Annotated in this window: 45 protein-coding genes and 2 pseudogenes; 19 read left to right on the forward strand and 28 right to left on the reverse strand. The window is 68.8% G+C overall.

The window, feature by feature from the left end; all coding sequences use genetic code 11:
- Positions 1–302: 302 nt before the first annotated feature.
- The 4 genes and pseudogenes from FREUN1FDRAFT_RS39465 to FREUN1FDRAFT_RS47905 form a co-directional block, all read right to left on the reverse strand.
- Positions 303–1751: an SDR family oxidoreductase gene (locus FREUN1FDRAFT_RS39465; RefSeq protein WP_006538722.1), complete on the reverse strand. Its 1449-nt coding sequence runs from the start codon at positions 1749–1751 to the stop codon at positions 303–305.
- 64 nt (positions 1752–1815) lie between these two features.
- The gene (locus FREUN1FDRAFT_RS04305; RefSeq protein WP_035949961.1) at positions 1816–2673 is read right to left on the reverse strand and encodes an SDR family oxidoreductase; all 858 of its coding nucleotides are present in this window, start codon (positions 2671–2673) and stop codon (positions 1816–1818) included.
- 59 nt (positions 2674–2732) lie between these two features.
- Positions 2733–3719: an alpha/beta fold hydrolase gene (locus FREUN1FDRAFT_RS47900; protein ID WP_369809770.1), complete on the reverse strand. Its 987-nt coding sequence runs from the start codon at positions 3717–3719 to the stop codon at positions 2733–2735.
- Positions 3720–3845: 126 nt separating this feature from the next.
- Positions 3846–5345, reverse strand: a pseudogene (locus FREUN1FDRAFT_RS47905) (flavin-containing monooxygenase); the annotation flags it as partial.
- Between the two features lie 239 nt (positions 5346–5584).
- Here FREUN1FDRAFT_RS47905 and FREUN1FDRAFT_RS04315 point away from each other — a divergent pair.
- Positions 5585–6817, forward strand: a complete 1233-nt coding sequence (locus FREUN1FDRAFT_RS04315; protein WP_006538725.1) for a CdaR family transcriptional regulator — start codon at positions 5585–5587, stop codon at positions 6815–6817.
- Between the two features lie 209 nt (positions 6818–7026).
- Here the strand turns inward: FREUN1FDRAFT_RS04315 and FREUN1FDRAFT_RS04320 are convergent, their stop codons facing one another.
- Together FREUN1FDRAFT_RS04320 and FREUN1FDRAFT_RS04325 are read right to left on the reverse strand one after the other, a co-directional pair.
- Positions 7027–8016: a hypothetical protein gene (locus FREUN1FDRAFT_RS04320; protein ID WP_006538726.1), complete on the reverse strand. Its 990-nt coding sequence runs from the start codon at positions 8014–8016 to the stop codon at positions 7027–7029.
- Between the two features lie 315 nt (positions 8017–8331).
- A complete protein-coding gene (locus tag FREUN1FDRAFT_RS04325) occupies positions 8332–9156 on the reverse strand; it encodes a 2-phosphosulfolactate phosphatase (RefSeq protein WP_232295037.1) in 825 nt (274 codons plus the stop codon).
- 117 nt (positions 9157–9273) lie between these two features.
- Here FREUN1FDRAFT_RS04325 and FREUN1FDRAFT_RS04330 point away from each other — a divergent pair, with 117 nt between their 5' ends.
- Entirely contained in the window at positions 9274–10071 is a 798-nt protein-coding gene (locus FREUN1FDRAFT_RS04330; protein WP_006538728.1) for a hypothetical protein, read from the forward strand.
- Positions 10068–10709, forward strand: coding sequence for an RNA polymerase sigma factor (locus FREUN1FDRAFT_RS04335; protein ID WP_006538729.1), 642 nt, complete (start codon positions 10068–10070; stop codon positions 10707–10709). Before FREUN1FDRAFT_RS04330 ends, FREUN1FDRAFT_RS04335 begins: the two co-directional genes overlap by 4 nt.
- A 72-nt stretch (positions 10710–10781) precedes the next feature.
- Here FREUN1FDRAFT_RS04335 and FREUN1FDRAFT_RS04340 read toward each other — a convergent pair whose 3' ends face one another.
- A complete protein-coding gene (locus FREUN1FDRAFT_RS04340; RefSeq protein ID WP_006538730.1) occupies positions 10782–11747 on the reverse strand; it encodes an NADP-dependent oxidoreductase in 966 nt (321 codons plus the stop codon).
- A 102-nt stretch (positions 11748–11849) separates the two neighbouring features.
- Between FREUN1FDRAFT_RS04340 and FREUN1FDRAFT_RS04345 the strand changes: the two genes are divergently transcribed.
- Complete coding sequence (locus tag FREUN1FDRAFT_RS04345; protein ID WP_006538731.1) at positions 11850–12440, forward strand: TetR/AcrR family transcriptional regulator; 591 nt, start codon at positions 11850–11852, stop codon at positions 12438–12440.
- On the opposite strand, the gene FREUN1FDRAFT_RS04350 is transcribed toward FREUN1FDRAFT_RS04345, so the two are convergent.
- The 5 genes from FREUN1FDRAFT_RS04350 to FREUN1FDRAFT_RS04370 form a co-directional block, all read right to left on the reverse strand.
- Positions 12406–14520 (reverse strand): WD40 repeat domain-containing protein, encoded by a 2115-nt coding sequence (locus tag FREUN1FDRAFT_RS04350; protein WP_083828539.1) that lies wholly within the window; start codon positions 14518–14520, stop codon positions 12406–12408. The two genes, FREUN1FDRAFT_RS04345 and FREUN1FDRAFT_RS04350, sit on opposite strands and share 35 nt — an antisense overlap.
- A gap of 20 nt (positions 14521–14540) precedes the next feature.
- Positions 14541–15788, reverse strand: coding sequence for a hypothetical protein (locus FREUN1FDRAFT_RS04355; protein WP_006538733.1), 1248 nt, complete (start codon positions 15786–15788; stop codon positions 14541–14543).
- 233 nt (positions 15789–16021) lie between these two features.
- Entirely contained in the window at positions 16022–16651 is a 630-nt protein-coding gene (locus FREUN1FDRAFT_RS45835; RefSeq protein ID WP_006538734.1) for a peptidoglycan-binding protein, read from the reverse strand.
- On the reverse strand, positions 16648–17580 hold the full coding sequence (locus FREUN1FDRAFT_RS04365; RefSeq protein WP_006538735.1) for a serine protease: 933 nt from the start codon (positions 17578–17580) through the stop codon (positions 16648–16650). Before FREUN1FDRAFT_RS04365 ends, FREUN1FDRAFT_RS45835 begins: the two co-directional genes overlap by 4 nt.
- Positions 17577–19364: a heme peroxidase family protein gene (locus tag FREUN1FDRAFT_RS04370; protein WP_006538736.1), complete on the reverse strand. Its 1788-nt coding sequence runs from the start codon at positions 19362–19364 to the stop codon at positions 17577–17579. Before FREUN1FDRAFT_RS04370 ends, FREUN1FDRAFT_RS04365 begins: the two co-directional genes overlap by 4 nt.
- Before the next feature lie 160 nt (positions 19365–19524).
- Between FREUN1FDRAFT_RS04370 and FREUN1FDRAFT_RS04375 the strand changes: the two genes are divergently transcribed.
- From FREUN1FDRAFT_RS04375 to FREUN1FDRAFT_RS41000, 4 genes and pseudogenes are all read left to right on the forward strand, one after another.
- On the forward strand, positions 19525–20388 hold the full coding sequence (locus FREUN1FDRAFT_RS04375) for an AAA family ATPase (RefSeq protein WP_083828541.1): 864 nt from the start codon (positions 19525–19527) through the stop codon (positions 20386–20388).
- 65 nt (positions 20389–20453) lie between these two features.
- Entirely contained in the window at positions 20454–22487 is a 2034-nt protein-coding gene (locus FREUN1FDRAFT_RS04380) for a LuxR C-terminal-related transcriptional regulator (RefSeq protein ID WP_006538738.1), read from the forward strand.
- Between the two features lie 35 nt (positions 22488–22522).
- Positions 22523–23344: pseudogene (locus FREUN1FDRAFT_RS44940) on the forward strand (class I SAM-dependent methyltransferase).
- Between the two features lie 57 nt (positions 23345–23401).
- On the forward strand, positions 23402–23767 hold the full coding sequence (locus FREUN1FDRAFT_RS41000) for a DUF2550 family protein (RefSeq protein ID WP_006538741.1): 366 nt from the start codon (positions 23402–23404) through the stop codon (positions 23765–23767).
- Between the two features lie 26 nt (positions 23768–23793).
- Here the strand turns inward: FREUN1FDRAFT_RS41000 and FREUN1FDRAFT_RS04390 are convergent, their stop codons facing one another.
- Positions 23794–24396: a TetR-like C-terminal domain-containing protein gene (locus FREUN1FDRAFT_RS04390; RefSeq protein WP_006538742.1), complete on the reverse strand. Its 603-nt coding sequence runs from the start codon at positions 24394–24396 to the stop codon at positions 23794–23796.
- A gap of 170 nt (positions 24397–24566) precedes the next feature.
- On the opposite strand from FREUN1FDRAFT_RS04390, the gene FREUN1FDRAFT_RS04395 reads away from it, so the two are divergent.
- The 5 genes from FREUN1FDRAFT_RS04395 to FREUN1FDRAFT_RS04415 all read left to right on the forward strand — a co-directional run bounded on the left by FREUN1FDRAFT_RS04395 (position 24567) and on the right by FREUN1FDRAFT_RS04415 (position 29900).
- Positions 24567–25058 (forward strand): cupin domain-containing protein, encoded by a 492-nt coding sequence (locus FREUN1FDRAFT_RS04395; RefSeq protein WP_006538743.1) that lies wholly within the window; start codon positions 24567–24569, stop codon positions 25056–25058.
- A gap of 324 nt (positions 25059–25382) precedes the next feature.
- Positions 25383–26357 (forward strand): YafY family protein, encoded by a 975-nt coding sequence (locus FREUN1FDRAFT_RS04400; protein WP_006538744.1) that lies wholly within the window; start codon positions 25383–25385, stop codon positions 26355–26357.
- Positions 26358–26396: 39 nt separating this feature from the next.
- Positions 26397–27554, forward strand: a complete 1158-nt coding sequence (locus FREUN1FDRAFT_RS04405) for an epoxide hydrolase family protein (protein WP_006538745.1) — start codon at positions 26397–26399, stop codon at positions 27552–27554.
- Positions 27555–27699: 145 nt separating this feature from the next.
- Complete coding sequence (locus FREUN1FDRAFT_RS04410) at positions 27700–28350, forward strand: TetR/AcrR family transcriptional regulator (RefSeq protein ID WP_006538746.1); 651 nt, start codon at positions 27700–27702, stop codon at positions 28348–28350.
- A 92-nt stretch (positions 28351–28442) separates the two neighbouring features.
- On the forward strand, positions 28443–29900 hold the full coding sequence (locus tag FREUN1FDRAFT_RS04415; RefSeq protein WP_006538747.1) for a DHA2 family efflux MFS transporter permease subunit: 1458 nt from the start codon (positions 28443–28445) through the stop codon (positions 29898–29900).
- Between the two features lie 170 nt (positions 29901–30070).
- Here FREUN1FDRAFT_RS04415 and FREUN1FDRAFT_RS41005 read toward each other — a convergent pair whose 3' ends face one another.
- The 3 genes from FREUN1FDRAFT_RS41005 to FREUN1FDRAFT_RS45845 form a co-directional block, all read right to left on the reverse strand.
- Positions 30071–31540 carry a toll/interleukin-1 receptor domain-containing protein gene (locus tag FREUN1FDRAFT_RS41005; RefSeq protein ID WP_083828545.1) on the reverse strand — a complete coding sequence of 490 codons (1470 nt, stop codon included), beginning with the start codon at positions 31538–31540 and terminating at the stop codon, positions 30071–30073.
- Between the two features lie 600 nt (positions 31541–32140).
- On the reverse strand, positions 32141–32800 hold the full coding sequence (locus tag FREUN1FDRAFT_RS45840; protein ID WP_006538750.1) for a vanadium-dependent haloperoxidase: 660 nt from the start codon (positions 32798–32800) through the stop codon (positions 32141–32143).
- Positions 32770–33396: a hypothetical protein gene (locus FREUN1FDRAFT_RS45845; protein ID WP_232295038.1), complete on the reverse strand. Its 627-nt coding sequence runs from the start codon at positions 33394–33396 to the stop codon at positions 32770–32772. Before FREUN1FDRAFT_RS45845 ends, FREUN1FDRAFT_RS45840 begins: the two co-directional genes overlap by 31 nt.
- A 265-nt stretch (positions 33397–33661) precedes the next feature.
- Here FREUN1FDRAFT_RS45845 and FREUN1FDRAFT_RS04425 point away from each other — a divergent pair, with 265 nt between their 5' ends.
- Positions 33662–33868: an RNA-binding S4 domain-containing protein gene (locus FREUN1FDRAFT_RS04425; protein WP_006538752.1), complete on the forward strand. Its 207-nt coding sequence runs from the start codon at positions 33662–33664 to the stop codon at positions 33866–33868.
- 230 nt (positions 33869–34098) lie between these two features.
- Here the strand turns inward: FREUN1FDRAFT_RS04425 and FREUN1FDRAFT_RS04430 are convergent, their stop codons facing one another.
- Positions 34099–34758: a CHAT domain-containing protein gene (locus FREUN1FDRAFT_RS04430; protein WP_006538753.1), complete on the reverse strand. Its 660-nt coding sequence runs from the start codon at positions 34756–34758 to the stop codon at positions 34099–34101.
- A 115-nt stretch (positions 34759–34873) separates the two neighbouring features.
- Positions 34874–35758 (reverse strand): NmrA/HSCARG family protein, encoded by an 885-nt coding sequence (locus FREUN1FDRAFT_RS04435; RefSeq protein WP_035949928.1) that lies wholly within the window; start codon positions 35756–35758, stop codon positions 34874–34876.
- Positions 35759–35846: 88 nt separating this feature from the next.
- Between FREUN1FDRAFT_RS04435 and FREUN1FDRAFT_RS04440 the strand changes: the two genes are divergently transcribed.
- Positions 35847–36662 carry a helix-turn-helix transcriptional regulator gene (locus FREUN1FDRAFT_RS04440; protein ID WP_006538755.1) on the forward strand — a complete coding sequence of 272 codons (816 nt, stop codon included), beginning with the start codon at positions 35847–35849 and terminating at the stop codon, positions 36660–36662.
- Positions 36663–36733: 71 nt separating this feature from the next.
- On the opposite strand, the gene FREUN1FDRAFT_RS04445 is transcribed toward FREUN1FDRAFT_RS04440, so the two are convergent.
- The 3 genes from FREUN1FDRAFT_RS04445 to FREUN1FDRAFT_RS04455 form a co-directional block, all read right to left on the reverse strand.
- On the reverse strand, positions 36734–37321 hold the full coding sequence (locus FREUN1FDRAFT_RS04445) for a TetR/AcrR family transcriptional regulator; helix-turn-helix transcriptional regulator (RefSeq protein WP_232295039.1): 588 nt from the start codon (positions 37319–37321) through the stop codon (positions 36734–36736).
- Positions 37322–37479: 158 nt separating this feature from the next.
- A complete protein-coding gene (locus FREUN1FDRAFT_RS04450; RefSeq protein ID WP_157474318.1) occupies positions 37480–37848 on the reverse strand; it encodes a hypothetical protein in 369 nt (122 codons plus the stop codon).
- Between the two features lie 426 nt (positions 37849–38274).
- On the reverse strand, positions 38275–39369 hold the full coding sequence (locus FREUN1FDRAFT_RS04455; RefSeq protein WP_006538758.1) for an SMP-30/gluconolactonase/LRE family protein: 1095 nt from the start codon (positions 39367–39369) through the stop codon (positions 38275–38277).
- Between the two features lie 342 nt (positions 39370–39711).
- Here FREUN1FDRAFT_RS04455 and FREUN1FDRAFT_RS44945 point away from each other — a divergent pair, with 342 nt between their 5' ends.
- Positions 39712–40602, forward strand: coding sequence for an AAA family ATPase (locus FREUN1FDRAFT_RS44945; RefSeq protein WP_006538759.1), 891 nt, complete (start codon positions 39712–39714; stop codon positions 40600–40602).
- 1303 nt (positions 40603–41905) lie between these two features.
- A complete protein-coding gene (locus tag FREUN1FDRAFT_RS04470) occupies positions 41906–42940 on the forward strand; it encodes a DUF2278 family protein (protein ID WP_006538761.1) in 1035 nt (344 codons plus the stop codon).
- 193 nt (positions 42941–43133) lie between these two features.
- Here FREUN1FDRAFT_RS04470 and FREUN1FDRAFT_RS04475 read toward each other — a convergent pair whose 3' ends face one another.
- Both FREUN1FDRAFT_RS04475 and FREUN1FDRAFT_RS04480 read right to left on the reverse strand, forming a co-directional pair.
- A complete protein-coding gene (locus FREUN1FDRAFT_RS04475) occupies positions 43134–44621 on the reverse strand; it encodes a cytochrome P450 (RefSeq protein ID WP_006538762.1) in 1488 nt (495 codons plus the stop codon).
- A gap of 187 nt (positions 44622–44808) precedes the next feature.
- Positions 44809–45438, reverse strand: coding sequence for a hypothetical protein (locus FREUN1FDRAFT_RS04480; protein ID WP_006538763.1), 630 nt, complete (start codon positions 45436–45438; stop codon positions 44809–44811).
- Positions 45439–46956: 1518 nt separating this feature from the next.
- Here FREUN1FDRAFT_RS04480 and FREUN1FDRAFT_RS39470 point away from each other — a divergent pair.
- Positions 46957–47568: a MerR family transcriptional regulator gene (locus tag FREUN1FDRAFT_RS39470; RefSeq protein WP_006538764.1), complete on the forward strand. Its 612-nt coding sequence runs from the start codon at positions 46957–46959 to the stop codon at positions 47566–47568.
- Positions 47568–48560, forward strand: a complete 993-nt coding sequence (locus FREUN1FDRAFT_RS04490; protein WP_006538765.1) for an aldo/keto reductase — start codon at positions 47568–47570, stop codon at positions 48558–48560. The genes FREUN1FDRAFT_RS39470 and FREUN1FDRAFT_RS04490 overlap by 1 nt, the downstream gene beginning before the upstream one ends.
- A 243-nt stretch (positions 48561–48803) precedes the next feature.
- Here the strand turns inward: FREUN1FDRAFT_RS04490 and FREUN1FDRAFT_RS04495 are convergent, their stop codons facing one another.
- The 5 genes from FREUN1FDRAFT_RS04495 to FREUN1FDRAFT_RS04515 form a co-directional block, all read right to left on the reverse strand.
- On the reverse strand, positions 48804–50054 hold the full coding sequence (locus FREUN1FDRAFT_RS04495; protein WP_157474322.1) for a DUF2786 domain-containing protein: 1251 nt from the start codon (positions 50052–50054) through the stop codon (positions 48804–48806).
- 1107 nt (positions 50055–51161) lie between these two features.
- The gene (locus tag FREUN1FDRAFT_RS41010) at positions 51162–54020 is read right to left on the reverse strand and encodes an NACHT domain-containing NTPase (protein ID WP_006538767.1); all 2859 of its coding nucleotides are present in this window, start codon (positions 54018–54020) and stop codon (positions 51162–51164) included.
- Between the two features lie 158 nt (positions 54021–54178).
- Positions 54179–54667: a gamma-glutamylcyclotransferase family protein gene (locus FREUN1FDRAFT_RS41015; RefSeq protein WP_083828549.1), complete on the reverse strand. Its 489-nt coding sequence runs from the start codon at positions 54665–54667 to the stop codon at positions 54179–54181.
- Entirely contained in the window at positions 54552–55748 is a 1197-nt protein-coding gene (locus FREUN1FDRAFT_RS04510; protein WP_006538769.1) for a hypothetical protein, read from the reverse strand. Before FREUN1FDRAFT_RS04510 ends, FREUN1FDRAFT_RS41015 begins: the two co-directional genes overlap by 116 nt.
- Positions 55735–56703, reverse strand: coding sequence for a helix-turn-helix domain-containing protein (locus tag FREUN1FDRAFT_RS04515; protein ID WP_006538770.1), 969 nt, complete (start codon positions 56701–56703; stop codon positions 55735–55737). Before FREUN1FDRAFT_RS04515 ends, FREUN1FDRAFT_RS04510 begins: the two co-directional genes overlap by 14 nt.
- Between the last annotated feature and the right edge of the window lie 217 nt (positions 56704–56920).

The following is a 56920-nucleotide window of genomic DNA, read 5'->3' on the forward strand; positions in this document are numbered from 1 at the left end:
CCACTCTTCGAGTGGTGGTTGACCGGGTAGCCGGCGGGTGTTGTTCGGGTTGCCGGGTCGGCCACCAGCTGGAGCATGGCGTGGACGTCGACCACGCAGGCCACGCCTACGGCGCGAGGGCCAGACCGGCCGGATCTCGGCGCGCTTCGACGGCGACGCCGCCACCGGGCTCGCCGTCGGTGCGACTTCAGGGTCATGACGTCCACCACGGCGTGGGTATCAAGCACGGCGTGGGCATCAAGCACGGCGTGGGCATCGAGTGCGACCGGCGGGTGTGTCTCTCCTCGCCCGCCGGTCGACTGTCAGACGCCGAGGCTTCGGCGCATCACGGCGGTCGCCGTAGCCGTTTTCGTGCGCAGGGGAAGAACCGCGCCGATGGCTCGGTAGGCACGGTTGATCAGTCCGGGAACGTGCACGAGATCCCGGCCCAGGGTGGCCAGTGAACCGGCGGCGACGACCTCCGGAGTCAGTGTCCACGGTGGCAGGCGGGTGCTTCCAGAGCGTGCCTGAAAGGGCGTGGCCGTCGTTCCGGGCAGTACGGTCTGGAACAGGACACCGCTGTCACGGTTCTCGTGCCATACGGCCGTCGCATACGAGAGCAGAAATGCCTTTCCCGCCGAATAGACGGCGCTGTGCCCGATTGGTGCCAGGGCGTTCACCGAGGCGATGTGGATCACGGCCCCGCGGCCGCGACCGAGCATCGAGGGCAGGACGGCTCGGGTCAGCAGCACCGGAGCCAGCATGTTGAGGTGGACCAGGTCCGTGTAGGCGGCGGCGTCCGCGGCGGTGAACAGTCCCTTGATGCCGATTCCGGCGCTGTTGACCAGCACGTCCACACGCCGCCCGTCGACAAGGCCCGGCAGCTTGTCGACGAAGGAGGGATCGGCCAGATCCAGGGGATGAGCGACCGCCCGGACGCCGTGTTCGGCGCGCAGCGCGGCGGCCACCCGGACCAGGTTCTCCGCGTCGTCGCTGGTCAGGATCAGATCCACGCCGAGGGTGGCGAGAGCTTCGGCATAGGCCCGGCCGATGCCCGACGACGCGCCTGTCACCAGCGCCCACCCGCCGTCGGCCGCCTGGGCGAGAACGGCCTTGCCGGCCGCCGACGTCCTGAACGGCGCCCGTACCCGCATCCGCACCGGCATCCGCCCCTCGGTTCGTGGCCCTGGCCTCCTGGCGGGCAGGCCCAGCCGCTCTCTCAGTGCCCTGCCCAGCCTGTGCCGCACTATCCGCAGAATGCCGAAGTAGCGCTTTTCGAGCGTCGTCTGGTAAACCCATCCGGTCTTCTCGACGCCGTCGACCACGACCGGCCCGACGTATAACGGCCGCGGCCTGCTGTGGTGGTAGAAGTCGCGCAGCGCGGGAACCTCGGTGCCCATGATGACACTGTGTCTGCCGACCTTTCCGCCCTGGTGCAGTACATGGCACCAGAACAGGAGGGAACGCCAGCTCCGGCGCAGGGGCGGCGCGAGCCAGGCGCAGGTGAACTCCTGGGTGTCTGTTTCGTCGATCTCCATCTCGCAGCGGGCCCGCGCCGGCTGCGGAATTCGGGTGAGAGTGCGGAAGGGGGGAGTCACGTTCAGTACGAAGCCGCCGACGAGATCGGGGCCGTCGAAGGTGGCGAAGACACGCGCAGAACGCAGATATTCGATTTCGACGGAATATCCAGAATATCGGGCATAATGTGCGGTGAACGCGGCCAGTTCGGTGTCCGTGCGCAGCCGCCTCAGCCGGAACGCGTGTCCCCCCACCAGACCATGGTAGGGACGAACGGCGGTTCCGCGCGGCGACGGATGCCCGCGGAACGTGTGGGGCCTAGCGGAGCGCGCGGCGCAGGAGACGATGTGCCAGAGCCGGGTACTGTCGTGGCAAAAGCCGCACCACGGCATCGGTGATCTTTGCGTCGGTGCCCACGAGGATACGTGGCCGGTTCTCCTCGACGCCCCGCAGAATGATGGTCGCGGCCTTCTCCGCGGGAAGTCTCAGAAGCTTTTCGTTGTAGAGGCGGGCACGGTTGACCTGATCGTCGGTGATCTCCAGGTTCCGGCGCCGGGCCTCCTCCAGCGCGGCGTTGGCGATGTTGGTCTTCACTCCACCCGGGTGGACGACGGTGACCCGCACCGGATGGTTCCCCTGCAGCATCTCGATGCGCAGGGTCTCGGTGAAACCCCGGACCCCGAACTTCGAGGCGCAGTAGGGGCCGAGCTCGGGCTGGGCCATGAATCCGTTGAGGCTCGACATATTGATGACGTGGCCGTCGCCGGAGGCGATGAGATACGGCAGGAACGCCTTGGTGCCGTGCAGCACACCCCACAGGTTCACGGACAGGACGCGCTCGAAGACCGTCCAGTCGGAGTCGAGGATCGTGGTACCGGCGCCGGCGATTCCGGCATTGTTGTAGAGCTGGTGGACGGTCCCGAAACGGGCGTTGACCTCGGCGGCGAAGGCCTCCACCGCGGCGCGGTCACTGACGTCGAGGTGGCTGGTGTGCAGGTCGGGCACGTCGGCACCGGCGGCCGCCTTGACCAGGTCGGCGGTCTCAGCGAGGCCGGCGTCGTCGACGTCGGCAAGGGCGAGCCGGGCGCCCCGGCTCGCGAGGCCCAGCGTGAGGGCCCGGCCTATACCCGAGGCGGCACCGGTGACGACGGCGACCTTGCCGTGGATGCTGGTCAGGGTGCTTCTCCTCCGTGCTGGGCCGTTCCCGGCCGGGTGGTTCAGGCGGTTCAAACGGTTCAGGCGGTTCGGGCGTTGCCGGCCGCCTGGGCTTCGCCGGCCGGGTGGGTGGTGCTGGCCGGGCGGGCGGTGCCGGTGTGGTCGGTGATGAGCTCGACGAGCTGGTCGACGACGCCCGGTGCGAGGTGATGGCGCAGACCGGTGATCTCGACGTGTCGCGCTCCCGTGATCGCCGTCGCGGTGGCCCGGCCGCCGCTGGGATGAACCATCAGATCGGCGTCGCCATGGATGACCAGGGTCGGCGCGGTGACGGCGGCGAGCGAGGCGGTGCGGTTGCCCGAGGCCTGGATCGCGCCGATCTGCCGGGCGACCCCGGCGCGTCCCCGCGGTCCCGGCCCGCGGTCCCAGGCCCGGGCGGCCCAGTCGGATTCGACGTCCACATCGGGCGGGTAGGTGGTCGACCCGATATGCCCGAGCAGCGCCAGGTGGCGGGCCACGGCCTCCTCGCGGTCGCGGGGCGGGCGCCCGGCCATCAGCCGCAGCGTCGACCGGGCCGGCTGCCCGACCTGACGCGCACCCGTGGTCGAGAAGATCGAGGTGAGGGTGGCGACCCGCTCCCCGTGGCGGGCGGCGAGCGACTGGGCGATCATGCCGCCCATCGACATGCCGACGACATGGGCGCGGGCGACGCCGAGCTGGTCGAGCAGCCCCACCGTGTCCTCGACCATGGCGACCAGGCTGTAGGCGTCGGGGCGGGGGCGGGCCAGCAGCAGCCGGGCCCGGCCCGGCGGAGGCGGCGGTGGTGACGCGGTGGGGAACGTCGTCCGACCGACGTCACGATTGTCGAACCGGATGACCCGCAGGCCGCCGGACACCAGACCGGCCACCATCGACTCCGGCCAGGACGCCAGGTCGAGGCTGAGCCCGGCGATCAACAGCACCGGGACCGTGCCACCGGGATCGCTCTGGCCGCTCTGGCCGCTCTGGCCGCTCTGGCTGGACTGGTCGGACTGGTCCGGCTCGTCGATCCGATAGCACAGCCGCATCCCGTTGGGCAGGTCGCAGAACCGCTCGTCCTGCCCGGCGGAGGCCGGTACCGATGCCGGGGTTGCTGTCAGTACCGATGCCGATGCCGATGCCGACGCCGGTGTCAGCGTCGGGGCCTGGGCCTGGGCCTGGGCCTGCCGGGCTCGGGTGAACCGCAGCTCGTCGTCCTCTACCGGCATCCGCCGCAGCAGCCTGACATCACCGAAGTAGTCGAACGACGTCCGCCACGGTGCCCGGTCGCCCTGCCGGGGCAGCTCGTCGATGGAACGCTGGATGTAGCCGGCGCCGAAATCGAGGAACGGCTGGGTGCTCAGTGCTGGGCCGGTGACCGCCGGGCAGGCCGTGTCGTAGCCGTTCGCGTCCATATGGGCCAGCAGGCGGCACAGGTGCTGTGCGAGCAGGCCGACCTTGAGCGTCCAGGAGGAGTTCGTATAGCCGACCAGGTAGGCGAAGTTCGGCACGCCGGAAAGCATGAGGCCCTTGTAGGAGACGGTGGACGGCAGCCGCACCGGCTCTCCGTCGACAGCCAGGCTGACGTCGCCGAGCGACTTCAGGTTCAGCCCGGTGGCGGTGACGATGACATCCGCCGCCAGCTCCCGGCCGGATTCCAGCAGCACACCGTCCTCGGTGAACTCGGTGATCCGGTCGGTGACGACCGAGGCCGCGCCGCGACCGATCGTCCGGAAAAGATCCGCACCGGGGGCGATGCACAGCCGTTGATCCCACGGGTCATACGGCGGGTTGAAATGCTCGTCGACCGGATAACCGGCGGGCAGCAGCATCCTGGTCAGCCGGCGGAGGATGCGGCGGGCCGCCGTCGGATACCGCCGGCAGAAACGCCAGATCGCCTGCTGGCGAAAAATGTAGAGGGGGCGGATGATCGCGTGCGCGCGCTCCGCGCCGACCGCGCGCCGCAGCCCGATGGACAGCACGTCCCTGCTGGCCATCGGCAGGATGTAGGTGGGCGTCCGCTGCAGCATGGTCACGTGCCGCGCGGTGGCGGCCAGCGCCGGGACCAGCGTCACCGCCGTCGCACCACTGCCGACCACCACGACCCGTTTCCCGGTGCAGTCGAGATCCGCCGGCCAGTGCTGGGGGTGGACGATCTGCCCGCGGAACCGTTCCCGGCCTTCGAACCGCGGGGTGTAGCCCTCGTCGTAGCGGTAGTAGCCGGTCGCGGACAACAGCCAGGAGCAGGTCAGCGTCCGGCGGGTCCCGGACCGGCGGCCTTCACCACCACCACCGCTGCTTTCACCACCACCGCCGCCGCCGTTGCCGACCTCGACCTCGACCTCGACGGTCCAACGCGCGTCGGGTGACGACCAGGAGGCGCCGACCACCTTCGTCCGAAGGTGGATCCTGCTCTCGATGCCGAACTCGGCCGCGGTGTCGTGCAGGTAGGTGAGGATCTCGTCGCCGCCGGCGAGCGTTCCGTCGCCGCGCCACGGCTTGAACTCGTAGCCGAACGTGTGCAGGTCGGAGTCCGAGCGGATACCCGGGTACCGGAACAGATCCCAGGTGCCGCCGATCGCCCCGCGTGCCTCCACGATCGCGTAGCTGCGCCGAGGATGGTCCCGCTGCAGGTAGTACGCGGCGCCGATACCGGAGATCCCCGCCCCGACGATGAGGACGTCGACGTGCTCGGGAAGGCCGACGTGCTCGGGAAGGCCGCGCGTGCGCTCGACAGAGCCGCGAGCGTGCGCGGCGGAGTCGGAGTTCGGCGACATTCGGTGACCTCCCAGCCGGTATCAAGCACCGTATGGGGACTTATGGTGTCGCCGCAGCGCGCGATTCACCAGGGATGAAGTGCACCATCCTGGATGGAAACTGGTGCAGATTGCACTGCCTGCCGTAGGTTCGGGTCGTGTCCTGGGACCTTCCGTCCAGCCGGATCCGCGAGCTGCTACGCCGCGGCGCCGAGCTGGTGCTGCATCCCAATCCGGATTGGCTCGACGAGCTCGACGCGGCGACCCTGGCCGGCCCGGCCCGCCAGCAGGTCGCGGAGGACCCGGTCCTCGCCGCGGCCATCCGGCGCAGCAACCGCGCGAACCTGCGCTACTGGGCGGCGGCCAACATCCGCGCCCCGGGGGAGCGGGTGCCGGCCGATCTGGGGGATGTGCCGCTCGCGGTCGCCCGCGACCTGGTCCGGCGCGGCCTGGACGACGCGATGCTCGGCGCCTATCGATCCGGTCAGAGCGTCGCCCTGCGCTACTGGATCGAGATCGTGTTCACCCTCACCTCCGACCCGGAGGAGCTGCGGGCCCTGCTGGACGTCTCCTGCCGCTCGATCGCCACCTACATCGAGGACACCGTCGACGCGATCGCCGCCCAGATGGACCGGGAACGCGCCGACCTCACCCACGGCACCCACGCCGAGCGCCGCGAGGCCGTCACCCTGCTGCTGGACGGGGCGCCGCTCTCCCCGCAGCGTGCGCAGCAGCGGCTGGGCTATCGCCTCGAAGGCGCGCACTGGGCGGCCGTCATCTGGAGCGACGACCCCGACATCGACCTCGCCGCCCTCGACCGGGCCGCCGACCTGTTCGCCGTGGCCGCCGGTGACCCCCGGCCGCTGACCGTGCTCGCCAGTGCCGCGACCCGCTGGGTCTGGGTCCACGGCGAGCCGGACCTCGCCCGGCTGCACGCCACGGCCGCCGAGATCCCGGCCGCCCGCATCGCGATCGGCCGCCGCCGGGTCGATCTCGACGGGTTCCGGCGCAGCCATCATGACGCCCTCACCGTGCAGCGGATGCTGGCCCGGCTGGGCGCGCCCCGCCAGATCGCCACCTACGCCGATGTGGAGCTCGTCGCGCTGCTCACCACCGACCGCGAACGCGCCGACCAGTTCGTCGCCGGCGCCCTCGGGGATCTCGCCACCGCCCCGCCCGAGCTTCGTGAGGCGGTGCGCACCTTCGTCGCCGCCGGCTGTAACGCCACCGCCGCCGCGGGCCGGCTCTACACCCACCGCAACACCCTGCTGCGCCGGCTCGCCCGCGCCGAGCGCCTGCTACCGGTGCCGCTCGCCGACAACCTCATCCCGGTCGCGGCCGCACTGGAGGTACAGCACTGGCATGCCGGCGCATGGCCACCCGCAGTCTGAAAGCCTGCAACCTGACAGCCGGCGCAGAACCCCGAACTTCGGGTTGCCGTTGCTGCTGAGCAAGATCCGAGGATCTTGGCGGCTGGAACGACCAAAATCCTCGGATGATCTTCGAGTTGCGGCTGCGGCTGCGGCAGCGGTTGCGGTTGCGGTTGCGGTTGCGAGCTGCGGCTGTCGGTGTGGGCGGGTTGGTGGCACGCCCCGCTACCTCACGGCAGCAGGTCCGCGCAGCCCGTCTCGTCCGGCAGCAGCGGGCGGAACCTGACCATCCACTGCCGGCCATCGGACGTCCACCGAGTGGTGCTCACCGCGGTGCGGGCGACCGCCAGCAGCTCCCGTGCCTGGTCGCCGCTGACCGTGGCGCAGGTTGTCCTGGTGAGCGAGCCGAACGGCTCACCCGGAAGCGATGGTCCTGGCCAGGCAGGTACGCCCGTGCCGGTCGCGGGGTCGCATCCGGCGAGCGGACCACCGCCGGACGGCGCCGACGGGCAGCCTTCGGGCCGCGGCTCGACGAACGCGGCCACGGCGGCCGGCGTGTACGGCTCGGGCTCGCTGACCGCGCGGGGGCCGAGCGTGGTCGGCAGGTCGGTCAGCGCGTCCTGTAGCTGTTCGAGCGCCTCCCGCGCGGACCGCTGCCGTGCTGTCAGCTCGGATCCACCCATCGCGGGCGTGTACTCGGACAGCGCATAGACCGACGTCGTCCGGACGCCATCCGCGGTGCGGACGGTGAACCTGGTAGTCGACGAATCCGTGATCCGCGGCTGGCCGAAGTCCCGGTCGCCGCCGACACCGGCCGCGACGGCGAGGTCGACGAGCTTCTGGACGTCCGCAGCCGAGATCCGCCGCAGCTGGAGTGCGGGCAGCGCAGGGCCCGGCCCCCCGGCAGGCGACGGATCCCGGGTGATCACCCGACCGTCCTGGTAGACGACCACCGACGGCAGACGGACGGCCTGCATGTCCACAGTGACCATGCCTCCGAGCACATCCACCCGGATGGCGACGCTGTCGGCGCTGTCACCGGGAAGGGAACCGCGCGGCGCGGGTGGGGTCCGGGTGGTGCCGGGGGCGTAGGTCAGCCGGCTTCGCGGTCGGTCGCCGCGTCCGTCGCCGCTGGTCTCGGTACACGCCGCGGTCGAGACCACCAGGACGGCCAGGGGAACTGCGGCCGCCATCAGCCGGAAGCCGCGGTGCGTCATCATCGCCATGGCCCTTTGACGGGACAGCGCCCGGTCTGGTTCGTACCTCTCTACCGTGGATCTGCCGGCGACCGCTGAGAACCCGCTGGCCTGCCTGGCCTGCCTGGCCTGCCTGGCCTGGGTGGCTTGGGCGGCCTGGGTGGCTTGGGCGGCCCGGCTTCATGCGGTGGCGGCGGAGACGTTCCCGTGTAGTTCGTCCCAGGATTGCCGCGCAGCGGCGATGGCATCCCGATGTTCCCGGGACCAGTCCGCCAGCGCGAATATCGCGGTGATGAGGCTCTCGCCGACGGGCGTGACCCGGCCGGATCCCAGCCGGCCTCAGCTGCCTGCGGCGCTGCGCTCGTAGGCGCCGTCGCGCAGGATGGGCACCACGTCGTCGGTGTCGGCACGTGCCGCGCACAGCACGTCGTCATCCCAGCCCCGGGCCCGCAGCTCCTGGCCGGAGGCCGAGGCCATCAGCTCGCCGGGCAGGTCCGCCGCCGCGGCGCGGAACGCCGCCATCGCCGCCCGTGCCTCGGGTGACACCGCGGACGTCGGTAGTCCCCCCGCGTCAACGGTGCGCGCGATGATGCCGCCGGCGCCGAGCAGATCCTCCACCGCCGGCCGCAACGGACCCAGGTGCGGGGTGCCGGACGGATCCGGCCAACGTTCCCCGGCCGCGATGACCGCCACGGCCTGCCCCGCGCTGATCCGCTCGGCGAGCCACCTGCCGACCGCCGCCGCGTTGCGCAGACAGCCGGCGATCACGGCGGCGGCACCCAGCTCCTGGGCCCGTGCCGACAGCGTCGCCCCGTTCGGCGACGTCAGTACCAGCCGCGTACCGGCCGGGATGGCGGTCAGCCTCGCCGGCGACAGCGACCACCGGCTGGACGGATCATCCCGGCTACCTGCCAGCGCCGCGCCATGCTCCACCGCGAACCCGCGTGCGGACGCATCGCGCCAGCGATAAGGCCACACCCGGGCACCGCGCGCGACGGCGACCGACACCGCGGTGCTGAACCTCAGGACGTCGACGACGACAAGGACACATCCAGCCCGGGCAAGTACCGCGAGATCCTCACCGCCCCACCCGAACCTGAGCGGGTACTCGCGCTGGTTGGTAAAGACATCCGCCCCGGCCACCGCGCCGGCATGTACAACCACGCTGCGATGGTGACATCCCGCATCGGGCCATGCCGCTGAGGGCGGCGGTGTCACACCGGCAGATGTGCCGGACATGTTCTGGTCAGCCGACCACGTCGACAGCGGAGGTTGATCAGGATGAGGCTGCGCAGAGCCGATCGTCCCGAAGGCGGTGAACTGAACCGCCGGGTGCGCGCCGCGGACCCGCTCGGGCCCGACTTCACCACCAGCGAGGACGTCGGCCGCCTCGTCGACGAGCTCGCAAGTGCGGTGGTACGGACCGGGCGTGCCGAGCCTTCCGCCGGATCCGCGCACCGCGCGGCGACCACCCGGGCTCCGCGCCACAACCCGACCTGGGCGGATCAGGCCGGAGCAAGACGGCGGCGGGTGCTGGTCGCCACACTGGCGACCCTGGCCCTGCTGGGCACTGCGGCGTTCACCTTCGGCGACGATCTCGTCGCGCGAACGGGAATGTTCGGCTCACCGGGGATGACGGAAAACGACACCAGCGAATGGCTCAACACCCGCGCCTCGGACTTCCGGGAGGTCATGGAATCGCTGCAACCGACCGACATCCCGTTGCCGGCTGGCCGCAGCTGGCAGCCCGTTATCGACAACAACGTCGCGAACGGCCAGCGGGAAGGCGGGTTGATGCAGGTCACCGGGGTCCGGGCGGCCTTCGCGTTCTACGCGGAATGTGTCTGGGACTATGAATGGCTCGTCGCCCGCCAGGCGGGTGACAGCGGCCGGGTCGACCGCGCGGTCGAGGTGATGGGCGGTATGGCGTCCTGGCCGATTGTCGTCGCGACCGACGGCGGTGGCGTTCGGGACTGGCTTCGCAATGTGGCCGACGCGGCGGCGCGTGGCGACGAGGGCCCGGTGCGGCAGAACCTGGCGGCGAACTGCGAAGCCGACTGGATCGGTGCCACCCCGTGACCGGTGAGAGCCTTACCCGCGCCGCGTTCCCGGCGACATCGTCGTTCCGCGCGACGTCGCCGTCCGTCCGAACCACATCCGCGACGGACCCGGAGATGGCCGCACCAGGCCCGGTGGCCTTGGTGGAGGAGCGGTTCACCGGTCTGGTCAGCGCGGTCGGCCCGCGGGTGCTGGCGTTTCTCGCCCGTCGCGTCGATCCGCCCGCGGACGCCGCCGACCTGCTCGCCGACGTCCTGATGACCGCCTGGCGCCGGGTCGGCGACCTGCCGCCCGACGACGACGCGGCAGCCGCCTGGCTGTTCGGTGTGGCCCGCCACACGCTCGCCAACCACCGCCGCTCCCAGACCCGCCGGGCCGCGCTCGCCGACCGCCTGCGGGACCATCTCGCCACGGTCGTACCGGCTCGAGAGGCGCTGACCGGCGCTGCGATGGCTGATGACGTGATGACCGACGAGGCCGTCGAGGTCCGGGCCGGGCTGGCGCGGCTCGCCGAGGCCGACCGGCTGGTTCTCACCCTCTCCTGCTGGGACGACCTGACCGCGGATGAGATCGCCGGCGTTCTGCGGATCACCCCGGCGGCCGTCCGGCAACGCCTGAGCCGCGCCCGCACCCGCCTCCGCCGCCAGCTGGACGCCTGACGTCCGCCGCCTGACGTCCGGCGTCTGACGTCCGGCGCCCGATCATGTGGGGCTGGCGTTGCGGGGGAGGGCTCAAGGTTGCTCGGCCACATCCAGGACGATCTTCCCCTGGATGTGGCCCTGTTCGGCCCGCTCGTGTGCCCGCCAGGCTTCGGCGAGCGGGTAGACGCCGTCGATGCCGACCCGCACCGCACCGGCGTCGAGGAGGGCGGCGATCTCCGCCAGCTGGTCACCGGCGGAGTGGACCTGGCCGCTGCGAATCAGGACGCCGCGCCGGGCCAGCTCCTCCTCGCCGAAGTCGCCGTAGAACACAGGGCTGAGCACGCCACCGTCCCTGATCGCGGGGGTGAGGCGATGGGCGTTCGGCCCTCCGACGGTGTCGAACAGGACGTCGACGTCCTTCACGACGTCCGTGACCTGGGTTGTCGTGTAGTCGATGTACTCGTCGACGCCCAGCCCACGCAGGAACTCCTCGTGCCGCGTCGACGCGACGGCGATCACCCGGGTGCCGAGAACGCGCAGGAACTGGACGAGGAAGTGCCCGACGCCCCCGGCGGCGCCGTTGACCAGCACGGTGCTCCCGGGGGTCACCCGAGCATGCTCCCGGATGAACTGCCAGGCCGTGAGCCCCGCCATCGGGACCGCCGCGGCCTCGACGTGGTCGATTCCGGCCGGCTTGCGCGCGAGTTCCGCGGCCGGCGCGGTCGTGTACTCGGCGTAGCCTTTCGGCGCGCCTATCTCGGTGGGGAAGCGAAGCAGCCCGAAGACCTCGTCCCCCGCCGACCAGGCGGTGACGCCGGGCCCGGTGGCCGTGACGACGCCGGACACGTCCGTCCCCGGTGTGAACGGGAACGGGACGACGGGTCGGAGCTCCGCGGGGATCGAGGCGAGCCCGGACCGCGCGTACCAGTCCGGAGGGTTCACCCCGGCGGCGTGCACCCGCACGAGGACCTCGCCCGGGCCGGGCTCCGGACAGCTGACGTCGGCAAGCTGGAGCTCGCGGGGCGGACCGGGGCGGTGCACGAGGATGGTTTTCATGCGAGGTCGTCTCCTGATCGTCGGGCGAAGGTCACCACATTCCGGAGCAGTGCTCCGGATGCTAGACGGAGCACTGCTCCGATTTCAACCTCGGCGGCCGGCATGAGCGCGGGACCGGACTCGCCCGGTCACCGCGACCGGCGCGCGGACGCCCGCCGCAACTACGACCACATCCTCGCCACCGCGGCCGTCGTGCTGGCGGAGCAGGGCGTGCAGGCATCCCTACGCGACGTCGCCCGTCGCGCCGACGTCGGTCTGGGCACCCTCTACCGGCACTTCCCGACCCGCGAGGCGCTCCTGGAGACGCTGCTGCGCCAGGGTTTCGAACGGCTCGTGGAGCTCGCCGGCCGCCTGAGCGAGACCCACCCACCCGAGCAGGCCCTGACCAGGTGGCTCCACGAGCTCGCCGCCGGCGCCAGCGTCTACCGCGGTCTGCCGACCTCGCTGGTCGCCACCCTGCAGGACCCGACGTCGGCGCTGTTCGCGTCCTGCTCGGCGCTGCAGAACGCGGGCGCCGGCCTGGTCGAGAACGCCCAGCAGGCCGGCGCCGTCCGGGCTGACATCACCGGCCCGGACGTCTTCGCGCTCGTGGGAGCCGTCGCGTCGATGGCCGAACATGCCGCCTTCCGTGGCCGCACCGCCCTCCTGCTCGACGTCGTCATCGACGGTCTGAAGAAACCGGCGGGAGGCTAGCCGCGGCCGAGTGATCACCGGAGACGCCGCCTCGGACCTGCGTCAGGCTGTGCCGGTCCCAGACCCGGATCGTGTGGTCGCTGCTGACGCTGACGATCTCGGCGGCGTCCGGGGTGATGGCCACGCCCGTGACCCCGTGGGTGTGGCCGGTTAGGCAGGCCAGTTGCCGGCCACTGGCGCGGTCCCAGATCCGGATCGTCCCGTCGCCGCCCAGCGTCCGCACCACCGGGCCGCCGGCGCCCCCGCAGCTGACGATCTGCGATCCGTCCGGGCTCACCGCCACCGCCCGCACGTCGCCGACATGTCCGGTGAGACGGGCCTGTCCACGGCCACGGCCACGGCCACGACCACGGCCACGGGCGCGGGCCAGGTCCCACAGCCGCACCGTCCCGTCGCCGCCACCGCTGACCGCCTGCCGGCCGTCCGGAGTGACGGCCACCGCGGACGCCCAGTTTCGGTGCCGCCCGAGACGACGTTGCCGGTCGCCGTCGAGGTCCGCCACCCAGACGGTTCCGTCCAGATCACCGCAGACGATCCGCTGGCCGTCCGGGGTCACTGCTACCGCGGTCACCGCCGTCTCCCGACCCGGAAACAGCCGCTCCCAGAGCGCCCGCCGGCGTCTGAGACGTGTCTGTTCTCGAGCGGCATCCCGGTCCTCGCCGGCATCCCGGTTCCGGTCCCAGTCCGGGTTCCGCTCCCAGAGCCGGACCGTGCCGTCGCCGTGGCCGGTCACGATCCGTCGGCCATCGGGAGTGACGGCGACTGCCCACACCGGGACGCCGTCGCTGGTCAGACACCCGAGGCGGCGGCCGCCGGCGAGATCCCAGATCCGCAGCGCCCCGGAGAGGTCGCCGCTGGCGGCCCACCGGCCGTCCGGCGCCACGGCCAGCGCCGACATCCGGTCAGGTCCGAGGAAAGGCGCCCGTGATGTCGCCGGTATCTCCCCGGGAGGGATATGGGCCTGCTCCTCGCCGGTCTCCAGCTCCCAGATCCGCAGCATGCCGTCGCCACCGCCGGTCACGACCCGTCTGCCATCCGGCGTCAACGCGACCGCGGACACCTCACCGGTGTGACCGGTCAGGGCCGCCCGCTCCGTACCGTCGGCGAGGTCCCACAGCCGCACCACCCCGTCCGCGCCCCCGCTGACGACCTGCCGGCCGTCCGGGGTGAGGGCCACGGCCAGGACCGCACCGTGGTGACCGCTCAGGCTGGCCTGTTCCCGGCTGCCGGCGAGGTCCCAGACCCGAACCAGCCCGTCGTAGCCGCCGCTGACGCCCGTCCTGCCGTCCGTGGTAAGCACCAACGACGTCATCGCCGTCAGCCCTGGCGCCCGGTCCGAATCTTCCGTGCCTTCCGTGCCTTCCGCGTGCCTTGTGGGATACAGGCAGGCCTGCTCGCGGCCGGTGGCCAGATCCCAGACCCGCACCATTCCGTCGGCGCAGCCGCCGACCATCTGGGCGCCATCCGGCGTCAGCGCCAACCTGCCCAGCGACTCGAAGGCATGTTCGGCGACCCGCCGACCGGTGGCGAGGTCATTTATTTGGAGTACCCAGCCATCGGCGATCTGGGAGATGACGAGATGCGTTCCGTCAGGGGTGAGTGCCAGCCCCAGCACGCTCGCGACGCCGATGGTCGTCAGCAGCTGGCCGCTGTCCAGGTCCGAGACATGGATCGGCCCGCGCCACCCGGCACTGACCACCCGCCGGCCGTCGGGGGTGACCACCACCGCCGACACCTCGTCGACGAGCCCCGCCGATCCGTCCGAGGGCTTTTCCAGCCAATGGGTCACGCTGGCGCGTTGTCGTCCCGTGTCCAGGTCCCAGATCCGTACCGTGCCATCGCCACCGCCGCCGACGACCTGCCGTCCGTCCGGCGTCACCGCCAGCGCCATCACGGAGGAGCCGCCGATGGTGAGGCGCAGGCGCTCCCGTCCGGTCGACCGGTCCCAGATCCGCACCGTGTCGTCGTCCCTGCCCGCGCTGATGACCGAGCGGCCGTCGGGTGTCACCGCCACCGCGGACACCGCCCCGGAGTGGCCCCAGAACGGTTCTGAAACAGACCCATCCGGCAAGCTGGTCACCCGGACAGTCTGGCACCGAGCTAGGTGAGTGCCCGCAGGGCGGCGTCGGCGACGGCGGGGGCGAGCTGGGGGTGGTCCGGCCGCGGGAGCAGCGCGCCGAAGGGGGCCTGGGCGGCGATGGCGTGGACCGCGGCGACCCGGGCGGCCATGTTGATCGGGCAGTGGGCGGTGACCGCGGCGCGCAGCAGGCCGGGCAGCGCGTGCAGGGGCCGCGGCCCGTCGGTCGCCTGCGGGAGCAGGGGTGGTGATTCGGGACGGACCCGCAGTAGCGCGGGGCCTTCCGGCGGCGCCGCCAGGCCGATCAGGTCGACGAGGAGATCGAGACGGCCCGCGAGCTCGTGCAGCAGCGTCACCCCGTAGGCGACCGGGTCGTACAGCAGCAGGTCGTGGATCCCGGCGGCCAGCAGGAGACCGGCGAGATCCCCGCCGCGCTGCGGATCGACGACTGCCACCCGGGCGTGGCGGGGGTCGACGCCCCGGCGCCGCAGATGGTTCAGAGCGGCCGCCACGGCCGCCACGGCGAGACCGTCGTTGATCGCGTCCAGCAGCACCGGGTGCGGTGCGGGTTGCGATGCGGGGTGCGGTGCGGGTGCGGCCCGCAGCGTGGCGCGGACGGCGTCGATGTGCCGGACGTGCGTGTGGACCAGCACCGACGCACCGAACCCCGGCGCCATCATGCGGATCATCGCGGCGAGCTCGTCCGGGCCACAGGCCGACAGCGGAATCGGCACCACGTCCAGACCGGTCTCCCGGTGCAGGTGGGCTGCCTGCGACTCGACGGCTGGCAGCGCCGCCTCCGCTGGCAACGACTCGAAGTCCAGCACCGCGCTGGCGTCACTGAGCAGCGCGACTCGGCGGGCCCGGCCGCTGAACCTGTCGACCTGCCCCGGATGGGCGACCAGATGACGGATCACCCGGCGGTCCGCGTCGGCATCCAGCAACGCCAGGTCCCGCCCGGTCGCGGTCGACGCCCGCAGCTGCTGGCCCAGCTTCCCCGTCGAGGCGACCGTGAACACCGGATCCTCGGTCCGGAGCAGGTCAGCGCCCAGGGTTTCCCGGAGGGCCTCCACCAGCCAGGACAGTGTCGGCCCGCTGTCGGCGTCCACGATGATCCGCCGGCAGCCGTCCGGGCCGGGCTCGTCCGCCTGGATGACCGCCATGCCCGGGGTTCGGGCGAGGACCGCGTCCACCGCCGGCCGTGCCTGCGCGGACACGTACACCGCGACACCGAACGCCGCACTGACCGCGGCTGACCCGTGGGGCGTCACGGCGCCACCTGCGTCAGGATCCGTCGGGCCGCATCCCCCACCTGGCCGTCCGGCATCCTTACAGGATCTACGAAGTTGCCGAGGGCGGCAAGCAGTCGGCGTGCCAGAGTGCCCGGCGTCGCCTGGTGGCCGATGACCGCCGGACGGTGCGCAGGCAGGACGGTGCCCGGGAAGGACGGTGCCCGGGAAGGACGGTGCCCAGGGATTCGCCCGGTCCCTGGGCAACGCACGGCTTAGAGACTGAGGGCGCTGCGCATCCGCGCCCGCGTCACCGGGCCCACGACGCCGTCGACCACAAGCCCGTGGCTGCTCTGGAAGTCGCGGGTCGCGGCCTGGGTGAGCGGCCCGAACGCCTCATCGACCGTCAGGTCCCGGTGCAGGGCCAGGCGTAGCCGCCACTGCCAGGTCGCCACCGCGGCGCCGAACGCACCGACCTGCAGGAGCTGGTTGCCGGTACCGGGCGGGGTGTGGGTGACGTCGATCGCGATCCGGGAAGGCGATTCGAACGGTCGGACCTCGAACGGCGTCCGGGCCGCGACCCCGATGCCCCAGCCGGCGATCCCCTCGAAGACGTCAGGCTTTGTCACCTGCCGCAGCGCCGCGAGATCTCGGATGTCCGGCGGCGCAAGCGTCACCGTCGGGTTGCCGTTGTCGTCCACGCTGTCGGCGGGCCGCAGTGTCACGTGCAGGAAAGCGCGCCCCTTCAGCGGGATCCGGTCGCCGGATCCGTCCTGGAACACCTCCGGCACGTACCTGACGTCCACGGTGGGTCGAGGTCCGTCCCATTCGATCACGACCCGGTCGAAGTCCGGGTGCCCGCCGATCCGTACGTCTGTCAACAGAGCTTTGAACTGGTTGGTCATCGCGTCCATCCGATGTCGAGGAATTCGGTGAGCAGGGCGTTCGCGTCGACGCCGGCCGTTTTTGGAACGGCGCGCGCGATCGTGCGTACTTTCTCGACGATCGCCGAGATCCGGATGCCCTCGTTGCCGACGGGCCGGCCGTCGATCAGCCCACCACCGCGCTGATGCAGGGCGACGAGCTCCCATTCGTCGTTGAGGACGGGGGAACCGGACGAACCGCGATCGGTGTCGGCCTGATACGTCAGGCGGGTCGTGCTTTCGACCGCCAGCAACAGGTTGCTCCGGACGGAGATCTCCCGCGGGCGCCCCTGAGGATGCCCGACGATGTTCACGGGACGTCCTTCGAGGATCTTGCCCTGTGCTCCGATCGCGGGCAGCCACCCGAAGACGCTGCCCGGGGGAGCACCGTCGCCGGTCGACGTGACCGCCACCAGGGTGAAGTCGAGATCGGTCACCGCCGCCGTGACGAAGCAGCGTCGGGGTTCCAACGTGTGGCGCACGCTCTGCGTCCGCTGGTCGTCGGCATCGTTGCGATAGCGGAACATCACCTGCGCGTTCTCGGCCGTCGCGACGTCGGGCACCACATGGTTGTTGGTCAACAGCAGCCAGGGGGAGACGAGGAACCCGGTGCCGAAACCGGCGGGGACCTCGACCCTCGCCACGGCCTCCGCCGCGGCGGCTCCCAGGCGCAGCCACCTTCCGGGCAGGAAATCCGCCTTGCCAAGGGCGATTTCAAGTTCCGCCGCCAGCTGCGGCGGGTCGTCGAGGACGTCGGCGCCCACCCCGTGTCGCCTCGCGTAGGCCTGCCGGCGTGCCTCGGGCTCCGACCGCCAGGCGTTGCGCGGTTCCGCGAGGACTTCCCTGGCGCGGGTACTGGCTTCGAACGCAGGCAGCAGCTCGCCCGGAGTGAGGGCCGTGAGAGCTGTCACGGCCCGGTGAGCACACCGGCGAACACGAACAGATCCTTGATGGTGACGATTGGATCACCGTTCGGCAGGAGGACACCCTGCTCGGGGCTCCAGCCGTTGTCCTGGTTCAGATAGGAGCCGGGGTCCAGGCGTAGCTGGCCGATCAGGGTCTCGACGACGATCCGGCTGCCGACCTCGCCGAGTGAGTTTCCGTTCGCCCGTACCTCGGCCTCCTTAAGGATGTAGTACCAGAGCGGGGTCGCCTGCAGGAAACCCCCGTCCGTCAGCGCGGCGCTCACCTCGTCGCTGTTTCCCTGCAGCAGTTCGTCCGCGGTCAGCGGCGTGACACCGAGGGCGCCCGCGACGGCCTGCCCGGTGGGCAGGGCGAGCTGGTATCCGCGCAGCAGATTGCGTACGGCGAGCCTCTTGAGGATCTCCGCGTCGGCGGGCACGACCCCCTGCGCGGGGCCGATCTCGTTGATGAGGTCGAACAGCGGCGGGGCCAGCCGGGTGTCGATCTTGCGGGCGAAGTGGTCGGGCTTGGGGGATCCCTTGTCCACGAAACGATCCCACTCGATCACCCAGTTGAAGGGAAGGACACTGGTGCGCCCGACAAACGGCGGGTTGGCGCCTCCCGTGAAGCTGAAGAGGAGGCTGAAGGGTGCGTTATCAAGTACCTTCCCTTTCCCGCCTCCCGCCCGACCGAAGTTCTGGTTGTAGTCGTAGGCGGCCCGTACCATGCTGTGCCCGAAACGAAAGGCGGCGGCCGAGAACTCGAGTGGCATGAAGACCTTGCCCGCCCTCGGAGCGAAATGCTGCGGGCCACTCAGCAGAACCTTGTCCGTGACGCCGGGCAGCGCCACCGTCTTCAGATAGTCGTGGACGACGAGCCACTGGTAGTGCCAGCGCACCAGATCGCGGGCCCGGTTGAAGACCTCCCGGTCGGTTGCGAGGTACGGCTCGTGCGCGAGCACCCAGTCGACCACCGCGTTGTGGAAACGGAGAAAAGCGACGTGGAACTGCGCGACTATCAGGTTCTCGTCGTTGCGCCCGTCTCCGACGAGCGCCACCGAGCCGTCCCGGGGCAGGTCGTGCAGGCCGTCGGCCGCGAGCGGTATGGGATCGCCCGCCGGCCGCGATCCGTCGTTGTTGGCCTCGGCCACGCGGCCGAGCCGCAGCCTCACCCCGTCGTACAGGTCGTCCGGGGTCTCCGTCTCCGTTGCCGTTGCCGTTGCCGCGCCGGCGTCGTCGAAGACAGGTCCGCCACCGTAGACGGAGTCGAGGTCGAGGGCCGGTTGCCGGCCGTTGCGGAGACTGTTGGCCACCGCCGTGGGCAGCAGTGGAGTGACCGGCCCGTTGGCGACGCCGATGAGGGTGCTGTTGGCGCCGGTGTTCAGGGTGAGGTCGTGATCGGTGAACTGGCCCCAGTAGGTGTAGACGGGCGGGATCGTGCTGTTTCCCGCCGGTCCGTCCACCTGCGCTCCGGCGACCGGCGATGTTCCGGCAACCGCCTGCCCCCCGTCCGCGGCGGTACTCGGCTCGGTCAGGGCGTTTCCCAGCCGTTCGAGGGCTGCCCGCACGACGGCCGGGTCGCCCTGGAGGTGGTGGTCGGGAAAGTTCGCGGCCAGACCGGCGAAGAGGAAGTCGAAGGGGGTTGAAGTCGCCAGTTCGAGTTGCCCGGGCGTAGCGGAATCGCCGCCCGTGCCGCCCGCGCCACCAGTGTCCCCGGAAGCATCGTCGGGCGGTATCTGGCGTGCATGGTGAACTGCCCGCAGGATGCGGTGGTCTGCGGCCGACGGTGTCATGACGCGGCTCCTGCTGCTGCTGCTGCTGCGCTTGGCTGCATAGCCGGATCGTCGGTGTTTCTCCTGCTGGCGACATCGGGAAAATCCCGAACACGTGCCCCCGAGTCCGGATTCCCGGACCCTGCGGGAATGGGGGGTCGCATCGGCGATAATAGGGGGCATGTCGGCGGGGGAGGCCGTTCCTTTGGGGCGCGAGCGTGAGCTCGGCGCGGTTGAGCAGGCAGTTCAATCTCTGCGGGAGGGCCGGTCGGGAGTACTGCTCCTGGCCGGTGAGCCGGGTATCGGCAAGACACGGCTGTTACGGGAGCTGGTCGTTCGCGCGCGGGCCGCGGACGTGCTGACCCTGTACGGCCGGGCGACGGAGTACGAGCGCGACCGCACGTTCGGGCTGTTCGTCGATGCCCTCGACGACCACGTCGCCGCGGTCGGTACGTCCGGTCTGCCGCTTCCTCGGGAGGCCGACCGCGAGCTCACCCGGATCCTCCCGTCCTGGGGGTCGGGGGAGGAGACGCATCCGTCGCGTCTGCGGGAGGAACGGCATCGCGGTCACTGGGCACTACGGGCCCTGCTGCGGGCGTTGAGCGAGGCCCGTCCCGTACTGCTGGCGTTGGACGACATGCACTGGGCCGATCCGGCGTCGGCGGAGATGCTGTCCTACCTGCTGCGCCATCCGGTCCGTGAGCAGCTACTGCTCGCCATGGCCTTCCGCCAGGAGGAGGTCCCCCCGCCGCTCGCGACGGAGCTGGCAACCGCGGTCAGGGACGGGAGTGCCCGCCGGCTCGACATCGCCCCCCTGAGCGAGCAGGAGGCGGATGGGTTGTTCCGGCCCGGCCTGCATCCGGGGGCGCGGCGCCGGATCTACCAGGACAGCGGCGGGAACCCCTTCTACCTTCTTGAGCTGGCCCGCGCGTCGAGCGAGTCGTCCGGCGCGGCGGCCGTCCTGGCGCACCGGCCGGAGGTGGAAGCCGCCGCCCACGCGGACCCCGTCCCCCGGCGGTACGCGAGGCCATCGCCGGCGAACTGAGCGCGCTGAGCCCGCGGGCCCGAAGGCTGCTGGACGGCGCCGCGGTCATCGGGGACCCCTTCCAGGTGGATCTCGCCGCCATCGCCGCGGATCTCGACGACGACGACGCGCTTGCCGCCCTCGACGAACTGCGAACCCACACACTCGTCCAGCCCATCGCGCCGGCGCGCCAGTTCCGGTTCCGCCATCCGATCGTGCGCCGGGCCGCCTATCAGGCCGCCGGAGCCGGATGGCGCCTCGGCGCCCACGCGCGTGCCGCCGAGGCACTGGCAGCGTGGGGCGCTTCCTCCGCCGTGCTGGCGCACCACATCGAACCGTCCGCGCGGCCCGGCGACCTCAACGCCGTCGAGCTGCTGACCCGAGCGGGGCAGGAGGTGGCCTCGCAGGATCCCGCGACGTCAGCCGGGTGGTTCCAGGCAGCGCTGCGGCTGATCCCCGAGACGGCCCGGACGTCCGACCATCGCCGAGAGCTCCTGCTGGCCGCGGCGGACAGCCTTCGGGCCGCGGGCCGGCTGGAGGAAAGCCGCGACTGCCTGCGGGCGGCCCTGGAGCTGGCCGCGCCGGACAGGATGTCGCGGGTGGCCGTGGTCGTGGCCTGCGCCGGCCTGGACTACCTGCTCCGACGGCACACCGAGGCACTGGCCATCCTGCACGAGACCCTCGACCAGATCGCCGACCCCGGCTCGGCGGAAGCCTGCCAGCTGCGGCTGGCCATCGGAGGGATCCTCACCTGGAGCGACGATCCGACCGCCCCGCGGACCTGGGCCCGTAACGCGCTCGCCGGTGGCGTCCACGCCGACGACCCGGCGCTGACGGTGGCCGCGCTTGGCCTGCTGTCGCTGGGCGAATGGCGGATGGGCAGCACCGGTGCCGCCTTCGAGGCCATCGACACGGCCCGCGGCATGCTGGTCGACCTCGATGATGATCGGCTGTCCCCGAGAGTCGACGCCCTCACCTGGCTCGCGTTCGCGGAGGCCCTGAGCGAACGGGTCGACGACGCGATCGAGCACTGCGACCGAGCCCTCCAGATCGCCCAGACGACCGGGCAGGGCCACCTGCTCACCGCCGTGTTGACCGCGCTGGGCTACTCGTTGCAGTGGAAGGGGGACGTGCCGGGCGCGATCAGCCGCTACGACGATGCGATCGAGGTCGCCCATCTCACCGCGGTCAAGGAGACCTACGTCTGGGCCGCCGGCCTGCGCTGCTATGCCGCGACCGTCGCCGGTGACTTCGCCGCGGCGGTGCGCTACGGCCAGCGGGCACTGGAGACCATCGACAGCTCCGCGCACCTGACGACCACAACCGCCGGGCTCTTCCTCGCCGAGGCGCAGCTGGAAGCCGGTGACCCCCACGGCTGTGTCGACCTGGTGCTCGCGACGGGCGGCGGACCCCAGCTGCCGAGAGCCGAACTGCCGGACCGCCCCTACTGGTATGAGGTCCTGACCCGGGCGGAGCTTGCCCGCGGACGGGTCGACGCCGCCGGCCGCTGGGCCGAACGATCCGCGCAGAGCGCGAACAACCTGGGCCTGCCCGGACGAGCCGGCTGGGCGAGCCGTGCCCGGGCCGGCGTCTGCCTCGCGATGGGTGAGGCCGCGGCGGCGGTGAAACTCGCCCAGGAATCCGCCGCGCTGCTGGGCCTGGCCGGTAACCCCGTCGAACAGGCGAGAACCCGGATAGTGGTGGGACGGGCGCTTGCCGCCGCCGGTGAGACGGCCCTGGCCGTCGTGGAGCTCACCGACGCCGAGGCGGATCTGTCCCGGTTCGGCGCCTACGGCTACCAGAAGCAGGCCGGCCGCGAGCTGCGCCGCCTCGGGCAGCGCGAGCGCCGCCGCCGGCCCGCTGGTGGTGGACGGGCTACGAGCAATGGCCGCCGGATCGCAGCCGATGGCCGGACCGCCGCCCAGGTCGCGGCCCTTACCGATCGTGAACTGGACGTCGCGAGACTCATCCGCTCCGGAAAAAGCAACCGGGAGATCGCCGCCGCCCTCTTCCTGAGCGAAAAGACGATCGAACACCACCTCACCCGCATCTTCGCGAAACTCGGAGTGTCCTCCCGGGCGGCCGCCGCCAGCATTCTGACCCGAGCCCTCACACCGTAGGCGTTCGGCGTGAGCTGACCTATTAGGCTGTGGCGGTGGACCGAGTAGCCGATGTGCCCGAGAATCTCGCCCAGTCCGTGGATCCGGCCCGGGTTAATGACTACGACAGCTTTGCGCAGGCGTACTCGGCGGAGACCGAGAACAGTCTCGTGAATGCGTACTACGAGCGCCCCGCGATGTTGGACCTCGCCGGGGACGTGGCCGGCCGTCGGATCTTGGACGCCGGCTGTGGCACAGGGCCCCTGTCTGCTGCGTTGCGCGATCGCGGTGCGGTCGTCACCGGCATCGACGCCAGCGCCGAAATGCTGGCGTTGGCCAGGTAACGTCTGGGTGACGACATAGCCCTGCATCTGGTCGACCTGCGCGACCGTCTGCCGTTCGCCGACGGAGCGTTCGATGACGTGGTCGCGTCACTGGTGCTGCACTACCTGGAGGACTGGGGGGCGACACTGGCCGAGATGCGGCGAGTCCTCAGGCCCGGCGGCCGGCTGATCGCGTCGGTGGACCATCCTTTTGTGGCCTACACGATCCGCAACCCTCGGCCTGACTACTTTGCAACCACCAGCTATGATTTCAACTGGACGCTCAACGGGCAGTCTGCCCCGATGAGGTTCTGGCGCAAGCCACTGCATGCGATGACCGATGCCTTCACCGCCGCCGGCTTCCGTCTTTCCGTCAGCGGCGAGCCGCAGCCCGACCCGGCCGCCCGTGAGCTGTTCCCCGACGGCTTCCATGATCTTTCGACCAAAACCATCTTCCTTTTCTTCGTCGTCGAGGTACCGCCGTCGGCCACGGGATCGATCGGCGAATTCGGTCGCGGCCCACGAGCGGCGCAAGAATTCACTGGCGAGCACTGAAAATGCCTGGTCTTGAGACCACCCGACCCGGATTCCGTCAGCCAGGTCACGGCTGAGATGGGCGCAGGCCTGTTCGTCGAAAATCCCGTGTCCGTCACGTGTTTTCTGCGCGGCGCCGCGGATGCGGTGCCACCTCGCTGGTCTTTCGGGGTTCTGATCCTCGACGGGAGAACGTTGACGTGGCGATCCTTCTACTACTGTAGCCGTAACCGAGTTACACGCCTGCCGTCCCGGCTCGACGTCGAGCAGGTACGCGAGGTCCGGGGTGCGGAGAAGTTCAAGATCAAGGCGGATCTTTTCAGGATCGTGGTCTGCCAGTCGACGTCAGGACGACTGGAGCTCGGGTTACCGGCGCTGGACGTACCGCTCGTGCGGCGCGCGATTCAACGTGATCAGGGAGAATCTTTTCCTGTCTCGGGCTGAGCCGACCTCCACCGGCATCGATTGAATCACGAGCGGGGTCGGTGCGCCCGAAGAAAGTCGTCGACAAGGTCATGGACATAGGCGGCGGTGAAGGTCTGCCCGGCGAGCAGCCGCCGGTAGATCAGCGGCCCGGCCAACTGGTCGACCGCCCGGGAGGGGTCGAGCCGTGCGTCGAGCTCACCCCGCGCGACCGCGGAGCGGACGATTTCCCCGAGGACGCGCGAGCCCTCCTGGTACAGGAACTCCTTGAGCTCGCCATAGGCCGGATGGGTCGGTGCGCGCTCGATCACCGCCCGCATCGTCCGTTCCAGCGGCGGTCGGTGGAGCTGGCCGCGCAGCACATCCAGCTCACTGGTCAGGTCATCGCGCAGGACGCCGGTGGGAACGGTGTGGTCGATCTCCATCTGCTCACGGAGCACGTCGCGCAGGAGCGCGATGGTGTCGGGCCAGTGCCGGTAGAGAGTGGTTCGCCCGATCCCGCCGCGGGCGGCGACCGCGACGTGGGTGACGGCCTCCCATCCGTCTTCGAGCAGGATCGCGCGGGCTGCGGCGAGGGCGGCGGCGCGGCTGCGCAGCACACGCGGATCAACCGCCCCGGCTCCCGGCGAGTGCGTCGACTCGCTGGCCATGTGGTGTGGCTTCCCTTCGCGTCCTGGGGCGAGCCCGCCTGTGGTTCGACCTAGCTCATGGTTCGACCCCGCCCAGCGGCACTTGCCCATCGTGGAATTCCGGGGCAAGATGTTCCACATCTTCGGAACAACTTGTCCCAGATCTTTTCCGTATCTGGAGGTGACCAACCATGCCTGACGATCGCTTCATCATGCTTGGCGACGCCCAGACCCGGCCGGGCCGCGTTCCCCTGCCGCCTGCCTTCGCGGTCAAGGCACGCACCGAGGACACCGGCGGGAGCTTCTCCCTTCTGGAGGTGTCCGTGGCGGCCGACATCCCCCGGCACGTCCATCTGCACGCGGACGAGTGCATCTACGTGCTGGAAGGTGTGTTGGGCGTCGACTTCGAGGACCGGACCTACACGGCGTCGGCTGGCATGTTCACGCTGCTTCCACAGGGCGTTCCCCACGCGCTGCGCCGCATCTCGACGCCACCACCTCGGGTACTGCAGATCTCCTCGCCCGGCGGTTGGGAGCGCTACCTCGAGGACCTGTTCGAGGCCGGCCCGACCGTCCTCACCGGCGGAGTGCTCGATCCAGTGAAGATCAACCCGATCGCCGCCCGGCACGGCATTCGCTACGAGGAGCGGCCCTGGTGCGCCACCCCCGATACGGGCGGGTAGCGCTCGAACGTCTCGACCTCCGAAGGCGGAGCGACTGAGCTCAGGACTTGTCCTGGATCTCCCAGACGTGGTCGAGGGTATGCCAGGCGAATCGGCGGGCGGCGTAGGTCGGTGGCCAGCCGCCGCCGGCGAGCGGCACGCCGTCGGCGGGGGTGCCAGCACCTCGAGGATCTGGGTCTCGCCGTGGTTTCGCCGTTTTCCGGAGGTGCCCGGACGACCGGACTGCCGCTCAGCCCGGTCGGCCCGGTTCGCGGGCCGGTACCAGCCACCCTGGAGACTCCTGAGGACAGTTTCGTTCCTCAGCTCGAAGGGAGCTGCGCGCGGATGCTGGAAACGTCGGCTCGGCTGTTACGGCTGCTGTCCCTGCTGCAGTCCCGCCGTGACTGGCCCGGCGCCGAGCTCGCCGAGCGGCTGGGCGTCACCACCCGCACGGTGCGCCGCGACGTCGACCGGTTGCGCGACCTCGGCTACCCCGTTGAGTCCGCCACCGGCACCCGCGGCGGGTACCGGCTCGGCGCGGGCGCCGCCCTGCCCCCGCTGCTGCTCGACGACGACGAGGCCGTCGCCGTGGCCGTCGGCCTGCGCGCCGCCACCGGGACGGTCACCGGGATCGAGGAGACGTCGCTGCGTGCGCTCGCCAAGCTCGAACAGGTCCTGCCGTCCAGGCTGCGCCATCGGGTCGACGCGATGCGGTCAGCCATCCTGCCGCTGACCGGCCCCGGTCCGACCGTGGACCCGGATCTGCTCCTCGCGCTGGCCGCCGCCTGCCGGGCCCACGAAGGCGTCCGATTCGGCTATCAGCAGCGCACCCGCCGCGTCGAGCCGTACCGCCTGGTGCACACCGGCCGGCGCTGGTACCTGCTCGCCTTCGACCTCGACCGCGACGACTGGCGCACCTTCCGCGTCGACCGCATGGACCCGGCACCACCGCGGCCCGGGCCACGATTCACGCCTCGGCCCGAGCCTGCCGAGGGAGCGCATGCCTATGTCGCGAACGCCCTCACCGCCGCTCCGTACCGATACCAGGCGACGATCCTGTTCCACGCGCCGCTTCAGGTCGTCGCCGAGCACACCTCGCCCACCTCGGGCCGTCTCGAGCCCCGCGACGCCGACAGCTGCCTGTTCCACGCGGGTGGCGACTCCCTCGACAAGATCGCCCTTTACGTCGCGCTGAAGGGCATCGACTTCCAGGTACTCAACCCGCCCGAGCTCAGGGACCACATCCGCGCGCTCGCCCGCAGACTCGGCGACGCCGCCTCAGCCACGGAGCTGGCCGGTGCCGGCGGCCGGGAAAGCTGAGGACAGGAGCTGTCCGCAAGGATCTCTAACGTTCCGGACATGAGCGAAACAATCACCCGGTTCCGGATCGATATCCGCCAGGCGGACCTCGACGACCTGAACCGCCGACTGGCGGCCGTGCGCTGGCCCAGCGAGCTGCCCGGTGTCGGCTGGTCCCGAGGGGTGCCCCTGGGCTACCTCAAGGACCTGGTCGAGCACTGGCGCACCTCGTACGACTGGCGCAGGCACGAGGCGGCGCTGAACGACATCCCGCAGTTCACCACCGAGATCGACGGGCAGCGGATCCACTTCCTTCATGTGCGGTCCCCGCAGTCGGATGCGCTGCCGCTGGTCCTCACGCACGGCTGGCCCGGCTCGGTGGTCGAGTTCGGCAAGATCATCGGCCCGCTGGCCGATCCGGCGGCGCACGGCGGGAACCCGGCCGACGCCTTCCACCTGGTGATCCCGTCGCTGCCAGGCTTCGGGTTCTCCGGCCCCACACGGGATGTCGGATGGAACAGCGGGCGCATCGCGCGGGCCTGGGCGCAGCTGATGAACCGGCTCGGCTACGACCGTTACGGCGTGCAGGGCGGTGACCTCGGCGCGCTGGTCGCCCCGGAACTCGGCCGTGCCGCGACCGGGCAGGTCGTCGGCATCCACGTCAACGCGGCCACCTTCGGCTTCATCCCCTTCGGCGACATTCCGGATACCGAACGCGCCACGCTCACCGACGCCGAGCAGGCGCGGCTGGCATTCGCGAAGGACTTCCTGGACGACCAGAGCGGCTACTTCAAGATCTCGGCCACCCGGCCGCAGACGGTGGCGTACGCCCTCACCGACTCGCCGGTCGGCCAGCTCGCCTGGCTCGTCGAGAAGTTCAAGGAGTGGACCCATCCCGCCGCCGACCTGCCCGAGGCCGCCATCGACCGGGACCTGCTGCTGACCAACGCGATGCTCCACTGGCTCACCGGCACGGCCGGATCCGTCGCCAACCTGTACTACGAGAACATGCACGCGAACAGCTGGCATACCGCCCCGGCCACCACCCCCACCGGTGTCGCCGTGTTCGCCCAGGACCTGCCCATCCGCCGCTACGCCGAACGCGGCAACAACATCACCCACTGGACGGAGTTCGACCGCGGCGGCCACTTCGCCGCCCTGGAAGCCCCTGATCTGCTCACCGCCGACATCCGCGCGTTCTTCCGCGCGCTGCGCTAGCGCTCGCACCGTCCAGGCCGCGGTGGTCAGGGAGCCGTGGCCCTGGACGTGGCGCGTCCGCTTGACGAAGTAGTGAGTGGCCACTACCTTCGTCCTTGTGGCAGCGACAGGGGCGAGGCAGACGGCGGAGGAACGCCGTGTATCGGTGCTTGCCGCTGCCGTGTCGGAGTTCGCGCGGGGTGGGTTGGAAGGCACGTCGACGGAGTCGATCGCCACGGCGGCCGGCATCTCCCAGCCCTACCTGTTCCGGCTGTTCGGCTCGAAGAAGGGCCTGTTCCTGGCGGCCGTGAAGGAGACGTTCGCCCGGACGGTCGCGGCCTTCGAGGTCGCGGCGGGGGAGCGGTCCGGCCAGGAGGCCATGGCCGCGATGGCGCAGGCCTACAACGACCTGCTGGCCGAACCCAGCTACCTGCTGATGCAGATGCAGGCGTACGCCGCGTGCGGCGACCCGGACATCCGGGCCGCGACGCGGCGGGGGTTCCGGGATCTCTGGTACGTGGTCGAGCGTCTCAGTGGCCTGGACGTCGACGTCGTGCGCGCCTTCTTCGCCATGGGGATGCTCTGTAACGTCTCGGCGGCCATGGATCTGCCCGCCCTCGACGAGCGCTGGGCGCAGATCATCTGCACGGATGGCGTGGGCATTGCGGTGAGCAAGACGGTGCTCGCCGAAGGCTTCACGGGTCCGGCCTCCGAGCCCGCCGACGCCGATGCCGACGCGGTCGTCGACGATTCCGGCGCGGGCGCGGGCGCGGGCGCGGGCACGGATGTCGGTAGCGGCGCCGGCGCGCCGGTGTGACCGGCATCGACTGAGCAGCAACACGAGTCATCCGCGGCATTTTTTTGGCCGCGTAAGGAAGTGGTCAGTCACTACCTTGGAGGGAAGGCCTGATGGCCACCGACCGGAACCGCCTCACCTGGACCTTCGTCGTCACCTGTATCGCCGCCTTCATGACCTCCCTGGACAACCTGGTGGTCACGATGGCGCTGCCGTCGATCCGCGAGCACCTCCACGCCAGCCTGGCCGAGCTGGAATGGACCGTTAACGCCTACACCCTCAGCTTCGCGGTCCTGCTGCTGCCCGCGGCGGCGCTGGGAGACAGGCTCGGCCGGCGCCGCGTCTTCGCCGCCGGGCTGGCGATCTTCACCGTGGCCAGTGCCGCCGCCGCACTGGCACCGGGCGTCGGCACGCTCATCGCCGCCCGGGCCGTGCAGGGCGTCGGCGGGGCGATCGTGCTGCCGCTGTCGATGACCCTGCTGTCGGCCGCGGTCCCGGCCGAGCGCCGCGGCGCCGCCCTGGGTATCTGGGGCGCGGTCTCCGGTCTGGCCATCGCGCTCGGGCCGCTGGTCGGCGGGGCCATCACGCAGGGCGCGGCCTGGCAGTGGATCTTCTGGGTGAACGTCCCGCTGGGCCTCGCTGTGATCCCCCTGGCCTTCACCCGCCTCACCGAGAGCCGTGAGCCGTCCAGCCGGCTGGACGTCACGGGAACCGTCCTGGTCAGCCTGGGCCTGTTCGGGGTGGTCCTCGGTGTGGTCCGCGGGCAGGACCACGGCTGGACGAGCGCCGGGGTGCTTGGCGCACTGATCGCCGGTGCGGTCGGACTGGTCGCGTTCGTCGCCTGGGAGCTGCGGTCCGAGCGGAACGGCGGCGCGCCGATGCTGCCGGTGAGCCTGTTCCGCCGCCGCGGATTCGCCGCGGTCAACGCGGTCGCGGTCCTGTTCTCCTTCGGGATGTTCGGCTCGATCTTCCTGATCTCCCAGTACCTGCAGAACGTCATGGGCTACTCGCCGCTGGGCGCCGGTCTGCGCACCCTGCCCTGGACGGTGATGCCGCTGATCGTGGCGCCCATCGCCGGCCCGCTGTCCGACCGGATCGGCGGGCGCCCGCTGATGATCACCGGCCTGGCCATGATGACCGTCGGGCTGCTGTGGCTGCGCGCCGACCTGGCCCCCGACACCTCGTTCCCGACCCTCGTGCCTGCCTTCATCGTCTCCGGCATCGGCATGGCCCTGTTCTTCGTCCCGGTCGCCAACGTGGTCATGGGCTCGGTCCCGACCGAGTTCGAGGGCGTGGCCTCCGGCGTCAACAACGCCGTCCGTGAGGTCGGCGGGGTCTTCGGCATCGCGGTCCTGGCCTCGGTGTTCGCCGCGGTCGGCGGCTACGCCAGCGCCGCCGACTTCACCGACGGCATCCGCGTCGCCCTGGTCGTCGGCGCGGCCGCGACCGGCGTCGGAACGCTCGGCTCCCTGCTCGTCCCCCGCCACCGGACGCCCTCCGCCGCAGAGCAGTCCGAGAGCCACGCAGGCAATCCGGCTCTCCGTCTCGGCTACGAGCCGGTCAATTCCTGAACCGCAGTACCTGAGTCGCTGAAAGCCCGGTCCCCGCGCCGGAGTGTCGGCTGCGGGGCGCCGGGCTTTCGCAACCCAACGTGGGGGGAACCGGGGTCGACACAGCATGACTACTGTCGAAAGCGGGTCGTGGGCACCCGTAGCCTTGTGGTCGACACCGTACTGTAACACTATGCGGAATCTATCCCGGCTATTATCTGTGTGGAGCGCTGCTCGACGCTGGCGCGGCCGAAGCGGCGGACCAGGGAAAGGTAGAAAAGTGGAGCCGCCGACGTCGCCCAGTCGTTTATGCGGTCTGGTCGTAGCAGATATTTGATGACGGGATCGATCTGGAACTCCTCGTAGTCAAGGGCCGTGTTCTCCCACTTGTCCGGGACACCGCGACTTCTTCGCTCTACAACTTCATGTGCGGAAAGTCTGTTCAGTGACGCAAGGAAAAGTGCGCCCCATTGTTGTTTGTTGACATCGATGGAGATGGCCAGCAGTTCCAGTCCGTACTCGTTGCTGTGGATCGCGAGTTCCTCCGATATCCCACGGCGTGCGACATCGAACAGGTTCGGGGGTTTCCTGCCCTGCGAGTCCAGGGATCTTGATATCGCCTCGTTGACCGATGAGTTCCAGAGGAGCGCGCCCGAGCCGACCTGCGCGCTCCGTCGCGCGAATATGGCTTTGTTGTCGGCCGATACAACTGCGACATTCACGCCAAAGCTGCAGCACATGAAGTCCGGTGCATTCTGCGGATCTTCGGGATCCAGGTACCTGCTGCGAGGTGTCGAGCCGTCGCGAAACTCTCTGTCTAGCTGCTGTGCCGCAAGAAATGTGAAGTAGTCGGCGTTCTTCAGCCTTAAGAAGATCTCCGGCTCCTCGTCCACCCCGACTCTGGTCACGGAAAAGCCCGCCACCGCATAACGAAGGCCGTTCCAGAAATGTGTTAGTCCCTCGTTCCGGCGTCTGGCCTGTTCGGCCTCGATTTCTTCTCGCCATTCGGCGAGTTCGTCCGGCAGGTTCACGAACTGCGGATCGAGGATGATCCTCGCTGAATGCTCCGGTATGGGATGCTCTCCGTCTCCCTCTACGATCAGGAGATCCGTGAACAGCGGGCCCAGCCGGAAACCCTGCGGAGTAAGCACGGGTGACGGGGGTGGGGCGTTGTTTGGGCCGTTGGAATCAGGAGCCGGCCGCTGTCGCTGGATCCCAGCTCCAGGTGCGGATCTCGACGTTCCTGCCTCGTGATGGGATCTCACATCTCGCAGTACTTTGTCGGCGACTGATCCAACGCAGTCCTCGTTTAGATCGAGGTATACGCGATCGCGTAGAGTCGGCGGCATCACGACATTCTCGATACAGAGGGGAAGGACTTTTATCTTCTTGTTGGAGATCTGCCCGTTCATTGCGAGCGCGATCTCTCGTTGGCACCAACCTGATCTTATCGAGGTGGGTGAGACGAGGGCAAGAAGGAAGTCTACCTCGTATATCGCCTCTGATATGCGCTCAACGAGCGAGTCGCCGATCCTGAGCTCACCTTCATCGATCCATACTCGAGCCCCTCCTGACTCAAGTTCGGCTGCCAGTAGGCGAGCGAGACTCCTATCTGTGTGAGAGTAGCTTATGAAAATCGATACTGGATTTTCGCTTGACATATGAATCTCCGAGTATATTTTCTCGTCTTCTTGACGGCTGTCGATGGCGTATGGCCGGCGACGCCCCGGCGAACACGGTGCGGCAGCGGTCCTCGGCGTTGGTGCGGCGGATGGTGCCGCCGGGAGGCCGGCCGATCAGAAGACGAGCGCCGTCGTACCTGCCTGACAGAGGGAGCAGCTTCTTCAAGCCGGTTGCCTCGTCGGCGGCGCGGAACTTGCCTCGCACTGGGAACTCGGGCAGGACGGTGTGGGGAGGAGTGGGCCGCGTCATCCGCCAACTCCTCTGGGTGGGGCCGACTGCGGAGAGTCGGCGGGTGGTCGGGTCGCTACGCAGAGACTAGCCCGACCATGCCACGTGGTGGCATCACCCGTAGGTCGCCGTTGTGAGGACCAGCCCTCGGAAAGCCCCTGTCCGTCCGTGTCCGCTCAACGCCGCGCCTGTGGCGGCCGGCCACATCGCGCTGTGACCTGGGCGCCGCTGTCAGCAGCCGCGATCGTTTGGGGGAAGCCGGGCAGGTCCCTCAGCGGGCCGCGCCCCGCGCCGCCTGGCGCCGCGGTCAACAGCCCGCAGCGTCAGGCCCGCTGACGCATGACTTTCAGCTATCTCCGGGGGCGGAAGAAGTTCCTGACCGCGTAGGCGGTGGTCTTTGCGCCGATCTTCGCACCCTCGATGTCGGCCGTCCGGGTGTGGATTCCACCCCAGATACGAGCCTCGATCACCTCGGCGATGGCCTGCGAGAAGCTCCGGAAATACCGGGTGGTGCCCGAGGCCTCGCTGTAGGCGCTGAAGGCTATGTCGTCCCGGCCGAAAAAGTACGCCAGCGCCGACATGCTCGCCGCCGTGAAACAGGTGTGCCCCGAGGTGAAATCGGGGTGCGGTGGTGTCACGAGCAGCGGCATCCAGTTCGGGTCGGCCGCAGTAGCCGGATTGCCGTCGGTGTCCGCCAGCTGGATCGCGGTCACCGGCCGCCAGAACATCCAGGCCGCCTTCTCGTTGTAGCAGGCGGTGGTCGCGTCGGCCTCGGAGATGTCCACCATGGCGAACATCCGCGCCGTCTGCAGGACGTTCAGGTGCTGGCCCGTGGCCAGCTGCCGCTTGATCTCCCACTCGCCCAGGTGACGGTCATGCCACCAGATCGCGGCCTGCGTCTGGTCGAGGGTGCGGGTGGTGCTGTTGACCGCGCCGATCTCCTTGACCTCGTTGAAGTCGCGGGCGTACTGGGCGGAGGTCAGCGCGGGCGGGCCGGCGCTGCGGAACATCGACGTACTCGGCAGGAGGAACGGCTTGAGCTCCGCCACCCACGCCGTGTCGGAGGCGTAGGTGGGCGGGGTCGGCCGCCACTGGCCGGGCTCGGTTCCCCCACCGGCCAGGCCGGGTCGCCGAACGCCCCGTCATCCTGGCGCGCCCGGATCATCGCGGCGGCGGTCTGGCTGCCCACCGAGACCCCGCCGCGCTTCGCGGCACTGTCCGGGACGGTCGCCATCCACTCGTCGTACTGTGCCTGCAGACGCGCCTGCTGGGCGGGGAAAAGCGAGCTGAGAACCTGGAAGGCCGCGGTGCCGACCGCCGCGTTCACGGATTCGCGGCCGTTGGTGCGCGGGGCGCTGAGATAGGGCTCGTAGGGGCGCCCGGAGATGGCGTTCACCGCGTCGTAGACCGCTCCGTGCACCATCGCGAAGCTGCGTGCCTGTACCTGCGGCTGCTGCCCGGCCACATCCCAGATCGCGGTCTGCGCGTTACGGTCCCAGACGATGACGGCATTTGGCGAGGTGCTCGCGGCCGTACCCGATGCGGGCGGTGCACCGGCCGCGGCCGGCACGCCGGCGGCAAGAAATCCGACGATGGCCGTGCACATTAGTTTTCGGCGAAAGCGACCCGAGCGCGCCACAGTTGGTCTCCCTTGCTCGTGGGCAGAAAACGACGAGAGATGGATGGCAGTCCGGCGTGAACCTCGGTCATGATGTCACCACGAGATCAAAGACGTCGCGCTTTGAAGTACAATGTGCTGTTTCGGCAGGTCCGGGTGTTGCCGGCTTCGGGCATCGCCGTGACGTTCCCTGTTCCCGGCGGAGCCCACAGCCGGCCGGTCAGTCGCTGCGATGGTCCGGCATGCTGGGCGGATGCGTGAAGTGAGTATTCGTGACGACGTCATCCGCCTGGGTCAGTTCCTCAAGCTCGCCGACGTGGTGGAGGCGGGCGCGGAGATCAGGACAGTGCTCGCCAACGGGGACGTTCGCGTCAACGGTGAGGTCGAGACCCGCCGCGGCCGCCAGCTACGGCGGGGAGACGAGGTCACGCTGCCCGGTGAGCGGCTGCGTGTCGGCTGATCCACGCCAGGGCCCGGTCCACCTCTGGGTCCGGCGGTCAAGCGTCACGGCTGCGCAGGGTGTGCCAGCCGCTGAGGATCGCGGCCGCCGCCCAGGGTGTCCATCGCCGTCACGGAGGGAGGCGGCCGGTTCGGGTCGGCGGACGCGGGCCCTGCGGCCCACGCTCCGGACCTCGGCACTGGCTTTCTCACCGAAGGTGGAACAGAGCCGCTGTCTGGACAGACTCGGCGTCAGGCCCCGACGTGGATGTGAGCTGCCCAGATTGACGGCTTGGCCGGATGCGCGGCGCGAAGGCGGCGAACGGCGGCGTGCAGGGCGTCGGCGGTGGCGTCAGTACCACCATCGGCGAGGAAGCCATAGACCGCGTCTGATATGTGGGCCGACGATCTGTCCTCGATGGGCCACAGAGTGGCGATAACCCGGCGATATCCAGCGAGCTGGAATGCGGACGCGAGATGGATCGTCTCGTCGGTCAGAGCTGTCGTCGGCCGGCTGGTCGAGCAGGCGGAGAGGAAAGCGAACTCTGCTGTTTCCAGCCGCAACGCCGCGATGTCCGCAACTGTCAGTCGATCGTCATGCAGGAGAAGGTGGCTGGTCGAGGGTGCGGTGGGGTTACTCACCCCGTGGCAGGCGAAATGAACCCACGGCCGGCTCCGTAGCGCCGCCACGACGGAATCGTGGGTCGCGGTCGGACCGCTGAGAACCTCGACTCCGCCGCGGAATCTGTCGCGTATCATTGCGGCCTCCTGTTCCACGCCGTCGAGGCGCTGCTCACCCGGCGTGTTCGGCATCGCCACGACGGCCATCCTGCTGCCGGCGGCTGTTCCGGAACCGCCGGGCCTGCGGGCGTACAGCAGCGTTCGGATGTTGGGAGTGTAGGAGGACACCACACGGAAGGCCCACTGACGGGAGAAACTCGGGTTTGGCAGGCGTACGCGATGCCGTGAATGGCGTTCGCGAAAGCGGTGCGCGAGGAACTGGTTAGCCGCCGAAATCGCCGGCCTCCTACGGGCGCCAACCAGCTGACCGCAGCCACGCCGCCAGCGTCAGGACTTTCGGGTGCAGGGCACGCAGAGCCGGCAGATCGGGCTGTTCCATCGCGCCGGAATCGAACCAGGCGAACATCTTCGCGACCTCCTCGTCGAAGGCGCGCAGCTGCTCGAGCGGGGTCTGGTGAAAACGTGCCGGAATCCCGGCCGCCTCGCCGAGCCGTTCGGCTATCTCCGAGGCGGCGAGATGGTCACCCGCGATCACCACGGTCTGACCGATGAACGCCGCCGGCTCGTCGAACGCCAATGCCGCGAACTCGCCGATGTCGGCCATCGAGATCAGCGGCAGCCGGCTGGACGGACGCAGAGCGAGGGAGACGACCAGCCCGTTCTCGGTCAGGACGGGGCGGGTGACGGTCGTGAAGTTCTCCATGAAGAACACCGGCCGCAGGACGGTGGCAGGCAGGCCGAGATCCCGGATATGCGCTTCGATGAGCCCCTTGCTTTCCAGATGCGGAACGCCGGTGTCCTGGTCGGCGCCCGCAACCGAGCTGTACACGAGGTGGTCGACGCCGGCCTGTGCCGCGAGGTCGGCGGCGCGTCTGCCGCGCCGTACCTCGGCCTCGACGTCCGCCAGGCTCACGGTGCCCGAGGCCACGCTGCTCAGTATCAGGAAGACGCCGCTCACGTCCGCCATGACCGTGCGGATCGATGCCGGGTCGTCCAGATCGCCGACGACGAGCCGGGCCCCCGCGGCCTGAAGCGCCCGCGCGGCGGGCCGCTGCGGGTCACGTACCAGCGCGTGCACCTTCCGCCCGCGTCCCAGCAGCGCTCGGGCCACCGCACCGCCCTGCTGTCCGGTCGCGCCGATGACAAGAACTGAATTCTCACGATCATCCATGGGGCGTAAAGCTAGCCACGGTCACCGCCGACAACCTGGTTGCGATGGTGATACCCAGGACTCCTGGACAGCAAGGGGACGAGGTTCTATGCACCGCGCCGAACTGGCCACCTTCCTGCGCGCGCGTCGGGCAGCCCTGCGGCCCGCGGACGTCGGCCTGCCCGACGGCGTCGGCCAGCGCCGGACCCCCGGCCTGCGCCGAGAGGAGGTGGCCGAGCTGGCCGGGCTCTCGCTCACCTGGTACACGTGGCTGGAGCAGGGCCGCTCGATCGCGGCGTCCGCACAGGTCGTGGACGCGCTGGCCCGCGCACTGCGGCTCGATGCCGACCAGCACCGGCACCTGCGTGTCCTGGCCGGCCTGCCGGTGCCGCCGGCGCGAACCGCCCCGGACGAGGTCGAGCCCCGGGTCCAGCGCCTCGTCGACGCGACCGCGCCGAACCCTTCCGTCATGTTCGACCGGTACTTCGACTTCATCGCCTGGAACGCCCCGTACGTTCGAATCAGGCATGATCCCGCCGTGTTACCTGAAGGCCTGCGCAATCTGCTGTGGATGATGTTCACGGACAAGGAGAACCGCGCACGGATGCCGTTCTGGGAGGCGGCCGCGCGGGCTGTGCTGAGCCAGTTTCGCGCGGCCGTGGGCCAGCGCCCGGACGACGCTCGGTCCGTGGAGCTGGTCCGTGCACTGACCGAGGCGAGCCCCGAATTCGGCCGGTGGTGGAACACCTACCCGATCCGTGATTTCAGACCAGCGACGATTTCGATCGACCATCCGGCCACCGGCCGAATCGCCCTGGACGTCTACCAGCTGCGACCGGTGGAATACCCGGATCTCCTGCTGGTCATGCAGGTTCCGACAACCCCCGACGACCTGCGCCGCGCCCTCTCGTTGGTCGACCACTGACCGCAACTCAACTCAACTCAACTCAACGCAACTTGACGCAGCGCATCGCAGTGCGGTCCTCGCGGTGCCGTTCAGATATCGGATGCGTTCGGGGGGATGGCGTCGAGGACGGCGAGGGCGTCGCTGAGCATGGTGGCGAGGTCGCCGCCGTGGAAGCTCCAGCGTGCGTGTGCGGCGATCATGACGGCCGCGGCGGCGACCGCGAGCATCGTGGGTTGGAGGCTGTCGCGTGCGGTGCCAAGGCGGGTGCTGAGGAAGTCGCCGAGGACCGCGTTGAGTTCCAGGACGTTGATGCCGAGCATCACGTTGCTGGCGGCCGGGCTGACCATGGAGATACGGATCCAGCGGGCGACGTCGGTGGTGTCCTCGGCGGCGACGACGTCGTGGACAGCCCATCGGATGGAGCGCATGGGTGGTTCGTCGGCTGCTCGGGCGGCCAACGCGGTGGCGATGGCCTGTGCCCGGCGGCGGACACCGGCGCGCAGAAGATCGTCTTTGGTGGGGAAGTAGCGGTAGAAGGTACGGATGGAGATCCCTGCGGCGGTCGCGATGTCACCTGCGGTCACCGCGTCGAATCCGTGAAGTTCGAACAGGTTGAGAGCGGCGGATTCGACAGCCCGCGCCGCGGCTTCCCGCCGGTCCGCCCGGGCCTGTTCCACATGCGGTGATGTCCTGTACGGACGCTTCGCCGTCCCGCCCGCCACCGTTCCCCCCTGTGCCCGCCTGTGCCTGTGTCTGGCCCGCCTGCGCCTGTGTCCGCGACGGCAGTCTGCGCCGTTTCGACCAGGCTAGCTTCGGGGGCCGCTGGTGGCCGGGGTCAGCTGATGGGGGGGCAGGGCCAGGGTGGATCCGCCGGCGCCGGTGGCGATGGTGACGTCGACCGGTGCCGAGTTCTGGGTGAGTATCGACGAGGCGCGCAGGGAAACCGGTCGTTGAAGTTCTCTGCGGCGAGCTGATCGAAGAGCCCCCGGGCGCGTGCGTTCTCGGCGTCAAGGTGCTCATCCATAGCCGTCTCCGCCTCCTCATCGGTTGGAAAGCGCAGACTGTCCAGCGCCGCGCAGTGGCAGGTGACCTGCCACTGGCCGTCGAGGTCCTGGTCGATGGCGGCGCCTGTGCAGCTTTCGTCGCCCAGCAGGAACAGGGGCATGGAACGCAGCCCCGGCGGCTCCGGGCTCTTCAGGACCACGTCGCACCGTCGATCCAAGAGCGGGTGGCTGTGAACAGCCGAATCGGCGGCGGCCTCAGTCGGATACTCGCCGTTGAGGGCGCCACACCAGCAGTGCACCCACCACCGCTCGTCAGCTCCACCTGCTTCCACCGCGTTCTCCTCTGCTGCATGGCCCGCCGGATGCGTATGCAGCGTCCCATCACCCTGGTCTGGCCCACGGGCAGCCCATCAGTGAGGTCTGTCCAGGCAACGGCCCCGCTCGGCACCGGCAGGACGAGAACCTGAATCCCGGGCCGTGCCGGTGCGGATGCCCGGAAGGGAACGACCGCACGCGGGCACGACCCGGGTCGGGCGCCGGAAATGTGTACCTACCCGGCGGTCAGGTCCACGGCCAGGTCGGTGGTCGTACCGCGGTTCCGCGGAACCGCGCGGTACCGGACGGCATCAGGCCGGGGAGTAGCGCAGCACTCGGCTTCCGGTCAGCTGGGCCATCCAGACGGCGTCGCCCGGACCGTAGTTCAACTCCGCGGGTGGGCCGAGGGGGCCGCCGGGCACCGAGGTCTCCGTGAAAACGCCGGTCGCCGGGTCGTAGGCACCCAGCTTGTCGCGGAGAAGATAAGTGAAGTAGATCTTCCCCTGCGGTGAGGAGCAGATCCCGATCGGGAACGACAGTGGGACCGGCACCGGGACCTCGCTGACCGAGCCGGTGACCGTGTCGATCCGTCCGAGCTTGCTGGCACCGAGCTCGGTGAACCAGACATAGCGGCCGCCATCCGTCTCGGCACGCATCACGAACGGGACCGCGAGGAGGCTCGGGACCGGGTATTCGGTGATCGTTCCGGTCGCTGCGTCAATGCGGCCGATCTTGTTCCCGAGAGCCTCGGTGAACCACACATCGCCGTTCGAGCCGGTGAAGACACCAATCGGCAGCGCACCCGGCGTGGGTACCGGGTAGGACCTGAAGGTCTTCGTCGCGATGTCGAATCGGCCGATCGTGTTGGCGGTGGTCTGGGTGAACCAGATCGCCCCGGCAGGGTCGGCGGCCAGGTCGTTGAAGGGGAAGAGATTACCCCCCACGCCGGGAACCGAGTAGAGCGCGAACGCCTTCGTCTGCGGATCGATGCTGCCGAGCTGGTTGCGCAGACCGTTGGCGAAGTAGATCTTCCCGTCCGGCCCGGCTGTGATCGCGCACGGCAGGGCGGTAACCGGTGCGGGTGTCGCGACCGGCAGATTGAGCCAGTTGAGCGACGCCGGCAGCTGTGCGGTGGACCAGGGAATCGGGAATTCCGCCGTTGCGCCGGTCGCCGGGTCGATGCGGCCGATCTTGTTGGCGAGTGCTTCGACGAACCAGGCCGCCGCGTCCGGCCCACCCGCCGTAACGCACGGAATCGAAGCCGGGGTGGGGGTCGGGTACGAGGTGAACGTGCCAGCCGCCTGGGCCGGGGTCGCGACAGAAAGCGCGAGAGCGCCCATAGCGGCGGCCAGTCCCACGGCAGCTACGCGGTGACGAGCGCGGGCTCGCTCCAGTAAGGGAAACAAGGATCCTCCTTTATGGTGAGAGGCGGATTGCGGCGGAATTCTCGCAGAGCGCGTCGTGGCCTCAACCCGGTTTTATGCTCTGCATGTGCTGCCCGCGGCCCGTGATGGCCGCGCTGCGGCGAAGCGTTGCGTTTGCGCGGCGCCGCGCTGGTCGGAGTTCGGCGAGCCGGCCTCCACGATCCGGGTTGAACGCCAGGTAACCCGGGCGCGCGGGGTGAGAGGCTGGAGACCGGCCCGACAAGGAGCCAGGTTGGAACACGCGTGTTCGCACTCCCCGCGGTCGGCGCAGAGCGGCCACCGCGATGATCCTCGCGAGAACGCGACATTCAGGAGAGGACGAGCTTGGGGGCACCGGGCCTGGTTGGCCGCCGACGCGAGCGTGCCGCCATATCCGGCTGGCTTGCCGCCGCCCTCGGCGGGGCGCCGATGCTTGTGATGTGCGGGGGTGAGCCGGGCATCGGCAAGACCCGGCTGGCCACGGAGGCCGCCGACATGGCGGCGGCCGCCGGCGCACTCACCCGGTGGGCACGGGCGCATGAAGGCGTCGGTACCCCTCCTTTCTGGCTGTGGCGGCAACTGCTGCGTCCCGACCTGGCAGGGGAGGGGAACGGCCCGGCGGATCTGCCGACGATGATCGAGGCGAACTCGGCGGCCGACCGGATCGCGCTGTTCGACGCCGTCGTCCGTCGGGTGTTCGCGCTCCCCGAGCGTTCCGGCCTGCTGCTGGTGGTCGAGGATGCGCAGTGGGCGGACGAGCCGTCGCTCCTGCTGTTGCGCTACCTGGCTCGCGAGCTGCGCGGAGCGCGGGTGCTGGTCCTGGCCACCCATCGGACGGTAGGTGCCGGTGACGCGGGGCCGTGGCGCAGGATTCTCGCGGACCTGGGCCGGGAGCCGGTGACCGTGCAGGTGCGGCTGGCCGGACTGGACGAGGCGGAGACCGCCCACCTGGTACGGGCGGTCACCGACACGGCAGTGGCCGACGACGTGGCGAGGGAGGTGCACCGGCGGACCGGCGGCAACCCGTTCTTCGTCCGGGAGCTGGCCCGGATGCTGACGACGGACGCGGCTCTGGCCGGCCCGCGGCTGCCGGCGTCGCTCGTCGAGGTGGTGGGGCAGCGCGCGGCGGGCCTGTCCGGCCCGGCCCGCCGGATGCTGGCGGCGGCCGCGGTGCTGGGAGAGCAGTTCTCTCCAGGCTGGTCGACCCGTCCGCGAGTCCGGCCGCGGTCGCGGTGACCCCGTCCTTGACCTTGGCGAACAGCAGGACGAACCCGGCCTTCGCCGGGTCGTCGCCTGCGTTGGTGAACGTGATGGCGACCGGCCCGGCGGGAACGGTCTCCGGCAGGCCGGTGAGAGTCCCGGCGTCGTTGGTCACGGCGAGCGTGGGATAGCCGCAGTTGTCGACCATCCAGGCGTCGACGATCTGGCCCGCGGCGAAGAGCCCACTGCCTTCGTAGTCGATCGGCTGGCCCTGCCTGGCGGAATTCACCACGGAGACCAGGATGTCGACCTTGCTGGTCAGTTCGGCGGGGACGCTCGCGCGCAGCGTGGCGGCCAGCGGTTCGGCGGCCGCCGCGAAGGCCCGCAGCTCCGCGGCGGTCGGGGGCGGGGCCGCGGGATCGGACCCGGGGAAGCCGAGGCTGTTGATCGCGACTTCCGCGGCGCATGCTGCCCGCACGTCGCCTGCGGCCGCGGCGGCGGTGCCCAGGCTGGTGGTCGGCGGGCTGGTGACCGGGCTGGTGGCCGCGGCGGTAGCCGGCTCGTCGGAGGCCGCGGAACAGACGGCGGTCGCGGTCAAGGCCGCGGCGGCGACTACCGCAGCGGCACCGTGGCGGACGACGCGGAAAGCATTGGGAGACGTCACGGGAGCGCTCCTGGACTGGTGTGGCGGCGGGTGCTGGTTTCTGAGACGGCGCCTCGCGCCTTCCCGCTGCCGGCTCGCGCTCTCGCGGAGAACGGGCTGGAGAAGGGCGGTGCGAGTTCGCCTGTCCTCACTGACGGATGCCGGTCACGGCGTCCGGGAGGATCATGGCCGCCGCCGGGTGGCGCGGGAATCCGCCGAAATACGTATCGGACCTACGTATCGTCGGCGCCTGTGGCGCTCGCGGCGCTCGTTGCCGAGGGCGGGGGCCCGCACCTCGGTCCGCATCCCGCTTCGGGCGCGGATCGTTGCTACCCGGCGAAAAGCGTCGAAAGTCGGACGGTGCCGTTCAGGAGCCGGACGGTGCCGTTCAGATATCGGATGCGTTCGGGGGATGGCGCGTCGACGCGCGTCCGCCCACTGCGGCGGCTAGCGTGACGGGTTAGTAGCGGGCAGTGAGAATTCGGGGATCGTGGCCGACTCTGTGGATTTCTCCTGGGTCGCCGGGTTACTGCTTCCCAGGCTCGATACCGGTGAGGTGCCCCGGTCCTCATCACCCTCCCGTGTCAACAGGCAATTTCCCTCCTGGCATGTGCTCCTGAACGTCGCCTGGCCGCGACGGCAAGGAGTACATCTCGGAGCTTTTCTCTCGGTTGAGAAGAAACGGGTGTACCGCTGATGTCTCTGGATCGATACGGTGTTCTAAAAGGCCGGGTTCTTGACCACCGCCGGGAACCCGACGATGACACGCCGCACTACCAGATCCTCATCGACGGTGACGGTTCCGCTCGCGCGGCCGTCAACGTTCTTTCCTCTGGCCAGGAGTCGGACCCGAAGATGTCGGAACTGCTCTATGTTGCCGTGGAGGACTTCCAACATCCCATTCTTGCGGATCTCGAGAAACTGAAGGACGGGTACAAGGAGCTCGACCGGAAGCCCGGCGGGCTGGCGTTGGACTACATCCGCGGCAGTCTGTTCGACCGCACCGACCTGCGGGCGCTACCGGCGCACGAGCCCGGCGAGGACAATGATCTCGCCGATGTGCTCGACCACTACGTGACCCGAGCACAGGCGAACAACGGTAGCCGCATCTACGCCTTCGGTGAGCCGTGGTCGGCGGAGAAGGAAGCCGACAAGGTCTTCAGGTTCAGGCCGGGCCGAGGTATCCACAACATCCACATGAACCAGGGGAGCGCGGGCCGGTTCAAAGGCGACAACGGGGTGTGGCAGGACGGCGCGCTCCTGTTCCACTTCCCTGCCGCGGATCGCTGGGTCGCGATCTTCCTTGCGTTCCAGAGCCAGAGGTGGCACACCGATGACCGCACCGGCGGTGCGCTGCCGGACGTTCCGCAGGCCCGTCCGGGTGGCCAACCGGCGGAGGGCGAGCCCGACCAGCGGCTGCGGATCGTCGGAGCGCTCGTCAACGCGGTCGGCCCCTCGCCGGAGGACGAGTCCGTAACACTGATCAACACAACGACCGAGTCGGTTGACCTGGCCGGCTGGGCGATCGCCGACCGAGACCAGCACCAGGTGTCGCTGCCTGCCCGTACGCTGGCTGCGGGAGAGACGATCCGTATCCCGCTCGTACCACCTGTCGCGCTGGGAAACCACGGTGGGACGATCACTCTGCTCGACGCGGTCGGCCTCAAGGTCGATGGTGTCGCCTACACCGCCGCGGATGCCACCGAGGAAGGGCGCACCGTCGTCTTCTGACCCGGCGAAGCATGCCCGGTGGCCCCGGACTACTCCGGGGCCACCACAGTGCCCTCGCGTTGCCCACGACGGTCGTCCGTTCTCCGTGAGCACAGGCGGCGGCAGGACAGGCGGCGGTGGCTGGACGATGGCCGTGCCCGGCTCGGCGTGGAACGCTCGGCGGCCAGCGGCGGACGATCGACGGTCAGGGCCGTCAGCGGTGGCGATGGGCCACCATCGGTAGGCCGCCCCTGGGGCGCAGGGTGACCAGCGGTTCGGGCACGACCGGAGTGTCGGACGCCGGGGTGAATGACCAGCGGCGAGCGATCGCAGCCAGTGTCAGCACGCCCTCGGCGACCGCGAAGCTGTTTCCGACGCACTGGCGGGGCCCGGCACCGAAGGGGAAGTAGGCGAAACGCGGCCGGTTGTCCGCCGCCCCCAGCCAGCGGGTGGGATCGAAGCGGTCGGGATCGGGCCACCAGCGCTCGTGGCGGTGCATCACCCACTGGCTGAAGACCAGCGTTGACCCTGCGGGAAGCAGGTAGCCGGCTACCTCGTGGTCCGCGACGAGGTGGCGGCCCATCGCCCAGACCGGAGGATAGAGCCGCATCGACTCGGAGAACACCGCGTTCGTGTAGGTCAGCCTCGGCAGGTCCTCGATCGTGGGCGGCCGGCCGTCGAGGGCCGTGTCGAGCTCCTCCCGCAGCCGCGCCGCCACCGCCGGTTCGCCACCGAGCAGGTGGAACGTCCACGCCAGCGCGTTCGCGGTGGTCTCATGACCGGCGAGGAGCAGGGTCATCACTTCGTCGCGGATCTGGATGTCGTCCATCCGCTCGCCGGTGTCGGGATCCCGGGCGGCCAGCAGCAGCGACAGCAGGTCGGTGCCGGCTCCTGCGCTCGTGCCCGGTGCCTGGGCGGCGCGACGGCCGGTGATCATTTCGTGGACGGTGCGGTCGAGCGCTGCCCTGGCGCCCCGGCGCCGCCGTGCGGCTCGCAGCGGGAGGCGTTCCAGCCGCTCGAGGACGGGCAGGCCGGCCCGGCGCGCGACCGGCATGTTCTCGCTGACGGCGGTCCGCACGACGTCGACGACGTGGTCGGAGATGTCGACGTCGAACAGCGTCCTGGCGACGATCGCCAGCGTCATCTCCGTCATTTCTGCGTGCAGGTCCAGGGACTGGCCGTCCCGCCAGGTCGCTGCGGTGGCCTCGGCGAGGGCGACGAACTGGCCGCTGTAGCCGGCCATCTGCTTCTTGTGGAACAGGGGCTGGATCAGCCGGCGCTGGCGCATGTGCGCCTCGCCGGCGCTGGTCAGCAGGCCCTGGCCGAGCAGGAGCGTGAGCGGCTGCGTGACGGTTGTCCGCGAGCCGGGGCCACGGACGACGGCCCCCTTGGCGTAAAGGCGGTGACCGCTGACCAGCGCGTCGGCGATCGCGTCCGGGTCGGACACGAGGAAGGCGGACACCGGCCAGCTCGCCAGCCGCGCGATCGGCCCGTACCCACGGCGGATCTCGGCGAGCCGGGTCAGCGGGTCGGCCCGCAGCCGCCGCACGGCCGCCATCGGCCCACTGGCCGGGCCGGGCACGTCGGTCGCGGCCCGCGGGGCCGATTCCCGCGTGGACACCGGGGCCGCTGCGGTGGCCGGTCTGACCAGGGGAGAAGGAAACAGCGGGTGGTCGGGTTCGGATGCCGTCGGGCGCGTCATGCGGCGCCTCCTTGTACCGACGTAGGGAAGGACGTAGAGAAGGCGGATCGGGACTGTCGAGGTGGGACACGGGCGGACCTTGGTCCGTGCGGGCAGCGGCACGGCCGCGGTGGGCAGGCCGGGCGGTTCCTGACCGGCGAGGCCGGCAAGGTGCGCGCTGTGGTTCCGACGGTCATCCGGACGTCCGTCAGCCGGGAAGGAGGACAAACGCCACCAGCAGGGCGATCTTCAGGGCGAGGACGAGGTCGCCGGCGGGACCGGACACGTGGGGCAGTCCGATCGCTGCCAGGACACGGGTGGCTGCCTCCCGGGCCTTCGGCCACAACAGCAGCACGACGCTGACGCCGCAGCCCGCAACAGCGGCCTGGATGCCGACCGGCTCGGCCGTGAACATGACGGCGATCGCCGACGCCGCCACCATCGCGAATGCCTTGATTCCGGCGATCGCCGACGCCGCCACCATCGCGAATGCCTTGATTCCGGCGATCGCCGACGCCGCCACCATCGCGAATGCCTTGATTCCGGCGAACGCCACCAGCGCGTGCGCGCGGGGAAGCAGGACGGTGGCGAGGCCCGCCGAGATCAGGACCATGGCCAGCGTGGTCAGCCCGGTTGTCGGCTCCGGTTCGACCTCGGCCAGGCGAGCCATACGCAGGCCGGGAGCTGGGTGCTCGAGCCCGGAGACGGTCACCGCGAGCACGGTCAGCCCGGCGACGGCGGCCTGAACCACGCGCAGCACCAGCAGCGCGGCGAGAACGAAAAGCAGCCTGGTCGCGCGCCGCCGGCTGGCCGAAGTCACCACGGAGTTCATCGACATGGAGCATCGCTCCGCCGAGCACAATGTGCTGCTCGGCGACAGGGCAGCGGTCAACCGTTACCGGCAGGTGCTGAGCCTGCGCCGGGCCGTCGGTGCGTGCCCGTGACCTGGGCGATTCCGATCGACCCGGCCAAGGCGCCCCGGCTGGGCGCGGCACTCACCGCCCACCGCCCCGCTCGGCGTCTGGACAGACCCGTGGGGCGCGTCCGTGCTGGTCACAGCGGTCGGAGACGGGACGGCGAACGTGCAGTGACGGCGAGTTCATAGTGGTCGTGGCGGATGTTCCGCATGAAGGGCTGCGACGACGAGGTTGCGCAGAGTGAGTGGGGCTGGTGGTGGAGGACCGGTGGTCGGTACTGAGCCTACGGGCTTGTGTCGGGAGCCCGTCTTCGCCCTGGCACGCGCGCCGCATGCACCCCATGCGCCGGGTGTGACGCCCGGGGGAAAGCCCAGGAACCGATGCCCATCTGTCGGGCACAGGCGAGGAAAGGCCGGAAGGGTGAATGAGATGAACCGTTGATGGAAGCCTCGTAATCAGAAGCGCGGTGAGTGCCCGGTGGTGTAGCGGGCTACACCACCGGTTGGGGAGTCCTCACCCTCGTGGCGAAGACCGTCTCGCGGAATCGTGTGAGACGACGAAGGACACTCCTCACCGGCACTTCAGCTGGCCGGATGCGTGCGCGGGGCCATTCTGGTGACCCGGCCGCGGAGCGGAAGGCCTGCCCCCACGCATGTCGATCCACATCGATCTCGGAGCACCCCGATCAGGCAGCTTCCCACGTCCTGCCCCGGCAAAAAGCTGAATATCGCTGACGCCCTACGGATGGCCGCGGGGAGAACTGTGCCTTTCGTCTGGTCCTGCATGCTCTGGGCGGCTTTCGCCGTAAGTATCACAGGAACGATCGCCGGAGCGAAGATCCTTGATCTCGACGGTGCGCAAGGTAAAGCCGTGAGCTACGGCTCGATCGCCCTCTCTCTCCTGGTGGGATCGCTTCTGGCACGGCGAGAGCCCCTGAGATCGCTCCTCAGGCCGACGAAGATGCAATGGTTCTTGTTTCTTTTCAACGGCGGCATCGCCGAGGGTTCCTATCTCTTCGTTGACGGCAACAATGGTATCGGCCTCGCCGTTGGGATGGGACTGGTCGCCCTCGGAGCGGGTATTGGCCTGCTGAAACATCCGAACCGGTCCGCCGCCGGCCGGAATAATGTGCTCCGTCGGGCGCTGTCGCGTCGGCAGTCCACCATCCAGCGGCCGTTATCCGGCCATGATCGGGTGCTGCGTCGGCGTCGTGGCTGTCCACCGGTTCCGACGCCGGAGTTTCGCGGGGTTCCGGTTCCCGCCGAAGGTGATGTGTCGATGGACATCCGCTGGCGTCCGTCCTCGTTCACCAGGACTCGTCGACCGTCGACCGTCCGTCCAGTGGAGCTGCCTGATCGCTTGACGTCGCTGGAGACGCCGGACGGTTCGAGCGCGGTCTGGTTTGACTTCGAGCGCGCTCTAAGCTCTAGCGTCGGGGCATGGTCACGATCGACGGGCTCGATGAGCGCGATCTCGGAGTCTCGGGCTCGCGCCGGCCGGATGTCACGCCCACCGAGCCGGACGCCGACTCCGATGCACCCCCCGTCCTCGTCGCGGGCCCGGATTTCCGACTCGACGCCGTCGGTATCGCTGACACGGCCGGCATCGCTGACATCAGCGGCAGCGCCGGCAGCGGCAGCGCCGGCAGCGGCAGCGACGTCGAGCACACCGTCGCCCCTCCGCTCACCGGTCTCACGATCGCCGAGGCGGCGAAGGCGACGGGCGTCAGCGCGCACACGCTGCGGTACTACGAGCGCGTGGATCTGATGCTCGAGCGCGTGTCCCGAGCGCCGTCGAGTCATCGCCGATACGACGATGAGGACCTGCGCTGGGTCGGGACACTGACCGCACTACGCCGCACCGGCATGCCGATCCGGCAGATCGCCCGGTATGCGGCGCTGGTCCGGGCTGGCGACGGCAACGAGGCGCGGCGACTCGACCTGCTGGCCGCGCACCGACGGCTCGTCGCCGAGCGGCTGGAGGAAGTCCGCCGTCATCTCACGGCCATCGACAACAAGATCGATATCTATCGGAAGAAGGTCGACGACTGATGCCAACCTCCACCCTGCGCCAGATACCGCTCGGTGCCCAGGGCCTTCAGGTCTCCGCCCAGGGCCTGGGCTGTATGGGCATGTCCGACTTCTACGGCACCCGCGACGACGAGGAGTCGGTGGCCACCATCCGCCGGGCGCTCGACCTGGGTGTGACGTTTCTCGACACAGCTGACATGTATGGACCGCACACGAACGAGAGGCTGGTCGGGCGGGCCATCGCCGGCCGCCGCGACGAGGTGGTCATCGCGACCAAGTTCGGGATTGTCCGCGACCCGGCCAACCCGCTCGCACGCGCTGTCAACGGCCGGCCGGAATACGTGCACTCGGCCTGCGACGCATCCCTCTCCCGGCTCGGGGTCGATCACATCGACCTTTACTACCAGCACCGGGTCGACCCCGACGTGCCGATCGAGGAGACCGTGGGGGCCATGGCCGAGTTGGTCGCGGCGGGGAAGGTGCGCTTTCTCGGACTCTCGGAAGCGGCCCCGGCCACCATCCGCCGGGCGTATGCCGTGCACGCGATCAGCGCGCTGCAGACCGAGTACTCCATCTGGTCCCGCGACCCTGAGAAGGAGATCCTCCCGACAGTTCGCGAGCTCGGTATCGGTTTCGTCTCGTACAGCCCGCTGGGGCGGGGGTTCCTCACCGGGAGCTTCCGCGGTGCCAAGGATTTCGAGGCCGGGGACTTTCGTGGCTCCCTGCCCCGGATGAACGAGGAGAACCTGGAAACGAACCTCGCGCTGGTGGCGGAGATCGAAAAGATCGCGGCGGCGCGGGGATACACACCGGCACAGGTCGCCCTCGCCTGGGTACACCATCAGGGCGCCGATATCGTCCCGATCCCAGGGACGAAGCGACGTACCTACCTGGAGCAGAACGCCGCCGCCGCAGATCTCGAGCTGAGCGACGGGGAGCTCGAGACCTTGGCACAGGCAGGCGAGAGCGTCCGGGGCGAGCGGTATCCGGACATGTCCAGCATCGACCTGTAGGTTGAAGGGCCTGAGTATCAGAGGGCCTGTCTCGTTCTCGGCTGAGACTCGGACGAGCCGGGCGGTACCACCGAGTCAGTCTGTTGCGTGCATCGAAGTAGCCCAAGACGGGCCCGCTTCCGCAGGCAAACGCGCAGGCCACCACCCAGATCGGAGTTCTGGAGCTCCACAGGGCAGGGCAGCGATGATTTTCCTGCTTCGTATGCGGCCGTGGCAACCGTCGCTGCCTCCGCTGCCTCCTGCTCAGGCTCCGGTGTTGGTGTTGGCACTGGCGTCGGCCACCTCGTCCCGGACACTGAGCGAGGCGAGATTGGCGGCGGCCCGGCCGAGGACGCCGCCTTCCACATCGGCGGCGTTCACGGTTTTCGCCACAACTTCGGGGAACATCCTCTCGGCCGCCTCCCGGACGCCGTCGTTGCGGGCGGCGAGTGCGGGCAACAGCCGGCTGTCGCCCGAGGCGGCAGCGGCGTCGGCACCCGCCTGCTCCGTCGCGGTCGCGAGTCGTTCGCCGATCCGGGTCGCGAAGGAGATGAGGAAGGACTTGCGGAACGCGCGGGTCCGGGACCGGCCGTACCGGTCCTGGCGGCCGCCGGCCCGCGTCACCGCCGCGGTCGCCTGCACCAGCAGCGAGGTGTAGAGCAGCTCCACGGCCTCCAGATCCCTCGGGTACCCGATCACCGTCATGAACCCGAGGTTCCTCACCCAGATCGAGCGGCAACGGTTCGCCTCTGCGATCACGTTCAGCAGGATGGCCTTCGGCTCCTCATAAGGGTTGCCGATGCCGATCCGGCTCGCGCCCGGCTCGTGCGCAGACGCAGACGCAGACGCAGACGATTCGCGAGCCGCCAGCAGCGCGTCATCGATGCTGTACCGGGCCATCAGCTGCTGGGCCTTGGTGGTCAGGGCCTCGGCCTCCTCCGCGAAGGTGGTCGATTCGGCCTTGGCCAGCAGCGCGCGGACCCTGTCCAGGACACGGGGATCGCCGACGGGGCCGCGGGCACCACGCCGTGCGGCCCCCGGCAGGGGCCCCAGCATCTGGATCGCGGGCAGGCCGTGGATCAGAACAATCAGTTCGATGGCGTCGTGGATCACTTCGGCTCGCCCGCGGCCCTCGTGCGTGCCCCAGGCGTCCAGCAGTTCGTCATCGCCCCACCAGACGGTGGCGTCGAGGGCCTGCAACTGCGCATCCCACCGTTCGTCAACGGTGGCGGCGTCGTAGCCACGCATCATCGCGGCCACGATGTCGATGGCCATGCGCGCCGACCGGCTACCGACCTCGCGGCTGGCGAAGCGGTGGAGGTCCGCCGGTTGCCAGCCGCGGCGCCAGGCAGTGCTGACGGTGCGTTCGAGCCAGCCGGTCAGCGCCTGGTTGACGACCTGGTGCCCGCTCGACCCGGCCAGGTTCCGCACCTGTGCTGCCGCTGCGGCGGTGAGGCCGTTGACGTGGGCGTTCAGCGCCTCGGCGATCATCAGGTCGGCGGTCTCCCGGAGCATCGTCCGGTGGTCATGCTCCTGATCGATTCGGCCTGCAGGACCCGCAGGACTTGCAGGACCCGCAGGACTTGCAGGACCCCCCGTAGGCCCTGTGTCACCGGCCTTGCCTGTGTCACCGGCCTTGCCTGTGTCACCGGCCTTGCCTGTGTGATCGGCTTGCGCGCGGGCACGCGCCTCGCGCGCCTGCTGCTTGGCCTTGCGCTTCTCGCGGTTCTCGCGGTTGCGAGTGCCCATGGTCGCCTCGCAACGGTTCGTCCGGCCGGCTGGTTCCGGTGGTAGCACCTGCTGCCAAGTATGCCAACCGCCCAGGAGTCGCTTGAGAGAAGCAATCGGTCTGGCCGAGGTGCGACAAGATGACGAAGCGGCCGTAACGGCGCGGACGGGTCAGCCGATACCCTCCGGCGCCGAGGCCAGCGGCGGCACCTTCGCGAAGCCGGATCCGGTGGCACCTACCCGCGTTCACGGCCTACGCCACACCGCGGCCGTGCTGCTGTTCTCCGCCGGTGCCGACCGGAACGAGATCCGCGCCCTGCTCCGGCGCACACCAGGCTGGCCACCAGAGCGGAAATCTACGCGCACATACTCACCAGGCTGCACCGCCTGTCAGCTACCGACCGTGGACGAATTGGGGAGGGGGATCGGGCCGCGGAAACGTGATCGTTTTCAACTGCAGTACTTGAGCCTGGAAGCGGCAGAGCCCCGCAGCCTTGGATGGGGGCTGCGGGGCTCTGGCCTGTCTCAACCGTGCGTGCGCTCGGAGGGACTCGAACCCCCAACCTTTTGATCCGTAGCCCTCGGCGCACCGTCCACGAACGTCCACCGACGTCCATCGGTGCAGGTCGCGGGCTCGGCGATGTCCACCGACGTCCACGGGTGTCCACCCCGGTTGCAGTACAACTGCAGTACGGCGGCTCGGGCCGTTGTAGTCACGGAGCGTTTGTAAATCCCGTTCATCCGTGGATTGGAGGGATGTCGGCGCTCCGTCTCCTGCCACTCATATTGGCTTTCGCATCGCATAATCCGGAATCTCGTAGGTGGGCACCATCGGCATCGGACCATTGTTCGCGGTGGATTCCTCCAGGCGGAGATGTTTCGGATCTCTACTGACTATCTTATTCTCTGTGGAAGCAATTTCTTGCCTCGACACCAAGAAGATGACCAAGATCCATAGGTTGAAGATAGCGAGTCAAGTTCCGAGTTAGAGAATCGTGAGATTGTGGGTTCAAATCGTTTGACATTTGAAACCGAAGTGCGGGTTGCGGCCATCCTTAGAAAGGAGTCGAAAGTCTCGGTCCCAAAAAAGATTGGCCGAAGGAATTCTTCGACACATTCTTTCTCGCTTCCCTCCCAGAGTAGTGCGCAGAACCATCTAGAAAGTGCTGGAAATCTATCGTTGGTAGTGCGTCTGGAACTGTTGGAGACGGCTGCAATAAGAAGTTTCCGAAGATCATAACCGATCTCGCCGTAAATTCGTACGCTGCCGATACTGCGATCAACGTAGGAGAGTAGGGCGGCGTCATTTTCTTCGTTCGTCAAGTTACCCTGAAGAACCAGACGAATGTAAGACCCGAGTACGGCACCTCCGTAGGGGTAGTCGTTTATGTAATGAATAAAAAGCCCTCCGGAGCGAAATTTCTGTATATGATCTTCGATCGTATGAAGTCGATCCCTGATAAGCAAATTCGTGACAGCCAAGTTGTTGCTCGTAAGAAGCTTTTGGCTGACCGAAGTGGCGATAGTCCGATATATTGGATTCCAGTCCTCTTCGAATAGCGCTGTCTGTCCAAGAAAAAACCCGCGACACCAGAGGGCAACGAAATTCTCCCCTAGCGTCCATTCTGTTTTCGTGCCCGCGGGTGGCGAATTGTACCCCTCCAGAGCCACTCTCTCAAATCGGGATCGCGGATCCCGATAGAGTTCGAGAATAGCGCCAAGTGCGTCTCCCGTGAAAGCATCTTGAGAGGCTGCAGAGAGGCCGTCGTTCAAGTGTGCGAATACTCTATCGACGACGGTTTGACGAATTGGCGATGAATTAAGTAGGCGCAGGCAGAGTGATAGGTAGCGGTATCTGCGAAGTGGCCCAGTGCTGAGTCCAATCAGTCGGTCAACGATGTTTGCTGCCCCATTGTCAAACTTTTCCTCGGCGCATTGAACGATTACGTCCGGAAGAACCGAGCTAGGGTCACTCTCAAACGCCCCAACTACCTCAGAAACGACTTCTTCGACTGTATTTGCTCTCCGAACCAAACCCTCCGCCGCGTAGTACTCATTGAAGGTGCGATGCGTAAACGAGAATAGGCGTTGGTTCCGCTCACTAGTTCCTCTAGCGGTCAGTAGCCACGCGCGATCGGCGCAAAACTCAAGAAAGTCGTGAGCACGTTGTCGTGCAGCCTCAGGTTCAACGACAGAGGTGTCCTGGAAGAACCTGGAGATTACATTCTCAAGCTGACGTTCTTCGACTCCGCGTTGGGCCGCTGCGCTCCGGTAGTAGAATAATGCTAGCTCTTGCATCAATCGAGCGCCATACTGGCGGTGATCGAATGGTGTCTCGATCTGCCGCATCGAATCCCATCGCCGAAACAGCAAATCTGCACAGTCTCTATATACATCCCGACGGTTTGTCGGGATGTACCCCCGGGTTCGGTAGAGAGTACAAAGAAGCGATAGCATTAGAGGATTCGGTGAAATATCGGAGATGCTTTCAAGGTCTCGTAGAAAATGACTTTTTTCTAGTTCGGTGCGACGGGTGATCTGGAACCAGCGTTCTACATAGTCGGCAATTTGTGGCTGCGTGAACTCGGCAAGTTCGTAGTTTTGGAAAGGCCGACTAAAGGAAGCCTTCTTGTATCCTACTCTTCTTGCGGTTGCAAGGATGGTCGCAAGGGGAAAACGGTGTCCGAAAGCTTGAATGCGAGCGATAAAAGCTCGCCTCTGTGGAATATCGATGATTTCGTCAACGCCATCGAATATTACAAGTGTGCGGCCGAGTGAGAGTAATGCGGAGAGATCTTTCTCGGAAACCTCCAGGGAGAGCTCCACTGACAGGAATCTGGCCAACAGTGAAAGTACTGTGTCTTCCCTCGTCGGTTGATACTGCCTGCACAAGAACAGCAGGGGAGCTACTCGATCGTCGGGAGTGTCAAGATGAGAAACTTGGTTGATTAGGTGCCTTACAAACGTGCTCTTTCCGACTCCCGGATCGCCAGTGACGACTATTCGCGACCCAGCAGGAGACCCAATTATCAGTCGATCTGCCTCGAATCTTTCTCCGGAAGCAGTGTTTGCAACATCTCGGTCGACATAGAGATTTTCGAACCCAATTCGATACTCATCTTGGGCATGTTCGATTCGCATTTCCGTGTAGTAGTTCTGCATTGCTCGCTGGATGTCTGAAACGAGACCGCCGAGATAAGCGAGCCTATCAACGTCGTGTGCCGCATCGACAATTTCTCGTAGAAACGGAGGTGCATAAGTGCTTTCGCCTTGGAGGAGTGCGGATCCACCGAAGGTTAGAATTTTCTCTTTCTCTTCTGTCGGTATCTCGCCCAGGGCAGATTGTGTTGGCAAAGATCGATTGATGGCCGTGGTGAGAAGGTGCCACAGTGGCTCGTGGAGACTCGCCCATTCGGCGCTATTCTGCTTGCACCAATCTTCGGTAAGGCTCGCGAAGCCGAGTGCAGACTTCTCTTCTACGATCTTGATAACTTCTCGCGGGCATGCAATTCGAGCGATGCAGTAGCTTTTTGTTAGGCGAGCAACCTCGGGACCTTTTAGAAATTCTTCTATCTGTAGTATCTGACCCTCTGTTGCTATTGCCTCGATCTCTCCTTCGATTTCAAGGGTCTGGTCGCCTATGATTTCGGGAGAGTGTACCGCTTGCGATCTAGCATTGCCCATTTTCTTGGCTGTTCCGATTACCATTGAGCCGATGGCTCGTCCTAGAACGCCTCCGATTAGCGGATCCATCAGTAGCCCCCGGTGTGGTGTAGTCCGTAGCGATGTCGTGATTAATAGGAGAGTCTCGCGTTGCGCCGGCGAGCATGGCGCGGCAGCGCCAGGCGCAGCCGTCGCGCGGCGCGGGATCCGCACTTGATCCTAAATTGGCGGTTTCGGCAACGTCTGGCCTACGTGGTTGCCTCGTGTCGGCGGCGCCATGCGGCGCATCGTTCGACGTAGGCGGGTAGGTGGTCGCGGGCGAAGTCGTCCGGGCTCCACGCTGCGGCGGGGAGTAGCTCGGCGGTGTTGGCGCAGACGTAGGCCCATGCGTGGCGGTCGTGGTCCAGGGCGATGCGTCCGACCGTGTAGAAGTCGGCTTCGAATGCGTCCAGCGTGACCCACTCGCTCGGCGTGAGGTCGTCGAAGAGGTGGCCGGTCGCGGTGGCGTCCTGGTCGTGGATGAGGCCGGGGTAGATGCGTTCCGGCAGGGCGATGACGCGCCATCCGGTAACAGCAACCGGGGTGCGGTGGGGGTCGCGGTCGATGAGGACGCGTAGAACGTCAGGGAAGAGAAGGCTTCCGTAGACGAAGAGGGGTGCCGGGTCCGCCGATGCGGGGGCCAGTCGGCCAAAGGCCGGTGAGCTGGTGCGGGGTGAGGGGCTGTGTGTAGGTGGCACGGAAGACCTTCCCCACGGTGTCGGTGTCGGCGGTGTCGGCGAGGTTGACGAACCAGTCGATGCCGGCGGGGTAGGCCCACAGGTAGCTGCGTAGCTGGGGGTCATTGCCGCGGTCGGTGAGGATGTCGGCGATCGTGCCCGTGGTCCAGAACGGGACGCGGGTGCGGGCGTGCTCGGCGCATGCGGCGGCGGAGTGGCCGGTGTTGACGGCCTGGTGTAGCTCGGCGCGGACGAGCTGGAGGTAGTGGTCCAGGCGGACGCGGGCGGCTACGGCGGAGTCGTCGGGGATGACGAACAACGGCATGGCCTGGGCGATGCCCTCCAACAGCACCTGGTACGGCACGTGGACCGACAGCAGGCGCGGCCACGGAACGTCGGTGCTCTCGGCGGTGCTGGTGTAGCTGGCACTCTGCAGCGCGTGGCCGAGGATCTCGTGTAGGGCGAACTGGCGTAGCCGGGTCTTGGTGAAGGCGGCGTTGCGAAGGTTGAACCGTAGCCGGACCTGGTGGCCGGTGCCGTCCAGCCAGTAGGCCCAGTAGGCGTCGACGTCGGCGGTCGTGATGTCCAGCGTGTACGGCGCATCCGTTTCGGCAACCGCGCGGACGGCCGGCTCCAACTCGTCCGCGGCGGCGCGGATCAGGTCCGGTGCGTCGGCGGTGTCGACGGGGCCTTCGGCGTCGCGGAGCTGGCGGTCCGTGTCCGGTCCCCAGGAGATCCCGAGGTCGGCCAGTGCCGCGCGGGCGCGCTCTCCCACGGCGGTGACGTACTCGTCGGGCCATCCGCCGGCGGGGCATCCCTGGGTGGCAATCAGGTAAGGGTCGAGCGGGGGCCGCTCGCCGAGCAAGGCGGCCAGGTAGGCCAGGTGCGCGCGGAGCTGCTCGGCGCACACCTGGTCGTCCTCGGCTTCGGCGCGTTCGTGCAGCCTGCTGAGCGTCTCGTAGACGTCCAGGCGGCTCGGGGCCGCGGTGACCGGCTCGTCGACGGGCGCACAGTCGAAGTCGATGACCGGGGCGGCGCCACGGGCTATTTCGTGGGCGTCCCAGGCGCGTAGGGCCTGCTCGATGGCGTCACGTAGACGCATGCGGGGTGTCCCACCGGAGCGTGACGAACTGGTTCGGGCGCAGGTTGCGGCGGGTCAACTCGATGACGATGCCGTTCTCGTCCCGGGCGATGGACAGGCTTTCGGTGGCGGTGATCTCCGATCCGTCCGGCCTGTCCTCGGTGGCGGAGCACCGGGTCAGGGCTGTCACGCCCTGGTGGCGAAGCCGGATCGTGAACAGGCCGGTGGGGCGGACGATGGACTGCCGCCAGTAGTGGTCGTAGACGAACCGTCCGCCGGTGCTGCGGTAGCCGACCACCGCGGATTCCCCGGGCTGGATGGCGGGGAAGATCTGGCAGGCGAACCGGGCGGATAGCGCGGTGTCGTGGACGCGCTGGATGATGATGTTCCGGTCGGGCGACGGCAGGGCCTCGATGTCCAGCGGGCCGCGGGTTGTCTCGAACCACAGCTCGCGGTTCAGGCGGGTAAAGGCCGTGTCGGTGCCGTTGTAGATCTCGTGCCGATAGGTCAGGGTCGCCCATCCGTCGTCGGCCACGTCGATGTCGATGGTCACGCTGCGGTCCTCGACATCGCCGGCAGGCGCGGCGGGAACGGGCCCGGATGTGGGTCCGGCTGGCTGCCCGGGGATGACCGGCGTGGGTGACCCGGGGGCCGCTGCTTCGGCAACTGTCGCGGGGGCGGTGGCTTCCCATGGACGCGGGGCGAGACGGAAGTACGCCCCGGGGATGCGTAGGGCATCGGCGATGCGCTCGACCAGGTCAAGCGTGGTGATGCGGGTCTCTCCGGACATGACCCGGCTGACGCGGCTTTGGGTGAGGCCGCGGACGGGCGAGGAGACGCGGTCCTGGCTGGCTCCGTCGTACTTGCGCATGAGACGGAAGATCGTCCCGAAGTCCATGGCTTCGCAGGCGGCGCGGAAGTCGTCCCGGGCGAGGAGTTCGGGCGAGACGGTGTAGGGAGGGGCGGGCTGGGCCATCCGCCATCTCCTCCGGGTCCGGGCCGACTACCAGGGTCAGCGGGTGGTCATGTCGCTACGCAGAGACTAACCCGGCCATGCGACGTTGGTATGGCCAGTTCGCCGTAGTTGTGAGGATCAGGCGCTCGGCTGGCGCTCGCCAACCGCTCGCTGAACGGAACCCCACCGGCTCGTCCATGCACACCGTGCATTGCCAACTTGACGTTTCGTGACACAT

This window comes from Parafrankia sp. EUN1f, assembly GCF_000177675.1.
GTDB lineage: Bacteria > Actinomycetota > Actinomycetes > Frankiales > Frankiaceae > Parafrankia.

Coding starts and splice junctions, on each gene's coding strand:
- FREUN1FDRAFT_RS47900 (WP_369809770.1), bottom strand. CDS start 3,719: ATGCGGCTGTGCTATCGGATCGACGAGCCGGACCAGTCCGACCAGTCC.
- FREUN1FDRAFT_RS04320 (WP_006538726.1), bottom strand. CDS start 8,016: ATGATGACGCACCGCGGCTTCCGGCTGATGGCGGCCGCAGTTCCCCTG.
- FREUN1FDRAFT_RS04330 (WP_006538728.1), top strand. CDS start 9,274: ATGAGGCTGCGCAGAGCCGATCGTCCCGAAGGCGGTGAACTGAACCGC.
- FREUN1FDRAFT_RS04340 (WP_006538730.1), bottom strand. CDS start 11,747: ATGAAAACCATCCTCGTGCACCGCCCCGGTCCGCCCCGCGAGCTCCAG.
- FREUN1FDRAFT_RS04345 (WP_006538731.1), top strand. CDS start 11,850: ATGAGCGCGGGACCGGACTCGCCCGGTCACCGCGACCGGCGCGCGGAC.
- FREUN1FDRAFT_RS45835 (WP_006538734.1), bottom strand. CDS start 16,651: ATGACCAACCAGTTCAAAGCTCTGTTGACAGACGTACGGATCGGCGGG.
- FREUN1FDRAFT_RS04370 (WP_006538736.1), bottom strand. CDS start 19,364: ATGACACCGTCGGCCGCAGACCACCGCATCCTGCGGGCAGTTCACCAT.
- FREUN1FDRAFT_RS04375 (WP_083828541.1), top strand. CDS start 19,525: ATGTCGGCGGGGGAGGCCGTTCCTTTGGGGCGCGAGCGTGAGCTCGGC.
- FREUN1FDRAFT_RS41000 (WP_006538741.1), top strand. CDS start 23,402: ATGGGCGCAGGCCTGTTCGTCGAAAATCCCGTGTCCGTCACGTGTTTT.
- FREUN1FDRAFT_RS04390 (WP_006538742.1), bottom strand. CDS start 24,396: ATGGCCAGCGAGTCGACGCACTCGCCGGGAGCCGGGGCGGTTGATCCG.
- FREUN1FDRAFT_RS04395 (WP_006538743.1), top strand. CDS start 24,567: ATGCCTGACGATCGCTTCATCATGCTTGGCGACGCCCAGACCCGGCCG.
- FREUN1FDRAFT_RS04400 (WP_006538744.1), top strand. CDS start 25,383: ATGCTGGAAACGTCGGCTCGGCTGTTACGGCTGCTGTCCCTGCTGCAG.
- FREUN1FDRAFT_RS04405 (WP_006538745.1), top strand. CDS start 26,397: ATGAGCGAAACAATCACCCGGTTCCGGATCGATATCCGCCAGGCGGAC.
- FREUN1FDRAFT_RS04415 (WP_006538747.1), top strand. CDS start 28,443: ATGGCCACCGACCGGAACCGCCTCACCTGGACCTTCGTCGTCACCTGT.
- FREUN1FDRAFT_RS41005 (WP_083828545.1), bottom strand. CDS start 31,540: ATGTCAAGCGAAAATCCAGTATCGATTTTCATAAGCTACTCTCACACA.
- FREUN1FDRAFT_RS45840 (WP_006538750.1), bottom strand. CDS start 32,800: ATGTTCCGCAGCGCCGGCCCGCCCGCGCTGACCTCCGCCCAGTACGCC.
- FREUN1FDRAFT_RS45845 (WP_232295038.1), bottom strand. CDS start 33,396: ATGTGCACGGCCATCGTCGGATTTCTTGCCGCCGGCGTGCCGGCCGCG.
- FREUN1FDRAFT_RS04425 (WP_006538752.1), top strand. CDS start 33,662: ATGCGTGAAGTGAGTATTCGTGACGACGTCATCCGCCTGGGTCAGTTC.
- FREUN1FDRAFT_RS04435 (WP_035949928.1), bottom strand. CDS start 35,758: ATGGATGATCGTGAGAATTCAGTTCTTGTCATCGGCGCGACCGGACAG.
- FREUN1FDRAFT_RS04440 (WP_006538755.1), top strand. CDS start 35,847: ATGCACCGCGCCGAACTGGCCACCTTCCTGCGCGCGCGTCGGGCAGCC.
- FREUN1FDRAFT_RS04470 (WP_006538761.1), top strand. CDS start 41,906: ATGTCTCTGGATCGATACGGTGTTCTAAAAGGCCGGGTTCTTGACCAC.
- FREUN1FDRAFT_RS04475 (WP_006538762.1), bottom strand. CDS start 44,621: ATGACGCGCCCGACGGCATCCGAACCCGACCACCCGCTGTTTCCTTCT.
- FREUN1FDRAFT_RS04480 (WP_006538763.1), bottom strand. CDS start 45,438: ATGTCGATGAACTCCGTGGTGACTTCGGCCAGCCGGCGGCGCGCGACC.
- FREUN1FDRAFT_RS39470 (WP_006538764.1), top strand. CDS start 46,957: ATGGTCACGATCGACGGGCTCGATGAGCGCGATCTCGGAGTCTCGGGC.
- FREUN1FDRAFT_RS04490 (WP_006538765.1), top strand. CDS start 47,568: ATGCCAACCTCCACCCTGCGCCAGATACCGCTCGGTGCCCAGGGCCTT.
- FREUN1FDRAFT_RS04495 (WP_157474322.1), bottom strand. CDS start 50,054: ATGCTCCGGGAGACCGCCGACCTGATGATCGCCGAGGCGCTGAACGCC.
- FREUN1FDRAFT_RS41010 (WP_006538767.1), bottom strand. CDS start 54,020: ATGGATCCGCTAATCGGAGGCGTTCTAGGACGAGCCATCGGCTCAATG.
- FREUN1FDRAFT_RS04510 (WP_006538769.1), bottom strand. CDS start 55,748: ATGCGTCTACGTGACGCCATCGAGCAGGCCCTACGCGCCTGGGACGCC.
- FREUN1FDRAFT_RS04515 (WP_006538770.1), bottom strand. CDS start 56,703: ATGGCCCAGCCCGCCCCTCCCTACACCGTCTCGCCCGAACTCCTCGCC.